This window comes from Streptomyces sp. NPDC026522, assembly GCF_055567555.1.
Genome location: NZ_JBVHQF010000003.1, coordinates 392971 through 449802, shown reverse-complemented (window position 1 = coordinate 449802; position 56832 = coordinate 392971). Strand labels below are relative to the sequence as shown.

53 protein-coding genes (1 of these 53 only partly in view) are annotated in these 56832 nt (G+C 68.9%); 26 read left to right on the top strand and 27 right to left on the bottom strand.

Annotated elements, in window-relative coordinates:
- On the bottom strand, window positions 1-376 hold the beginning of the coding sequence (locus tag ACZ4M3_RS10475) for a cytochrome ubiquinol oxidase subunit I (protein WP_467731185.1). 1130 nt of this gene lie to the left of the window's left edge; the window shows 376 of its 1506 coding nt (coding positions 1-376); its start codon is at window positions 374-376; the stop codon falls past the left edge of the window.
- Between the two features lie 194 nt (window positions 377-570).
- On the opposite strand from ACZ4M3_RS10475, the gene ACZ4M3_RS10470 reads away from it, so the two are divergent.
- Window positions 571-939 (top strand): cyclophilin-like fold protein, encoded by a 369-nt coding sequence (locus ACZ4M3_RS10470; protein WP_467731184.1) that lies wholly within the window; start codon window positions 571-573, stop codon window positions 937-939.
- 25 nt (window positions 940-964) lie between these two features.
- Here the strand turns inward: ACZ4M3_RS10470 and hisC are convergent, their stop codons facing one another.
- Window positions 965-2047: a histidinol-phosphate transaminase gene (hisC, locus tag ACZ4M3_RS10465; RefSeq protein ID WP_467731183.1), complete on the bottom strand. Its 1083-nt coding sequence runs from the start codon at window positions 2045-2047 to the stop codon at window positions 965-967.
- A 362-nt stretch (window positions 2048-2409) separates the two neighbouring features.
- Between hisC and ACZ4M3_RS10460 the strand changes: the two genes are divergently transcribed.
- The 3 genes from ACZ4M3_RS10460 to ACZ4M3_RS10450 all read left to right on the top strand — a co-directional run bounded on the left by ACZ4M3_RS10460 (window position 2410) and on the right by ACZ4M3_RS10450 (window position 5938).
- Entirely contained in the window at window positions 2410-3525 is a 1116-nt protein-coding gene (locus ACZ4M3_RS10460; RefSeq protein ID WP_190185544.1) for a LacI family DNA-binding transcriptional regulator, read from the top strand.
- A gap of 234 nt (window positions 3526-3759) precedes the next feature.
- Window positions 3760-4974 carry a metallophosphoesterase gene (locus tag ACZ4M3_RS10455; protein ID WP_467731349.1) on the top strand — a complete coding sequence of 405 codons (1215 nt, stop codon included), beginning with the start codon at window positions 3760-3762 and terminating at the stop codon, window positions 4972-4974.
- A 148-nt stretch (window positions 4975-5122) separates the two neighbouring features.
- Window positions 5123-5938: a hypothetical protein gene (locus ACZ4M3_RS10450; protein ID WP_467731182.1), complete on the top strand. Its 816-nt coding sequence runs from the start codon at window positions 5123-5125 to the stop codon at window positions 5936-5938.
- Window positions 5939-6017: 79 nt separating this feature from the next.
- On the opposite strand, the gene thiC is transcribed toward ACZ4M3_RS10450, so the two are convergent.
- Complete coding sequence (thiC, locus tag ACZ4M3_RS10445; protein ID WP_467731181.1) at window positions 6018-7805, bottom strand: phosphomethylpyrimidine synthase ThiC; 1788 nt, start codon at window positions 7803-7805, stop codon at window positions 6018-6020.
- 211 nt (window positions 7806-8016) lie between these two features.
- Here thiC and ACZ4M3_RS10440 point away from each other — a divergent pair, with 211 nt between their 5' ends.
- The gene (locus ACZ4M3_RS10440) at window positions 8017-9420 is read left to right on the top strand and encodes a YibE/F family protein (RefSeq protein ID WP_467731180.1); all 1404 of its coding nucleotides are present in this window, start codon (window positions 8017-8019) and stop codon (window positions 9418-9420) included.
- Window positions 9421-9450: 30 nt separating this feature from the next.
- Here ACZ4M3_RS10440 and ACZ4M3_RS10435 read toward each other — a convergent pair whose 3' ends face one another.
- The 4 genes from ACZ4M3_RS10435 to ACZ4M3_RS10420 all read right to left on the bottom strand — a co-directional run bounded on the left by ACZ4M3_RS10435 (window position 9451) and on the right by ACZ4M3_RS10420 (window position 11696).
- A complete protein-coding gene (locus ACZ4M3_RS10435) occupies window positions 9451-9900 on the bottom strand; it encodes an SsgA family sporulation/cell division regulator (RefSeq protein ID WP_453351833.1) in 450 nt (149 codons plus the stop codon).
- A 99-nt stretch (window positions 9901-9999) separates the two neighbouring features.
- On the bottom strand, window positions 10000-10737 hold the full coding sequence (locus ACZ4M3_RS10430) for an IclR family transcriptional regulator (RefSeq protein ID WP_467731348.1): 738 nt from the start codon (window positions 10735-10737) through the stop codon (window positions 10000-10002).
- 287 nt (window positions 10738-11024) lie between these two features.
- The gene (locus ACZ4M3_RS10425) at window positions 11025-11288 is read right to left on the bottom strand and encodes a DUF5326 family protein (RefSeq protein WP_467731179.1); all 264 of its coding nucleotides are present in this window, start codon (window positions 11286-11288) and stop codon (window positions 11025-11027) included.
- A gap of 90 nt (window positions 11289-11378) precedes the next feature.
- Entirely contained in the window at window positions 11379-11696 is a 318-nt protein-coding gene (locus ACZ4M3_RS10420; RefSeq protein WP_467731178.1) for a cupin domain-containing protein, read from the bottom strand.
- An 87-nt stretch (window positions 11697-11783) separates the two neighbouring features.
- Here ACZ4M3_RS10420 and ACZ4M3_RS10415 point away from each other — a divergent pair, with 87 nt between their 5' ends.
- The 4 genes from ACZ4M3_RS10415 (at window position 11784) to ACZ4M3_RS10400 (ending at window position 15032) form a co-directional block, all read left to right on the top strand.
- The gene (locus tag ACZ4M3_RS10415) at window positions 11784-12167 is read left to right on the top strand and encodes a phage holin family protein (RefSeq protein ID WP_467731177.1); all 384 of its coding nucleotides are present in this window, start codon (window positions 11784-11786) and stop codon (window positions 12165-12167) included.
- Between the two features lie 40 nt (window positions 12168-12207).
- On the top strand, window positions 12208-13365 hold the full coding sequence (locus tag ACZ4M3_RS10410; RefSeq protein ID WP_467731176.1) for a cystathionine gamma-lyase: 1158 nt from the start codon (window positions 12208-12210) through the stop codon (window positions 13363-13365).
- A 177-nt stretch (window positions 13366-13542) separates the two neighbouring features.
- Window positions 13543-14448 carry a LysR family transcriptional regulator gene (locus ACZ4M3_RS10405; RefSeq protein WP_467731175.1) on the top strand — a complete coding sequence of 302 codons (906 nt, stop codon included), beginning with the start codon at window positions 13543-13545 and terminating at the stop codon, window positions 14446-14448.
- A 104-nt stretch (window positions 14449-14552) separates the two neighbouring features.
- Window positions 14553-15032: an NUDIX domain-containing protein gene (locus ACZ4M3_RS10400; protein ID WP_190185553.1), complete on the top strand. Its 480-nt coding sequence runs from the start codon at window positions 14553-14555 to the stop codon at window positions 15030-15032.
- A gap of 38 nt (window positions 15033-15070) precedes the next feature.
- Here ACZ4M3_RS10400 and ACZ4M3_RS10395 read toward each other — a convergent pair whose 3' ends face one another.
- Window positions 15071-16255 carry a globin domain-containing protein gene (locus tag ACZ4M3_RS10395; RefSeq protein WP_467731174.1) on the bottom strand — a complete coding sequence of 395 codons (1185 nt, stop codon included), beginning with the start codon at window positions 16253-16255 and terminating at the stop codon, window positions 15071-15073.
- 139 nt (window positions 16256-16394) lie between these two features.
- Window positions 16395-17045 (bottom strand): HAD family hydrolase, encoded by a 651-nt coding sequence (locus ACZ4M3_RS10390; RefSeq protein ID WP_467731173.1) that lies wholly within the window; start codon window positions 17043-17045, stop codon window positions 16395-16397.
- 192 nt (window positions 17046-17237) lie between these two features.
- Between ACZ4M3_RS10390 and ACZ4M3_RS10385 the strand changes: the two genes are divergently transcribed.
- Together ACZ4M3_RS10385 and ACZ4M3_RS10380 are read left to right on the top strand one after the other, a co-directional pair.
- Entirely contained in the window at window positions 17238-18125 is an 888-nt protein-coding gene (locus tag ACZ4M3_RS10385) for a GNAT family N-acetyltransferase (RefSeq protein ID WP_467731347.1), read from the top strand.
- Window positions 18126-18253: 128 nt separating this feature from the next.
- On the top strand, window positions 18254-19429 hold the full coding sequence (locus ACZ4M3_RS10380) for a winged helix DNA-binding domain-containing protein (RefSeq protein ID WP_467731172.1): 1176 nt from the start codon (window positions 18254-18256) through the stop codon (window positions 19427-19429).
- Window positions 19430-19462: 33 nt separating this feature from the next.
- Here the strand turns inward: ACZ4M3_RS10380 and ACZ4M3_RS10375 are convergent, their stop codons facing one another.
- Together ACZ4M3_RS10375 and dnaB are read right to left on the bottom strand one after the other, a co-directional pair.
- A complete protein-coding gene (locus tag ACZ4M3_RS10375; protein WP_467731171.1) occupies window positions 19463-20851 on the bottom strand; it encodes a serine hydrolase domain-containing protein in 1389 nt (462 codons plus the stop codon).
- Between the two features lie 9 nt (window positions 20852-20860).
- Window positions 20861-22324 (bottom strand): replicative DNA helicase, encoded by a 1464-nt coding sequence (dnaB, locus tag ACZ4M3_RS10370; protein ID WP_467731346.1) that lies wholly within the window; start codon window positions 22322-22324, stop codon window positions 20861-20863.
- 452 nt (window positions 22325-22776) lie between these two features.
- Here dnaB and ACZ4M3_RS10365 point away from each other — a divergent pair, with 452 nt between their 5' ends.
- Window positions 22777-24114, top strand: a complete 1338-nt coding sequence (locus ACZ4M3_RS10365; protein WP_467731170.1) for an MATE family efflux transporter — start codon at window positions 22777-22779, stop codon at window positions 24112-24114.
- A 104-nt stretch (window positions 24115-24218) separates the two neighbouring features.
- On the opposite strand, the gene rplI is transcribed toward ACZ4M3_RS10365, so the two are convergent.
- The 4 genes from rplI to rpsF all read right to left on the bottom strand — a co-directional run bounded on the left by rplI (window position 24219) and on the right by rpsF (window position 25926).
- A complete protein-coding gene (rplI, locus tag ACZ4M3_RS10360; RefSeq protein ID WP_361312876.1) occupies window positions 24219-24665 on the bottom strand; it encodes a 50S ribosomal protein L9 in 447 nt (148 codons plus the stop codon).
- 18 nt (window positions 24666-24683) lie between these two features.
- Window positions 24684-24920 (bottom strand): 30S ribosomal protein S18, encoded by a 237-nt coding sequence (gene rpsR / locus ACZ4M3_RS10355; protein WP_005315025.1) that lies wholly within the window; start codon window positions 24918-24920, stop codon window positions 24684-24686.
- Window positions 24921-24963: 43 nt separating this feature from the next.
- Window positions 24964-25563, bottom strand: a complete 600-nt coding sequence (locus tag ACZ4M3_RS10350) for a single-stranded DNA-binding protein (protein ID WP_467731169.1) — start codon at window positions 25561-25563, stop codon at window positions 24964-24966.
- A gap of 72 nt (window positions 25564-25635) precedes the next feature.
- On the bottom strand, window positions 25636-25926 hold the full coding sequence (rpsF, locus tag ACZ4M3_RS10345) for a 30S ribosomal protein S6 (protein ID WP_004950685.1): 291 nt from the start codon (window positions 25924-25926) through the stop codon (window positions 25636-25638).
- A 250-nt stretch (window positions 25927-26176) separates the two neighbouring features.
- Here rpsF and ACZ4M3_RS10340 point away from each other — a divergent pair, with 250 nt between their 5' ends.
- The 3 genes from ACZ4M3_RS10340 to ACZ4M3_RS10330 all read left to right on the top strand — a co-directional run bounded on the left by ACZ4M3_RS10340 (window position 26177) and on the right by ACZ4M3_RS10330 (window position 28843).
- Window positions 26177-26491 (top strand): hypothetical protein, encoded by a 315-nt coding sequence (locus ACZ4M3_RS10340; RefSeq protein ID WP_467731168.1) that lies wholly within the window; start codon window positions 26177-26179, stop codon window positions 26489-26491.
- 130 nt (window positions 26492-26621) lie between these two features.
- Window positions 26622-27740 carry a lipid II:glycine glycyltransferase FemX gene (locus tag ACZ4M3_RS10335; RefSeq protein ID WP_467731167.1) on the top strand — a complete coding sequence of 373 codons (1119 nt, stop codon included), beginning with the start codon at window positions 26622-26624 and terminating at the stop codon, window positions 27738-27740.
- Window positions 27741-27811: 71 nt separating this feature from the next.
- Window positions 27812-28843, top strand: coding sequence for an alanine racemase (locus ACZ4M3_RS10330; RefSeq protein ID WP_467731166.1), 1032 nt, complete (start codon window positions 27812-27814; stop codon window positions 28841-28843).
- Window positions 28844-28849: 6 nt separating this feature from the next.
- On the opposite strand, the gene ACZ4M3_RS10325 is transcribed toward ACZ4M3_RS10330, so the two are convergent.
- Both ACZ4M3_RS10325 and ACZ4M3_RS10320 read right to left on the bottom strand, forming a co-directional pair.
- On the bottom strand, window positions 28850-30310 hold the full coding sequence (locus ACZ4M3_RS10325) for a glycosyltransferase family 87 protein (RefSeq protein WP_467731165.1): 1461 nt from the start codon (window positions 30308-30310) through the stop codon (window positions 28850-28852).
- 85 nt (window positions 30311-30395) lie between these two features.
- A complete protein-coding gene (locus ACZ4M3_RS10320) occupies window positions 30396-32981 on the bottom strand; it encodes a transglycosylase domain-containing protein (protein WP_467731164.1) in 2586 nt (861 codons plus the stop codon).
- A gap of 272 nt (window positions 32982-33253) precedes the next feature.
- Between ACZ4M3_RS10320 and ACZ4M3_RS10315 the strand changes: the two genes are divergently transcribed.
- From ACZ4M3_RS10315 to ACZ4M3_RS10305, 3 genes are all read left to right on the top strand, one after another.
- Window positions 33254-33856 (top strand): PadR family transcriptional regulator, encoded by a 603-nt coding sequence (locus ACZ4M3_RS10315; protein WP_467731163.1) that lies wholly within the window; start codon window positions 33254-33256, stop codon window positions 33854-33856.
- Window positions 33857-33905: 49 nt separating this feature from the next.
- Entirely contained in the window at window positions 33906-34988 is a 1083-nt protein-coding gene (locus ACZ4M3_RS10310) for an inositol-3-phosphate synthase (RefSeq protein WP_467731162.1), read from the top strand.
- 139 nt (window positions 34989-35127) lie between these two features.
- A complete protein-coding gene (locus ACZ4M3_RS10305; protein WP_467731161.1) occupies window positions 35128-36414 on the top strand; it encodes an MFS transporter in 1287 nt (428 codons plus the stop codon).
- A gap of 111 nt (window positions 36415-36525) precedes the next feature.
- Here ACZ4M3_RS10305 and ACZ4M3_RS10300 read toward each other — a convergent pair whose 3' ends face one another.
- Window positions 36526-37992, bottom strand: coding sequence for a CCA tRNA nucleotidyltransferase (locus ACZ4M3_RS10300; RefSeq protein WP_467731160.1), 1467 nt, complete (start codon window positions 37990-37992; stop codon window positions 36526-36528).
- Between the two features lie 186 nt (window positions 37993-38178).
- Here ACZ4M3_RS10300 and ACZ4M3_RS10295 point away from each other — a divergent pair, with 186 nt between their 5' ends.
- The 7 genes from ACZ4M3_RS10295 (at window position 38179) to trxA (ending at window position 47777) form a co-directional block, all read left to right on the top strand.
- Window positions 38179-40443, top strand: a complete 2265-nt coding sequence (locus tag ACZ4M3_RS10295) for a DUF6049 family protein (RefSeq protein WP_467731159.1) — start codon at window positions 38179-38181, stop codon at window positions 40441-40443.
- Between the two features lie 47 nt (window positions 40444-40490).
- The gene (gene murJ, locus ACZ4M3_RS10290; protein WP_467731158.1) at window positions 40491-42671 is read left to right on the top strand and encodes a murein biosynthesis integral membrane protein MurJ; all 2181 of its coding nucleotides are present in this window, start codon (window positions 40491-40493) and stop codon (window positions 42669-42671) included.
- Window positions 42672-42797: 126 nt separating this feature from the next.
- On the top strand, window positions 42798-44537 hold the full coding sequence (locus ACZ4M3_RS10285) for a protein kinase family protein (protein WP_467731157.1): 1740 nt from the start codon (window positions 42798-42800) through the stop codon (window positions 44535-44537).
- A 125-nt stretch (window positions 44538-44662) separates the two neighbouring features.
- Window positions 44663-45364 (top strand): RNA polymerase sigma factor SigM, encoded by a 702-nt coding sequence (gene sigM, locus ACZ4M3_RS10280; protein ID WP_467731156.1) that lies wholly within the window; start codon window positions 44663-44665, stop codon window positions 45362-45364.
- Entirely contained in the window at window positions 45361-46296 is a 936-nt protein-coding gene (locus ACZ4M3_RS10275) for an anti-sigma factor family protein (protein ID WP_467731155.1), read from the top strand. Before sigM ends, ACZ4M3_RS10275 begins: the two co-directional genes overlap by 4 nt.
- 125 nt (window positions 46297-46421) lie before the next feature.
- Complete coding sequence (trxB, locus tag ACZ4M3_RS10270; protein WP_467731154.1) at window positions 46422-47381, top strand: thioredoxin-disulfide reductase; 960 nt, start codon at window positions 46422-46424, stop codon at window positions 47379-47381.
- A gap of 54 nt (window positions 47382-47435) precedes the next feature.
- The gene (trxA, locus tag ACZ4M3_RS10265) at window positions 47436-47777 is read left to right on the top strand and encodes a thioredoxin (protein WP_467731153.1); all 342 of its coding nucleotides are present in this window, start codon (window positions 47436-47438) and stop codon (window positions 47775-47777) included.
- A gap of 92 nt (window positions 47778-47869) precedes the next feature.
- Here the strand turns inward: trxA and ACZ4M3_RS10260 are convergent, their stop codons facing one another.
- The 9 genes from ACZ4M3_RS10260 to rpmH form a co-directional block, all read right to left on the bottom strand.
- On the bottom strand, window positions 47870-48493 hold the full coding sequence (locus ACZ4M3_RS10260) for a GNAT family N-acetyltransferase (protein ID WP_467731152.1): 624 nt from the start codon (window positions 48491-48493) through the stop codon (window positions 47870-47872).
- 90 nt (window positions 48494-48583) lie between these two features.
- Window positions 48584-49690, bottom strand: a complete 1107-nt coding sequence (locus tag ACZ4M3_RS10255) for a ParB/RepB/Spo0J family partition protein (protein WP_467731151.1) — start codon at window positions 49688-49690, stop codon at window positions 48584-48586.
- The gene (locus ACZ4M3_RS10250; RefSeq protein ID WP_467731150.1) at window positions 49687-50796 is read right to left on the bottom strand and encodes a ParA family protein; all 1110 of its coding nucleotides are present in this window, start codon (window positions 50794-50796) and stop codon (window positions 49687-49689) included. Before ACZ4M3_RS10250 ends, ACZ4M3_RS10255 begins: the two co-directional genes overlap by 4 nt.
- Window positions 50797-51061: 265 nt before the next feature.
- Window positions 51062-51778, bottom strand: coding sequence for a 16S rRNA (guanine(527)-N(7))-methyltransferase RsmG (gene rsmG, locus ACZ4M3_RS10245; protein WP_467731149.1), 717 nt, complete (start codon window positions 51776-51778; stop codon window positions 51062-51064).
- Between the two features lie 109 nt (window positions 51779-51887).
- Window positions 51888-52397, bottom strand: a complete 510-nt coding sequence (locus tag ACZ4M3_RS10240; RefSeq protein WP_453408665.1) for a Jag family protein — start codon at window positions 52395-52397, stop codon at window positions 51888-51890.
- 31 nt (window positions 52398-52428) lie between these two features.
- Window positions 52429-53535, bottom strand: a complete 1107-nt coding sequence (yidC, locus tag ACZ4M3_RS10235; RefSeq protein ID WP_453355383.1) for a membrane protein insertase YidC — start codon at window positions 53533-53535, stop codon at window positions 52429-52431.
- Between the two features lie 3 nt (window positions 53536-53538).
- On the bottom strand, window positions 53539-53820 hold the full coding sequence (yidD, locus tag ACZ4M3_RS10230) for a membrane protein insertion efficiency factor YidD (RefSeq protein WP_389661417.1): 282 nt from the start codon (window positions 53818-53820) through the stop codon (window positions 53539-53541).
- The gene (gene rnpA, locus ACZ4M3_RS10225; protein WP_453355384.1) at window positions 53817-54191 is read right to left on the bottom strand and encodes a ribonuclease P protein component; all 375 of its coding nucleotides are present in this window, start codon (window positions 54189-54191) and stop codon (window positions 53817-53819) included. The genes yidD and rnpA overlap by 4 nt, the downstream gene beginning before the upstream one ends.
- Before the next feature lie 20 nt (window positions 54192-54211).
- Entirely contained in the window at window positions 54212-54349 is a 138-nt protein-coding gene (gene rpmH, locus ACZ4M3_RS10220; RefSeq protein ID WP_018547628.1) for a 50S ribosomal protein L34, read from the bottom strand.
- A 360-nt stretch (window positions 54350-54709) separates the two neighbouring features.
- Between rpmH and dnaA the strand changes: the two genes are divergently transcribed.
- Window positions 54710-56476 carry a chromosomal replication initiator protein DnaA gene (dnaA, locus tag ACZ4M3_RS10215; protein WP_467731148.1) on the top strand — a complete coding sequence of 589 codons (1767 nt, stop codon included), beginning with the start codon at window positions 54710-54712 and terminating at the stop codon, window positions 56474-56476.
- The last annotated feature ends 356 nt before the right edge of the window (window positions 56477-56832 follow it).

Here is a 56832-nt window from a genome sequence, read left to right as displayed (position 1 = left end):
TGGGGAGCTTGTCCCAGCCGAAGATCCACAGCCCGATGAAGGTGGACTCGAAGAAGAAGGCGATCAGCGCCTCGAACGCCAGCGGAGCCCCGAAGACGTCACCGACGAACCGCGAGTAGTCGGACCAGTTCATACCGAACTGGAATTCCTGGACGATGCCGGTGACGACACCCATCGCGATGTTGATCAGGAACAGCTTGCCCCAGAACTTGGTGGCCTTGAGGTACTTCTCCTTCTCGGTGCGTACCCAGGCGGTCTGCAAGATCGCGACGAACGCGGCGAGCGAGATCGTCAAGGGGACGAAGAGGAAGTGGTAGACGGTGGTGATACCGAACTGCCATCGCGCCAGAGTCTCCGGCGCCAGAGCCAGATCCACGTCGTCATCTCCTTCGGGTCGCCGTGGGTCATCCAAGCCGCAACCCCGCCTGTTACATCCCACGCGAGGCAGGACAAAACAGGCGAGCTTGTGAACGCGTTCACATTCACAAGCATTATGGCGCACACACGTTTCGATCTTTTCGCCGGGGGTCCCCCTAGCCAACAGATTCAACAGATTGTTGAATGCGGCTCATGAAGATTCGAATCAGCTGGCCCGCGGGCCAGCTCACCGCCACCCTGGAAGAGACCCCGACCAGCAAGGCCCTGTCCGCGGCCCTGCCGATCTCCGCCTCCGCCCACACGTGGGGCGAGGAGGTCTACTTCGACACGGGCGTCTCGGTCGCACTGGAGCACGACGCCCGACAGGTCGTCGAGCCGGGCACCGTCGCCTTCTGGACCGAAGGCGATGCGCTCGCGCTGCCGTATGGCCCCACGCCCATCTCCCGGGCCGGCGAGAGCCGCCTCGCGAGCCCGTGCAACGTACTCGGCTCTTTCGACGGCGAGCCGCGCCTGCTGGCCACCGTCCGCGACGGCGACCCGATCCGCGTCGAGCTCGCGTAATCGGGTCCCGCCTTCCGCGCTGCGGCTACAGCTCCTTGAAGAACGCCTCCGCCGTGTGCAGGAAGATGTCATTCGCCTCGGATTCGCCGATCGTGATCCGCAGGCCTTCGCCCGGGAACGGCCGGACCACCACACCGGCCTTCTCGCAGGCCGCCGCGAACTCCACCGTCCGCTCCCCCAAGCGCATCCAGACGAAGTTCGCCTGCGTGTCCGGGACCACGGTCCAGCCCTGGGCGAGCAGCGTGTCGTACACCCGCTTGCGCTCGCAGACGAGCGAGCCGACCCGCCCGAGCAGCTCGTCCTCGGCCCGCAGCGAGGCGACCGCCGCGTCCTGGGCGAGCTGGCTGACTCCGAAAGGGACCGCCGTCTTACGGAGGGCCGCCGCCACCGGTTCGTGCGCTACCGCGAAACCGACCCGCAGGCCGGCCAGTCCGTACGCCTTGGAGAAAGTACGCAGCACGCACACGTTCGGGCGGCTGCGGTAGAGCTCGATGCCGTCCGGGACGTCCGTGTCACGGACGAACTCCCGGTACGCCTCGTCCAGGACGACCAGGACGTCCGACGGCACGCGGTCCAGGAACCGCTCCAGCTCGGCCCGGCGCACCGCGGTACCGGTGGGGTTGTTGGGATTGCAGACGAAAATCAGCCGGGTCCGCTCGGTGATCGCCTCCGCCATGGCGTCCAGGTCGTGCACGTCCCCGTCGGTGAGCGGAATCTGCACGGAGGTGGCACCGGAGATCTGCGTGATGATCGGGTACGCCTCGAAGGAGCGCCAGGCGTAGATGACCTCGTCGCCCGGCCCGGCCGTCGACTGGATCAGCGACTGGGCCACGCCCACCGAACCGGTTCCCGTCGCGATGTGTTCGACCGGAACGCCGAAGCGCTCGGCGAGCTCGTTCACCAGGCCCGTGCAGGCCATGTCGGGGTAGCGGTTGAAGTGTCCGGCCGCCGCGACCGCGGTCTCCAGGACCCCCGGCAGCGGGGGGTACGGGTTCTCGTTGGAGGACAGCTTGAACGCGACGCGCCCGTCCGCCGGCGCGGGCTTGCCCGGCTTGTAAGTGGGGATGCCGTCCAGCTCGGCGCGCAGCTTCGGGCTCTTCTCGCTCACCGCAGGTCCTCCTCGACCGTCCCGTCGACGTCTCCGTCGACTCAATACTGCTCACCTTATGAGGATTCCGCCGATCGGAGAATGGCGGGCGCCAGAATCACAGGGGGAGCGCGCGCATATATGCGCGCGCTGGTGGCCTGCGCCGTGGCGCGCGTCCCTCGTGCAGGTGAGTTGAGAACTGTCCGAGACCGCACCGTTTCGGCAGGCCCATCGTCGCCGAGTGGCGCCTTAGCCGTCACGAACGATCAATGGCCTTGCATTCCAAGGTCATTGGGGGTGGCGAACCGTGCAGAATCGTGCCTGTCAACGGGTGCATATGCAGCCGGACCACCCACCCCACCGAGCCCTACTATCGGCTCGCCATGACAGCAGCAGGGAAGCATCAGGTGAGCCGGACCGAGACCACCCGGCGGGTCGGCGGCCGACAGGGCCGGGCCGGCATCAGGGACGTGGCCGCCGCGGCCGGCGTCTCCATCACGACCGTCTCCGACGCGCTCAATGGCAAGGGACGGCTGCCCGACGCCACCCGCCGCCACGTTCGCGAAGTCGCCGACCGGCTGGGCTACCGGCCGTCCGCAGCAGCACGCACCCTCCGTACCGGCAAATCCGGCCTCATCGGTCTGACCGTGACCACGTACGGGGATGAACCTTTCACCTTCACCGAATTCGCGTACTTCGCGGAAATGGCCCGGGCCGCCACCTCCGCCGCGCTCGCCCGGGGTTACGCCCTGGTCATCCTCCCCGCCACCTCACGCCACGACGTGTGGTCCAACGTCGCCCTCGACGGCACCGTCGTCATCGACCCGTCCGACCACGACCCCGTGGTCAGCGAGCTGGTCCGGCAGGGCCTGCCGGTGGTGTCCGACGGCCGTCCGGCCGGCTCCCTCCCCGTCACCGCCTGGGTCGACAACGACCACGAGGCCGCCGTCCTCAACCTCCTCGACCACCTCGCAGCCGCGGGAGCCCGCAGGATCGGACTCCTCACCGGCACCACGACCGACACCTACACCCGGCTCTCGACCACCGCATACCTCAGCTGGTGCGAGCGCGTCGGCCAGGACCCGGTCTACGAGTCCTACCCGGCCCACGACCCGTGTGCGGGCGCCGTCGCCGCGGATCGGCTGCTCGCCCGGCCCGACCGGCCCGACGCCGTCTACGGGCTCTTCGATCCGAACGGCACCGATCTGCTCGCCGCCGCCCGGCGCTACGGTCTGCGCGTCCCGGAGGACCTGCTGCTGGTCTGCTGCAGCGAATCGACCGTCTACGCCAACACGGAACCGCCCATCACGACGCTCTCCCTCAAGCCGCGCCGCATCGGTACGGCCGTGGTCCAGCTCCTGATCGACGCCATCGAAGGCGTCGACACCGGCCGGCCCGTCGAGCAGGTCGTCCCCACCGAACTCATCATCCGGACCTCCTCGCAGCGCAGGCAGCCCCGCACGACCGTCAGCCCGCCCCGTTCGCCCGCCCAGGACTGATCACACGCCTGCGTGCGGGACTTGGCGACACTCCGGCGGGGCCAGACGGCCTCGCCGGATTCTTCAACAATCCCCAATATCGGGAGAAAGCGGTAGGAAGGATCGGCTCCGGCCAGGATTCACCACCCCTGGTGCGTCACAGAGCGCGAGCTGCATTCCTATGATGGGCGCACGACATCACGGACCCTCCGCCATGGAGGCGGGGAGGGTCCGCAGGTGTACGGCAGTGCGACGGTGGTGGAGGGGTCGATGACTCAGGGGGCCGGTCAGGGACCCGCGATGCGGACGGACACGCTGCGGGACTTCCGGGTTCCCGGCACCGAACCCGCCCCGTACGCCGCGTCCGTCGGCATGCCCGGGGAGGCTCCCGTCTACGGCGAGTACCCGGCGTACTACGAGGAGGGCGCTCCCGTGCCCCCGCGGCCCGCCTACGCGCCCGAGGCCGCTCCAGCCCCCGCGCCCGGGCCCGACGCGCCTCCCGCACCCGCCGCCCCGCAGGACGAGGACCCCGACGGCTACACGCCCACACAGCGCGACCTGCCCGTCATCGGCCGCGGTGCGGCCGGCGGTCCCGGCGATACCGTCCAGGTCCAGTACGTTCCCCAGGAACCGGCACCCGGCGGTCCCGGCCCCCTGTACGTCGTGGGCGACGTGCACGGATACCTGGACGAGCTCGTCAGCGAACTCCAGGCGCAGGGCCTGATCGACGCCGATGGTCACTGGTCAGCCGGCAACGCCCGGCTCTGGTTCCTCGGCGACTTCACCGACCGCGGCCCCGACGGCATCGGCGTCATCGACCTCGTCATGCGGCTCTCCGCCGAGGCCGCCGCCGCCGGCGGCTACTGCAAGGCCCTGATGGGCAACCACGAACTGCTGCTCATCGGCGCCAAACGCTTCGGTGACACCCCGGTCGTGTCCGGCGCCGGGACCGCCACCTTCCAAGCCGCCTGGCTGCTCAACGGCGGTCAGCGCACCGACATGGAACGCCTCCAGGACGTTCACCTCCAGTGGATGTCGCGGCTCGACGCCGCCACGCTGGAGGACGGGCACCTGCTGCTGCACTCGGACACCACCGCGTACCTCGACTACGGCGACTCCATCGAGGACGTCAACGACACCATCCACGAGCTGCTCACCCGCAACGACGCCGACATCACCTGGGACCTCTTCCGCAAGTTCACCAAGCGGTTCGCCTTCCGGGACGAGGAAACGGGCCCGCAGGCCGTCCGGGAGCTCCTCGGGACCTATGGCGGCGGCCGCGTCGTGCATGGCCACAGCCCCATCCCGTACCTGCTCGGCGAGGTGGGTACGGAGGACGGCGACGACTCCCACGGCCCCGAGACGGTCGACGGCCCACACGTGTACGCGGACGGTCTGGCCATCGCGATGGACGGCGGCGTGACGATGGCCGGCAAGCTGCTCGTCGTCCAACTCCCGCTGAACGACTGAGCATTCCCCGACCGGGGTATTTCCGGAAAGCCCCTGTCACCTCGTGGCATGGGCGCTCTACCATCGCTCTATCCGCAGCAGGCTCTCCTCCGTTTGTGCCGGCGCCCGAATCTACGCGGGCATACCGGCTTGTACGGAGCATCGGGGGATGCACATGACCAGCGCTCCGCACCTGCTCACCGAAGACCGACCGGAGTTCGATCGGCTTCTCGACGAGGCGCTGCGCACGGCGAACGAGCGGCCGGAACTCGCCTCTCTGGGCGAACGGCTGAACGCCGAACAGTTGCGCACCATGGCCATGAGTGCCACCGCCTTGCTGACGGCGGCGGCCGCGGCCGAGTACGACCACTACGTGAAAGTCCGCGCGGAGCTGCGCGACGAGCATCTGTCGGCCCCCGGCACCTCGGGCGAGCGCGACGGGGACGAGCAGGGCGGCGGCGTGGGCGTGAGCGCCGTGGTCGCCGTCCTCGCGCCGGTCCTGGCCGGCACCGCCATGCTGATCTTCCTGTTGGTCGGGTACAGCCTCAAGATGATCGATCCCGAGCCGGCCTTCGCCCGGACGATGCTGACGGCGGGGTGGCTCTTCGGCGGGCTCACCGTGGCCGCGCTGCTCTTCGCGGTGATCGGGCTGCTCGTGACCGCTGTCCGCAACAGCTCCACCGAGGTAGCAGCGGAGGAGACGATGGCGGTACCCGACGAGCTCTCGCGCGCTCGGGAGGCATGGCGCAACGCCCTGCTGGAACGCGGCATCATGCCGTTCCTCCGGGACGCCCTGGCCGACCCCAGCGCAGGCCCCGGGTATCCGACCCCTCGCACGCCGCATGCGGGGCGCATCCCCAGCCTGGGGTACACCCGGCCGGACTTCACCAGCCCCGGAGCCCCTGCCCAGGGTCCGCTCCCTGACTACACCCCACCGGACTTCACCAGCCCCGACTTCGGCGGCTCCGAGCCCGACCGGGAGTGATGTTTCACGTGAAACACCCGCGTGGAACGGGCCCGCGATTCCCCCCATGGGCCGCGGGTCCGTTCCGTGCGGGCTGCCCTCAGTCGGCCAGCGGAAGGTAGACCCGGTTGCCCGAGGCCGCGAACTCCGCGGACTTCTCCGCCATGCCGGCCTCGATCTCGTCGGCCTTGAGGTCTCCGCCGTGTTCGCGGCGGATGTCCTGGGAAATCTTCATCGAGCAGAACTTCGGACCGCACATCGAGCAGAAGTGCGCGGTCTTGGCCGGCTCGGCCGGCAGGGTCTCGTCATGGAACTCACGGGCGGTGTCGGGGTCGAGGGCCAGGTTGAACTGGTCCTCCCAGCGGAACTCGAACCGTGCGTCCGACAGGGCGTCGTCCCACTCCTGAGCGCCGGGGTGGCCCTTCGCCAAGTCCGCGGCGTGCGCAGCGATCTTGTACGTGATGACCCCGGTCTTCACGTCGTCCCGGTTGGGCAGGCCCAGGTGCTCCTTGGGCGTGACGTAGCAGAGCATCGCGGTGCCCCACCAGGCGATCATCGCGGCGCCGATGCCTGAGGTGATGTGGTCGTAGGCGGGAGCGACGTCCGTGGTCAGCGGGCCGAGGGTGTAGAACGGCGCCTCCTCGCAGATCTCCTGCTGGAGGTCGATGTTCTCCTTGATCTTGTGCATCGGGACGTGGCCCGGTCCCTCGATCATCGTCTGCACGTTGTGCCGCTTGGCGATCGTGTTCAGCTCGCCGAGCGTCTTCAACTCCGCGAACTGCGCCGCGTCGTTGGCGTCCGCGATGGAGCCGGGGCGCAGGCCGTCGCCCAGCGAGTAGGTGACGTCGTACGTCGCGAGGATCTCGCAGAGCTCCTCGAAGTTCGTGTAGAGGAAGTTCTCCTTGTGGTGGGCGAGGCACCACGCGGCCATGATCGATCCACCGCGCGAGACGATGCCGGTCTTGCGCCGGGCGGTCAGCGGCACGTACGGCAGCAGCACGCCGGCGTGCACCGTCATGTAGTCGACGCCCTGCTCGGCCTGCTCGATGACGGTGTCCTTGTAGATCTCCCACGTCAGCTCTTCGGCGCGGCCGTCGACCTTCTCCAGCGCCTGGTAGAGCGGCACGGTGCCGATCGGGACCGGAGAGTTGCGGAGCACCCACTCGCGCGTCGTGTGGATGTTGCGGCCGGTGGAGAGGTCCATGACCGTGTCGGCGCCCCACTTGGTCGCCCAGGTCATCTTGTCGACCTCCTCCTCGATCGAGGAGGTGACCGCGGAGTTGCCGATATTGGCGTTGACCTTCACCAGGAACCGCTTGCCGATGATCATCGGCTCGATCTCCGGGTGGTTCACATTGGCCGGAAGTACCGCGCGGCCTGCGGCGATCTCCTCGCGGACGACCTCGGGAGAGACGTTCTCGCGGATCGCGACGTACTCCATCTCCGGGGTGATCTCGCCCCGGCGGGCGTATGCGAGCTGGGTGACCGCCGCCCCGCCGCGGCCCCGGCGGGGCTGGCGCGGGCGGCCCGGGAATACCGCGTCGAGGTTCTTGAGGCCACCTCGCGGCGAGGTGTGCTTGATGCCGTCGTCCTCGGGGCGCACGGGACGTCCCGCGTACTCCTCGGTGTCTCCGCGCCCGATGATCCAGTTCTCGCGGAGCGGGGGCAGCCCCCGGCGGACGTCGGTCTCGATCTGCGGGTCGGTGTACGGACCGGACGTGTCGTAGAGCGTCACGTCCTTGCCGTTGGTGAGGTGGACCTGGCGGACCGGCACCCGGATGTCGGGGCGGGAGCCCGCCAGATATCCCTTGTGCCAGCCCGGCTGGCGCGCGGTCTGGCCGTCGGCGCCCTGGCTGACGGCAGGCGTGCGTGCGTCCTGAATGGTCATGTGACCTATCTCCCTACGCCGGCATTACCCGGTAACAGGTTCGGCGGTCGACGCAGCCTCTTCCCGCACCGCCCTTCGGCGTGCGTACGGTGATCAGCGCCCTCTCAGCCCGGTGCTCCGAGCTCCCGCGTTGTGCAAAGTAGCCCCCACGCTAGCGTCATCTGTGGCGTGCTGAATAGTGGGCCCCCTCATCTCTTGCGATGATCTGCCGGTGACGTCTTCGCCGCTGTCTCCCACCAGTCCCCCCGAGCCCACCGGTCCCGGCGACCACGGGCACGTCCCGCACGGCCTTGGCCACGGGCCGTCCCACGGGTCCGGTCACGGGCATGCGCACAGCCACGGCCACGGCCCGGCGGCACCCGTCTCCAAGCACCTGCGCAAGGTCATCGCCGCCGTGCTGATCCCCTTCGCGGCCGCCGTCTTCGTCGGGATGGTGGTGCTCTGGCCCGGCGGAGCTCCGGCACACGAACGGACCGGTGTTGGGTTCGACCGGCAGACCCAGCAGGGCAAGGTCGTCGCGTTGGCGAGTGTCGACTGCAAGTCCGTCAACGCCTCTCAGGTCCCGGCCACCGGCGACACCTCGACCCCGTCGGGCCGCGAGGCGACGGCGGAGCAGAGCGGGGCGTGCAAGAAGGCGACCGTCGAGGTCGGTACCGGCCCGGACAAGGGCCGCACCTTCTTCGAGATCGTCCAGCCGGGGGCTCCACGGCAACTGGCCAACGGCCAGGAGGTGGTGGTGGCCTACGCGCCGGACGCGCCACGGGACCTCCAGTACTCGGTCATCGACCTGGACCGGAAGTTCCCGCTGGCTCTGCTGGCCGGCATCTTCGCCGTTGCCGTCGTCGTGGTCGGGCGGATGCGCGGCGTCTTCGCCCTGGTCGCACTGGTCGTCAGCTTCGGCGTACTGACGCTCTTCATCCTCCCGGCGATCTTGCAGGGCTCCAACCCGCTGGTCGTAGCGGTGGTCGGGGCCAGTGCCATCATGCTGATCGCGCTCTACATGTGCCACGGACTGACCGCGCGCACCTCGGTCGCCGTCCTCGGAACGCTGGTGTCACTGCTGCTGATCGGACTGCTCGGCTCGGGGTTCATCGACTGGGCCTTCCTCAGCGGCAACACAGACGACAACACAGGACTGATCCACGGTCTCTACCCGGACATCGACATGAGCGGTTTGCTGCTCGCGGGCGTGATCATCGGATCGCTCGGTGTCCTCGATGATGTGACCGTCACCCAGACGTCCGCGGTCTGGGAGCTCCATCAGGCCGATCCCACGATGGGATCACGCGCTCTCTACCGGGCCGCCATCAGGATCGGGCGGGACCACATCGCCTCGGTGGTCAACACGCTGGTGCTCGCCTACGCGGGAGCGGCGCTTCCCCTGCTGCTGCTCTTCTCCATCGCGAACAGCAGCATGGGTTCGGTGGCCAACAGCGAGTTGGTCGCCGAGGAGATCATCAGGACGCTGGTGGGCTCCATCGGGCTCGTCGCCTCCGTGCCGGTGACCACCGCCCTGGCCGCACTGGTGGTCTCCGCCGACCGGCCGGCAGCTTCGGCGACCACCACGGCAGCGGGACCGGTACGGGCAGGCCGGGGGCGGCGGCGCAAGCGCTGAGCCGAGGGGCCGAGTGGGCGACGGAGGGACTCAGCCGGCGTTCTGCTCGTTCTGCCGGGATTCGGCAAGGATCTTGTCGAGTGCCTCGTCGAGCGTGCCCTCGAAGTCCCCGAGATTGCGCTCCTGACCGAGCGGAACGAGCCGGTCGGTGCGGTCGAGGAAAGCGACCAGCGGCGCGGCTCCCGCGCGGAACAGGGCTCGCTCCCCGCCCACCTGGAGCCGGATGTGGACGTCCGACAGTTCGTCAGGATGGGACGGAGCAATGTGCACATCGCCGTCGCCGCACGGCTTGTTGATTCCATCGAGGAGCAGTTCCCGGCCGAACGCCCAGGTCACGGGCGCGTCCCCGGGAAGGTGGAAGGTCAGCCGCACTGCGTAGGGGTCATGAGCGTCGTACCGGAGTTCCACCGGGATCCGGAAGGAGAGCTCCTCGGAGACGAGAAAGCTCATCATGACCTCTGCCTGTACCGACTCGCGCATTGCCTACCCCGATGTTGTGGAAGTGGCCAGGAATGGTCCCCCCGTGGGCCCTCTTGACAAGAGTGGTGGAAGCGCTAGCAGATCACAAGGAGTGAGATTTCAGATACTGATAGAGAACGACAGGGTGCTCAACAGCGCGCCTACTTCACTCCGTAGCCGGTCAACTGCATAGAGCAATCGGTCTTCTTGGTGCAAAGGGAACGAAATCGCCATGGTCGCAGCGGTATCTCCCACCGTGATGGGGATCGCGGCGCACACCGTGCCCAATACATATTCCTGACGCTCGGTAACCGGCTGCATTCGCTGCAGGGCGGCGAGGCGCTGTTCCAGAGCACGTTCATCCCGCACTGTGTAAGGCGTAACCGCGCCAACCGGATGCCGGTCGTAGTGATCCTTGCGCGCCTTCTCGTCAAGTTGGCCGAGGAGGCACTGGCCGATCGCGTGTGCGTGCCCGGTCTCCCGGAAATCCGCCCACTCCTCGCAGGCAGGAGCGGCCGGAGTGTCCGATACGCCCACCACCTCGATCTCGCCCTCGCGGTAGACCGCGAAGTAGACGGGAGCCCCGACCACGTCGCGGAAGTGCGCCAGGGAGTCGACGATCATGCCGCGACGTTTCTGCTGTAGTCCACCGCTCGCCAGCCGCCAGGCAGCGTCACCAAGCAGGAAGACCCCGCCTTCACGGCGCAGATAGCCCTCGTGCGTCAAGGTGCGCAGCAGGTGGTAGGCGGTGGGGAGCGGAAGGCCGGCTTCACGCGCCAGTTGTTTCGCGGGGGCTCCCGCGCTGTGGGAGCCCACCGCTTCGAGCAGTCTCAGCGCCCTCTGCACCGAAGCGATCAACGTGGGCACGGCGGCGTTGTGGACTGCGGACAAAGTTCACCCCCAGGCGTGACGGCGGGCTCAAGGGCGGCCCGCCCTGCGGGGGCCGCCCCCGCGTATGCCGTGGATCCTGGGGGTCGCGCTCGACAGCTGATGGAGATATCCGCAGGTCAGAACGGTGATACCGGTGTAGATACCCAGGCACGGCCCAGAGCGGAACTCTATCCGCCGGTTCTGGCCGGGCGACGGGTTTCGAGCCTCACGTTCCCTCGGCTGGGTTAACGCGGGTACCGCCGGGTCGGGGCGTCCTACCACTCACCGGCGGAGGACTTCGATCCGCTACGGGTGAACTTCTTCACCACGAAGATCAATCCGCCCACGAGGGCCACGAAGAGCAGCAGCTTGAAGACGAAGGCGATCAGCGTCCCGAGGATGGTGGTGATCACTCCTCCGAAGACGAACAGCGCCAGCAGCGGAACGGCGACCCACTTGACCCACCAGGGCATGCCCTCGAACATCGCTCGGATCCCGTCCATGTCCACAACCTCTTCCTCGTCCGTGACTTCCTGCATCCGATGCTAGGAGGCCGCGTGAGCGTCCGGGGGCCCGCGAGCCCCCGGAACCCCCTGACCCGACCCTTAGGGGGATCGGGGGCCCGACCCTCAGCCCTCCGGTGGGGAGAACACCACCATCACTTTGAGCGGTTCGGTGATGTGGTGGAACCTGTGCGGCACCCCGGCCGGTACATAGACGACGCTCCCGTTCGCCACCGTCGTCGTCTCCTCCCCGACCGTGATCGAGGCCCGGCCGCTCACGACGAAGTACACCTCGTCCTGGCGGTGCGGCTGCTGCGGGTCGCTCTGGCCGGCATCGAGCGCGTACAGCCCGACCGACATGTTGCGTTCTTTCAGGAACTGCAGGTACGCGCCGTCGTTGGCGACCCGTTCCGCTTCGAGCTCGTCCAGCCGGAAGGCTTTCATCCTTGTCCTACCCCTTGCTCCGCGGTGCCGTGGAATCCGCTGATCTGACGATGTCCCACCAGGATCTTCTCTGCAACGATCGGGCACATGACGAATTTCGTAGTCAAGACGCTCGCCAACGCGGCGGCCCTGGCCGTGGCCATCTGGCTGGTTGCCGGCATCACGCTCGACGAGGACGGGAACAGCACCGGCAACCGGGTCCTCACGCTGATCCTGGTCGCGTTGGTCTTCGGCCTGGTCAACCTCATCGTCAAGCCCGTGGTGAAGCTGCTCTCGCTCCCGCTCTTCATCCTCACCCTCGGCCTGTTCACCCTGGTGGTGAACGCCCTGATGCTGCTGTTGACCTCCTGGCTGGCCGAGCAGTTCGACCTCAGCTTCCACGTCGACGGGTTCTGGGCCGCTCTCATCGGCGGTCTGATCATCTCCGTCGTCTCCTGGGCCGTGAACCTCGCCCTGCCGGACAAGAACTGAGCGGCGCCCCGGTACCGCGTGTGCTGAAGGAGCCCACCCCGTGAACGATCAACCCACCTCATCGGCGGACCCGTACGGCGACGGGACCCGGGCGGTCCGCGCCGGGCTGCCCCATCCGGTGAAGAACGAGCCCGCGTTGCCGGGGCCCGTCTTCGCCGCCCATTTCCACCTCCCCGGCGAGGTCGAGGGACCGTACGCCTACGCCCGTGACAGCAACCCGACCTGGACGCTGCTGGAGCGGGCCATCAGCGAGCTGGAGGCCCCCGGACAGGACGGCGTGGAGACCATCGTCTTCGCTTCCGGCATGGCCGCCGTCTCCGCGGTCCTCCTGTCCCAGACCCGCGCGGGCGATGCCGTCACCCTTCCTTCCGACGGCTACCAGGCGCTTCCGCTGCTGCGGGAGCAGCTCGAGGCGTACGGAATCCACGTCCGCACCGCCCCGACCGGCGGCGACTCCCAGCTCACGGAACTCGACGGGGCCCGGCTGCTCTGGATCGAGACGCCGTCCAACCCCGGTCTCGACGTGTGCGACGTACGGCGCCTCGTCTCAGCCGCGCACGCCGGCTCCACCCTGGTCGCCGTCGACAACACCCTCGCCACGCCGCTCGGGCAGCGGCCGCTGGAACTCGGCGCGGACTTCTCCGTCGCCAGCGGTACCAAGGGGCTCACCGGCCACGGCGACCTCCTGATCGGCTACGTCTCCTGCCGCGATCCGGAGCTTGCCGCCGGGATCCGTCGTTGGCGCAAGATCGTCGGGGCCATTCCGGGTCCGATGGAAGCCTGGCTGGCCCACCGTTCGCTGGCCACGATCCAACTGCGGGCCCAGCGCCAGTGGGCCAACGCACTGGCCGTAGCGGAGGCGCTGCGCGAGCGCGCGGACGTGACCGGGCTGCGGTACCCGGGGCTCCCGGCGGACCCTTCGCACAAGACGGCCGCCCTGCAGATGAACGGCTTCGGGTCGGTGGTCTCGTTCACCCTGGCGGACCGGGCGCACGCGGAGCGCTTCATGAGCGCCCTGCGTCTGGTGGAGGACGCCACGAGTTTCGGTGGAGTACGGTCCACCGCCGAGCGGCGCGGGCGATGGGGCGGGGACGCCGTGCCGGAAGGCTTCATCCGTTTTTCGGCCGGCGCCGAGGACACCGACGACCTGGTCGCAGACGTACTGCGGGCGCTTGATTCGGCGGGCCAGAAGGGCTGACCGGACGAGCGAGGGCGGTCCGAGCCTCCCCCCTCTTGGCTCGGACCGCTCCCGGGTTCCCTCGGCGAAGAACCACGTCGACAAGGCTAGTTGACTCAGCGTCAGAGTCCAATCACGGTAGCGACAGGGGCCTATCGGCATATTTATAGTTGAAGGCCCCCAACGAGAGGGGCCGCCATGGACCTGGCCCTGCTGCGTACCTTCGTCGCGGTGCACCGGGCCGGCTCGTTCACCCGGGCCGCCACGCTCCTCGGGCTGTCCCAGCCCGCCGTCACCTCGCAGATCCGCACCCTCGAACGGCAACTGGGGCGGCCCCTCTTCCACCGTCGGGCACGAGGGGTGACGCCCACCGCCATCGGTGACGAACTCGCCCACAAAGCCGCCCCCCACCTCGACGCGCTGCTGCGCATCGCCGAGACGGAGCGGGAGGCCGCCGGCGCGTTACGGACCCTGCACATCGCAGGGCCGCCCGAGTTCGTGTGCCAGCGCGTGCTCCCCGCCCTGGCGCCCCTGGTCGGTCAGGGGCAGACCCTGCGCACCGCTCTCAAGACGGACACCGAGGAGGCCCTGGACGGGCTGTCCGCCGGGCAGCACGACCTCGTGGTCACCACCGGGCGGCCACGCGGCGGACCGGTCACCGCCACGCCCCTGTGCGACGAGGAACAGGTGCTGGTCGCCGCTCCCTACTGGGCCGCCCTCGTGGACCCGGACCTTCTGCGCGACAAGGGTCCCGGTAGCCCGGCGGCCCTCGACGGGATCCCGGTCGTGGAGGTCCACGAGAGCCTTCCCCTCGTCACGCGCTACTGGGCCGCCGTCTTCGACGCGGTTCCGGAAGCCGCCGCCACCGTGGTCGTGCCCGACCTCAGGGCCGTACGGGAGTGCGTGCGGGCCGGCGCGGGGCTCGCGGTGCTGCCCCGCTACCTCTGCCAGAACGCCCTGGACCGGGGCCAGATCGTCTCCCTGCTGGAGCCCGCGGTCCCACCCCTGCGCACCTGGTTCGTCGTCGTACGGACCGGCAGCCTGGCTCTCGCCCACCTCGCCCGGGCCCATGACCGGCTGCTGCGCGCCGCCGTGGACTGGTGATCCGGCGCCTCTCGGCCCCACGTCACCGCAGCGTGCACGTCTCGGAAACCGCGCGTTTCGCAGGCGGGCGTTTCAGAAGCGGAAGAGTGGGCCACTCTTCACCCATGACCGAACGTCCCGTGGTCAAACGCACCGCCCGCGCGATCCTGCTCGACGGTGACGACCTGATCCTCATCAAGCGCACCAAGCCCGGCGTCGACCCGTACTGGCTGACTCCCGGCGGGGGAGTGGAGCCGACGGACGCAACCGTTGTCGATGCCCTGCACCGGGAGGTACACGAAGAACTGGGCGCCAAGATCATCGACGTGGTGCCGTGCTTCGTGGACACCGTGGAGCACATCGCCGATGGCGGCGTGACCGGCGTCAAGGTGCAGCACTTCTTCGTCTGCCGTCTCGAATCCATGGACCCAGCCCAACGGCACGGCCCCGAGATCGACGAGCCTGAGGGTGAGTACGAGATCGTCCGTGTCCCGTTCAGCCGGGTCGGTATCGCGGCCGTGCACCTCGTCCCACTGTCCCTGCGCCACTACCTCGACGGAAACATCGAGGGGGTACGGGCGATGCACGCGCCCGACCTGGGCTGATCCGCCCGCCGCGACGGCAGGAAGCCCGGCGGGGTGGTTCAGCCGACGCCCACCAGCTCCTCGACCGAGTCGTAGCGGATCCGCTCCCCCGGAATGCCGATCCGCTTGAGCGCGTCGACACCGCTGCGGATCATCGCCGGCGGACCCGAGATGAAGGCGTCGTACGAACTCCAGGGCCCGTTCACACCGACGGCCTGGGGCAGCTGCCCCGCAAGCCCTTCCCCGACGACCGGACGTACGGACAGCCAAGGATGGGAGCGCTGCAGCCCCAGCAGGGTGTCCTTGTCGTACAGGTCATTGTCGCTGCGCGCCCCGAAGAACACTTCCATCCTGCGCCGCTCACCGTGCTCTGCCACGTCCTCGATCAACGCTTTGATCGGGGCGATGCCCGTGCCGCCGCCGAGGCAGAGCATCCCGTTGTCCGTGCTGTGGTCCACCACCATCGATCCGGCAGGCGGTCCCAGACGCAGAACATCGCCCGGGCGGGCGTGCCGCACCAGGGCGTTGGAGACCCAGCCGGCCGGAACGGCCTTGATGTGAAAGGTCAGCAGCCCGTCGGCGCGCGGGGCGCAGGCAAAGGAGTAATGCCGCCAGACCCGCGGCCACCACGGGGTTTCCAGACTGGTGTACTGGCCCGCGAGGAAGGTGTACGGCCGGTCCGGGCGTACCGTCAGCACCGCGATGTCCGGTGTCCGCAGATCGTGGGCGACCACCTCCGCCTGCCACCAGGCCGGTGCCCTGGCCTCGTCCTCGGCCGCCGCGTCGATCATGATCTGGGAGATCGCGGTGTACGCCCGTACCCATGCCGCCTCGGCTTCCGGCCCCCAGGTCGCCTCCGCGTACCGGGCCAGCGCCCCCATGAGTGCCTCACCCACCACCGGGTAGTGGCCGGCCATGGTGCCGTACTTGCGGTGACCGGTGCCGAGCCGGCGCAGGTAAGGAGTGAGCACCTCGGGATCGTCGATGTGTTCGGCGGCCGTGAGGAGCGCCTTAAGCAGCCGGTCGCGCTGGGAGTCCATGGCCACGGGGAACATGTCCCGCACCTCGGGGTGCCGAGTGAATATCAGGGCGTAGAAGTACGAGGTGACCTTGTCGGCGATGGGCGCGATCTCCGCGAGCGTTTGGCGGATGAGTACGGCATCGGGGGAAGGCTCGGTCGCCCCGGCGCCGGGGGGTATCCGGTCCGTCCCCCGTCTAGCCGGTCTGGTGGGCGGAGCGTCCATGCGGTGCCTCGCTTAGAGCATCTCGGTCGGTCTGCACACACCACGGTCGAATCCGTGGTTCCGGGATTTACAGCGTGCCAGCGGACCGTGTGCCCCGCGGGGGAATACGGAAACTCGGCGCTCGTATCCCCCCTTCCCCCTAAGATGCGGCGACTTCCGGGCGTGCCGTTCCGAGGAGCTGGTATGCCTCACGCAGGTCCCGGCCCTGGTAGATGTACGTGGCCCGCTCCGCGAGATACGGGCGCGCGTTGACCGCTACCGACGTAGGCACCGCATCGAAGAGCACCGAATCGGTGAGGGAGTCCCCATACGCGACGCAGTCGTTCCGGCTCACTCCGAATCGGGCGCACAGGCGATCCGCGACCTCGACCTTTCCCTCGGGTGTGAGGATCCCGGTGACGTCCATGGGGCCGACGAAGGGCACGGCGGGGTAGACCGAGCCGTGCGCGGCGTCCGCCCCCCACTCCAGGAGCAGCTCGACGAAGAACGAGGGCGACAGCGAGATCACAGCGCAAAGGTCGCCCCGTTGTCTGATCTCCCGCCACACATCTCGGATCCCCTCAAGCCACGGGGCGCCGTCGAACGCTGCCCGGACATGGGCGGTCGTCAGGTCCGACCACAACGCGTGTGCCGCCAGGGAGAACTCATGCGGGCCGATCTCGCTTGCCGCGAAGGCCCGTTCCAGCTCGGCGATCTCGCGGCCGACACCGAGCTGCCGTGAGATCTCGACCGGGGCGGCGGATCCGTACATCAGGGTGCCGTCGAGGTCGAAGAGGTGCAGACGCGTCATAAGCGTCGAGGCTAGCCTGCATGTTTCACGTGAAACAGCGTGATTCGCGTGAAACATGGCCCGGTGCCAGGCAAGGCAAGGCCGTCGGCCGGGCGAGCCGGGCGGACGTTTCACGTGAAACAACCACGCGCCGAGGTGCTGGATCTGCCAAATCCTCTGGACGCCCTCCCTGTCATGATCCAGGCTGAGCCGGTGACACCACCAGAGCTCACCGACCTACCGATCCGTCCGCTGGCCCTGAGCGATCTCCGCCACTGCGCCGACCTCTCCGAGGACCGCGGCTGGCCCCGCGAGGACCACAAATGGGGGCTCCTCCTTGCAGCCGGAAATGGCTACGGCGTCGACGCTCCTGATGGCAGAGGCCTCGCCGCGGTGTGCGTCGTCACCCGATACGGCCGGCCACACGCCGATCCGGAGCTCGCCGCGATCGGCATGGTCCTCGTCGCCGGCCGTTACGCCCGGCAGGGCCTGGGGCGCCGCCTCATGACACACATCTGCGATGACGTCCTCAAGGGCATCCCGCTGACGCTCCACGCCACTCCCTACGGACGCCCGCTCTACGAGGAGCTCGGCTTCGACACCATCGGCAGTGCGGAGATGCTGCTCGGCAGCTTCCAGCCGGACCGCGGGCACTCTGGACCGGAAACCGCGGCCGTACGGCGCGCCACGGCCGATGACCTCGCCCGGATCATCCACCTGGACACCGAGGTGTTCGGTACCGATCGCACCCACTTGATCACGCGGTTGCCCGCCTTCGCAGACAGACTGTTCGTCGCCGAGGACAGCTCCGGCGGGCTCACCGGCTACGCCGGCCTCTGGCCCAACATGGAAACCCATGTCGTCGGACCGCTGGTCGCCCACGACACGGCCACGGCTCAGGCCCTGGTCACCGCCTTGGCGGCTACCACTGAGCGGCCGCTTCGGACCGATGTCGACGTGCGCCACGAAGAGCTCCTCACCTGGCTCAAGGACCGTGGCCTCAGTTCTCTGGCCGTCAACTCGGTGATGAGCCGTGACCTTTCCGGCCTCCCGGGCGACTGGACACGCCGGTGGGCTCCGATCACCGTCGCCGCGGGCTGAGAGAGCGACCCGCGAATCGCCGGAGGAACTCGCGCCCTGCGCCGAGGCTCTCTCCCGCAGAGGGGCCACCCCCTGACGGATCCCCCATAGCCGGGCCACTGTCCGTGGCCCGGCTTACGATCGGGAGGGTGAGTCTCACCCTTCCTCTCATCACTCAGGCCGAGCGCCGCCACCGGCTCGGACGCCGCCACCGCCTGGCTCCTTCGGCTCGCGCGGCCACCGTCCCCCAGGCGGCAGACGCTGTCGTCGCCCTGCATGCCACCGATGCCGCGACCGTGTTCCTCTCCGCCCGTGCACGGCTTAGCGAAAGCGGCCCCGCCACGGTCGAACAGGCCCTCTACGGGGACGTGAGCCTGGTCCGGCTGCTGAGCATGCGCAACACTCTCTTCGCTGTCTCCACCGAACTCGCACCCCACGTCGATTCGTCCACGGCCCGAGCCATCGCGGTAAAAGAACGCCGGAGCCTCCTCAAGCACCTCGAAGAAGACGGCCAAGGCCTCGACGCCGCCTGGCTGGCCGAGGCGGAGCAGGCCGCGCTCGACGCGCTCGACTCTCAAGGCCCCGCCACCGGTGGCCAACTGTCAGCCGCCGTACCGGCTCTGCGTCGGAAGATCACCGTAGGCCGGGGCAAGAAGTACGAGGCGGAGACCGGTGTCGCGACCCGCGTCATCCGCCTCCTGGCGGCCGATGGCCGGATCCGGCGCGACCGTCCCCGCGGGGCGTGGACCTCCAGCCAGTATCGGTGGGTCCACACCGAGCCCTGGCCGGCCGTACCCGTCGCCGAAGCCCGCGCCGAAATCGCCCGCCGCTGGCTGTATGCGTACGGTCCGGCCACCGAAGCCGACTTCAAGTGGTGGACGGGCTGGACCCTGACCGACGCCCGCAAGGCACTGGCCGCCACCGGGGCGGAACAAGTCCGCCTCGAAGACGGCATGACCGCCCTCGTCAGCCCCGGCGACACCGCTCCCGTATCCGCCCCGGAGCCGTGGGCAGCGCTGCTGCCGGCGCTGGACCCCAGCGGGATGGGCTGGGCCGACCGCGGCTTCCACTTGGATCCGGCGTACCGGGCCGCTCTGTTCGACTACGCCGGCAACATCGGCCCGACTGTGTGGTGGAACGGCGAGATCGTCGGTGGCTGGGCTCAGCGCTCCGACGGCCGGATCGTCTGGCGCCTGCTGGGAAGCAGTGGCGGCGCCGTCGAGCGGGCAGTGACGGCGGAGGCCACTCGCCTCGCCGAGTGGATCGGGGACGCCAGGATCACTCCCCGCTTCCGCACCCCGCTGGAGCGCGAGCTGGTCTCCTGACAGGTGGCCGCCCGATCCCGGTCCACCACTGCCCTATTGCCCGATGCCGCGCCAGCCCTGTGGGTCCACCCCGCCCGGAACCGGGGCCCCGGCGTCGTACGGCTCCCGGGTGAACACGAACGAACCGAGGTCGAGGTGGCTCACGGAGCCGTCCGTCCGCCGGACCGCGCGCAGCGTCTCGCCCGCGTAGTAGCCGTTCAGGCCCGTCCAGCTGCCGTCCTGCTCGGCGCGGAACCTGGCCGTGCGGCCCGTCGGTCCCATCGGTCCCAGCTCCAGCAGCCCGTCGGACGTCAGCCGCACCACCTGGGCCGCCGTGCCCCAGAACCAAGGGCCGCACAGGTCCAGGGCCACCGGATCCGAAGCGAGGAAGGGTCGCCAGGGCTCGGGGATGCGCGGCTCGGCCTCGGCCACGATGGTGATCAGGTCGACGGCGACCGTGGTGGCGGGCAGTCCCGACGTGCAGTTCGCCAGTACCACCGCTGCCACGTCGTCCGCCTCGCTCAGCCACAGTCCCGCGACGAACCCGGGCAGTGATCCGCCGTGCCCCGTCAGCGAGCGCCCACCGTGGTCCAGCACCTGCAGTCCGAGTCCGTAGCCGTTCGCGGTGGCACCGGGCTCGGGTGCGACGGCCGGCATACGCATCTCTCGCAGTGATTCGGCGCTCAGCACGCGGGCGTCACCCCGCACCAGGAACGCCGCGAACCGCGCCAAATCGGCAGTGGTGGACCACAGTTGACCGGCCGCCGCCATGATTCCCAGGTCCTCGACGGCTTCGGGCATCATCACGTCCGCCCAGGGGTGCACCGCCCAGCCGCCGGCGTGCGGAGCCTGCGGACCCACCGTCGTACGGTCCAGCCCCAGCGGGGCCAGCACCTCGGACCGGAGCACGTCTTCCCAGGGCTTGCCCCGCACCGCCTCGACGAGCGAACCGAGCAAGGTGTAGCCCGGGTTGGAGTAGTGGTGCCGCAAGCCCGGCTCGAAGCGGAACGGCTCCTCTCCCAGCACGTCCGAGATGGCGGGCCGCAGCCCGGCCGGGCTCCGCTCCCACCACTCGCCCGGCGTCTCGGCCGCCAGCCCGCCCGTGTGCGCCAGCAGCTGCCGGACGGTCACCTCACCGGCACCCGTGCCCGGCAGGTGCTTCTCCAGTCGGTCGCCGAGTTCCAGCAGGCCTTCTTCCCGCAGCCGCATCACCAGCACGGCGGTGAACGTCTTGGTGATCGACCCGATCCGGTACTGGACGTTCCCGTCCGGGCCGTGTCCGTCGACGGAGGTCCGGGACCCTTCCCAGACCACCTCCCCACCACGCACGACAGCCGCGACGACGGAGGGCGCACGCCCCTCGCTCTGCGCCACGGCGATCCGGTGCCGCAGCGCGCGGCGGGTGGCAGGGAGCAGTTGGTAGTCCTCGGGTACGGCAGTCATGATCGGATGCTACGTGTTGGCCATGTCCACGAACCGCGAATAATGGCCCTGGAAGGCCACGGTGATCGTCGCCGTCGGGCCGTTACGGTGCTTGGCCACGATCAGGTCGGCCTCGCCGGCGCGGGGCGACTCCTTCTCGTACGCGTCCTCACGGTGCAGCAGGATCACCATGTCGGCGTCCTGCTCGATCGAGCCCGACTCACGCAGGTCGGAGACCATCGGCTTCTTGTCCGTACGCTGCTCGGGGCCACGGTTCAGCTGGGACAGCGCGATCACCGGGACCTCCAGCTCCTTCGCCAGCAGTTTGAGGTTTCGGGACATGTCCGAGACCTCCTGCTGACGGCTTTCGGGACGGCGCGAGCCGCCGGACTGCATCAGCTGCAGGTAGTCGATGACGACGAGCGAGAGGTCGTTGCGCTGCTTGAGCCGACGGCACTTGGCGCGGATCTCCATCATCGACAGGTTGGGCGAATCGTCAATGTAGAGGGGGGCGGCGGAGACGTCGGGCATACGGCGGGCCAGCCGGGTCCAGTCGTCGTCCGTCATGGTGCCGGAGCGCATGTGGTGCAGCGCGACCCTGGCTTCCGCAGAGAGCAGGCGCATCGCGATCTCGTTGCGGCCCATTTCGAGGGAGAAGATGACGCTGGGCAGATTGCTCTTGATGGAGCAGGCGCGGGCGAAGTCGAGGGCGAGCGTCGACTTTCCCATGGCGGGGCGGGCCGCGATGACGATCATCTGACCGGGGTGCAGGCCGTTGGTCAGGGAGTCAAGGTCGGTGAAGCCGGTGGGGACGCCGGACATCTGGCCGCTGCGTGAGCCGATCGCCTCGATCTCGTCGAGGGCGCCCTCCATGATGTCGCCCAGCGGCAGGTAGTCCTCCGACGTCCGCTGCTCGGTGACCGCGTAGATCTCGGCTTGGGCGCTGTTGACGATCTCATCGACGTCGCCGTCCGCCGCGTATCCCATCTGCGTGATCTTCGTACCGGCGGCGACCAGCCGGCGCAGGACGGCCCGCTCGTGGACGATCTCCGCGTAGTACTCGGCATTGGCCGCCGTCGGCACGGACTGGACGAGGGTGTGCAGGTAAGCGGCGCCGCCGACCTTGCTGATTTCTCCACGCCGGGTCAGTTCGGCGCCGACGGTGATCGGGTCGGCGGGCTCACCCTTGGCGTACAGGTCGAGGATGGCCTGGTAGATCGTCTCGTGTGAGGGCCGGTAGAAGTCGTGCCCCTTGAGCACCTCGACCACGTCGGCGATGGCGTCCTTGGACAGCAGCATGCCGCCGAGAACCGACTGCTCCGCATCGAGGTCCTGCGGCGGGACACGCTCGAAGCCGCCGCCCCCGCCGTCCCAGGAGCCGCCCTCGCGCCCCCGGTCCTGCTGGTCGTCAGCACGGCCGCGGCCGTCGCCGCCCCGGCGGGAACGGGCGGGCAGACGGTCACCCGGACCGCTGTCGGCCCAGGGGTCGTCCATGGGCTCGGGCATACTCACCGGGCCGCCTCCTCCCGTCCGCAACGCGGACCTCGCCGTGCCACTCTTTCTAGGGCACGGCTCTGACATTCGGGGACCCCGGACCGGCTGTCGGCGCATCGGGGCAACGCACAACGGTAGGGCCGCGGACGACGTCAGCCAATCTTGTTATCCACAGGCTGTGTGGATGAGATGTGGATGACGGCGCCAATGCTGTGGGTAACTCCCTCGAAGCTGTGCACGGACCGGGGGACGACGCTGTGGACAAAATCACCTGACCACCCTTAGCACCCCTCTGAGCTGCAGTTTCTTCCTCCTCAGGCTGTGGGGGAGAAAATTCTTGGCCACTGGCTCAAGATCGCCTCCAAAGGGGTGCGGAGAACCCGCAAGCCAACAGTCAAGTAAGGGCCCCAATGGCCTTGTGTCCATTACCTGTGGAAGATTAGATTGAACGTATGAAACTGGCCCCCACAGCTCCGGAAGCGAGCCCGAGACGGCACGACCGCGAGATCTTGGCACTCGCCCTGCCGGCATTCGGCGCGCTCGTCGCCGAACCGCTCTTTGTGATGGCCGACAGCGCCATCGTCGGGCACCTCGGCACCCCTCAGCTGGCCGGTCTGGGCGTCGCAGCCGCCCTGCTCACCACATCGGTGAGTGTCTTCGTCTTCCTCGCCTACGCCACCACCGCGGCCGTCGCACGGCGGGTCGGCGCGGGTGACCTCCAGGCCGCCATCCGTCAGGGCATGGACGGGATCTGGCTGGCGCTGCTGCTCGGTGCCGCCGTGGTTGCCGTCGTCCTTCCCACAGCGCCATGGCTGATATCCCTCTTCGGGGCCTCCGACACCGTCGCCCCTTACGCGGTCACCTATCTGAGGATCTCCGCCCTGGGTATCCCGGCCATGCTCATGGTGCTGGCCGCCACAGGTGTCATCCGAGGTCTCCAGGACACGCGCACCCCGCTCTACGTCGCCATCGGCGGCTTCGCCCTCAACGGCGCCCTGAACGTGGCGCTGGTCTATGGCGCCGGTCTCGGCATCGCCGGATCCGCGTGGGGCACTGTCGTCGCCCAATGTGCGATGGCCGCCGTCTACCTAGCCGTGGTCGTCCACGGCGCCCGTCGGCATGGCGCCACGCTACGGCCCGATACGGCAGGCATCCGAGCCTGCGCCCAGGCCGGTGCGCCGCTTCTGGTCCGCACGCTGTCCTTGCGCGCCATTCTGATGATCGCGACGGCCGTAGCCGCCCGGTTGGGCGACGCGGACATCGCCGCCCACCAGATCCTGCTTTCGCTGTGGACCCTGCTCGCCTTCGCGCTGGACGCGATCGCGATCGCCGGACAAGCCATCATCGGCCGCTACCTGGGTGCGGGAGACACCGAAGGGGCCAAAGCCCTGTGCCGACGAATGGTGCGATGGGGCATCGTCGGCGGTCTCGTGCTGGGTCTGCTCGTCGCCCTCGCACGGCCCGTCTTCGTACCGCTCTTCACCAGTGATCCGGTCGTAGAGGGCACGCTGCTACCCGCCCTGCTGGTACTCGCCGTCTCCCAGCCGGTCTGCGGAATCGTTTTCGTGCTCGACGGAGTCCTGATGGGCGCGGGCGACGGCCGCTACCTCGCCTGGGCCATGCTCCTGACTCTCGCCGTATTCACCCCGGCGGCGCTGCTCCTGCCCAGCCTGGGAGGCGGCCTGACCGCCCTCTGGTGGGCCATGACCCTGATGATGGTGGTCCGTATGGCAACCCTCCAGCTGCGCGCCCGCTCGGGCCGGTGGCTGGTGGCCGGCGCGACCCGCTGACGGCCGGAGCCTCGTTTCACGTGAAACACCGCGGTTTCACGTGAAACAGCCGACTACGACGAAGGGCCGCACCCCGGTGGGGTGCGGCCCTTCATGCGCAGCACTTAGGCGGCGACGACCTCGACGCCCACGTTCGCCAGGACATCGGCGTGCAGACGCACGGAGACCTGGTACGAACCGAGGGTCTTGATCGGCGAGCCGAGCTCAACGCGGCGCTTGTCGACCTTCGGGCCACCGGAAGCCTCGATCGCCGAAGCGATGTCGGACTGCGTGACGGAACCGAAGAGACGGCCGGCGTCACCCGAGCGGGTGGCCAGGCGCACCTTCACGCCTTCGAGCTTGGCCTTGATCTCGTTGGCCTGCTCGATGGTCGCGATCTCGTGGATCTTGCGGGCGCGGCGGATCTGCGCCACGTCCTGCTCGCCACCCTTGGTCCAGCGGATCGCGAAGCGACGCGGGATCAGGTAGTTGCGGGCGTATCCGTCCTTGACGTCGACGACGTCGCCAGCGGCACCGAGGCCATTGACCTCGTGGGTCAGGATGATCTTCATTAGTCGGTCACCCTTTCCTTATCGCGCGGTGGACGTGTAGGGCAGCAGCGCCATCTCACGGCTGTTCTTGACGGCCGTGGCGACGTCACGCTGGTGCTGCGTGCAGTTGCCGGTAACGCGGCGGGCACGGATCTTGCCGCGGTCGGAAATGAACTTCCGCAGCATGTTCGTGTCCTTGTAGTCCACGTACGCGGTCTTGTCCTTGCAGAATGCGCAGACCTTCTTCTTAGGCTTGCGCACAGGCGGCTTCGCCATTGTGTCTCTCCTGTGTGATCAAGAAGTGGGGATGCGAGCTGCCCTAGAAGGGCGGCTCGTCCGAGTAGCCACCGCCGGAGCCGCCGGAGCCGCCGGAGCTTCCGCCCCAGCCGCCCCCGCCGCCGCCCTGCTGCTGGCCACCGACCGGCGCACTGGACGCCCACGGGTCGTCGGAGGGAGCTCCGCCGCCCTGAGGGGCGCCACCGCTGGGGGCTCCGCCCCAGTTGCCGCCGCCGGCCTGCGGCTGACCGCCGCCGTACCCACCCTGGCCGCCGCGACCCGTGGTCTTGGCGACCTTGGCCGTGGCGTTCTTCAAGCTGGGGCCGACTTCCTCGACGTCCAGCTCGTAGACCGTGCGCTTGACACCCTCACGGTCCTCGTACGACCGCTGCCTCAGCCGGCCCTGCACGATGACGCGCATGCCTCGCTGAAGGGACTCGGCGACGTTCTCCGCCGCCTGCCGCCACACCGAGCAGGTCAGGAACAGGCTCTCGCCGTCCTTCCACTCATTGGTCTGACGGTCGAAGGTGCGGGGGGTGGACGCGACACGGAACTTCGCGACCGCCGCACCCGAGGGGGTGAAGCGCAGCTCGGGGTCGTCGACGAGATTGCCGACGACCGTGATGACGGTCTCGCCTGCCATGGATGAACCTCTCGGCGGGGATTGCTGCTGGGCTGCTGTGCTACTCGGTCCCGATTACCGCTGAACCGAAGTTCAGTGGGTCTCGGGGCGAAGGACCTTGGTCCGGAGAACCGACTCGTTCAGGTTCATCTGTCGGTCAAGCTCCTTGACGACCGCAGGCTCGGCCTGGAGGTCGATGACCGAGTAGATGCCCTCGGGCTTCTTCTTGATCTCGTAAGCGAGACGACGACGGCCCCAGGTGTCGACCTTCTCGACCTTTCCGTTGCCCTCACGGACGACGGAGAGGAAGTTCTCGATCAGCGGGGAGACAGCGCGCTCCTCGAGATCGGGGTCGAGGATGACCATCACTTCGTAGTGACGCATGTGGAACCCACCTCCTTTGGACTCAGCGGCCACGGTCGTTCCGTGGCAGGAGGGTCGTGATGCGTGCGCACGGCGTCCGCAGAGCAGACACCGCGCAGACCGTACAGACTACCTGCTCGACTCCTTCCGGTTGAAATCCGGCAGGAGAGGGCCACACTCTGTATCCAACGGGTGTGCACGGTGCTATGCCCCCGGCTCCCCCGGAGGCGGCCCGTAACACCGCTCTGCGGCAGCCAGGAGGTGCCTTCCGATGGCACAGGCAATGCGACCTCAGTCCTCCATCTCGCTCTTCGCGACCGACGGCAAGCCCCACCCGCTCCAGGACACCCTGATGGCGGTCACGCTGGTCCTCGGCACCGTGGCGTTCATCACGGGATTCTTCGACAACCTGCACCTGCTCAGCTCGTGGACGGGGCTGATCGGGATCCTCACCGGCGCGTACGGACAGTTCATCTCGGAGACGACACGCGAGCGCTTCGCACTGATCATCGGGCTGGGCGCCGCGGGCGTGGGCTTCTACCTCGGCATGGCGCACGGCGGCCTCTTCGGCGGCTGGGCCGGCTGACCGGGGTACCTCCGCGAGGGGGGCTCCGGCCGCCGACGGCCCGGGCCCGGCCCGTCCCCCATAAGGGTGGCGCCCCCGTCGCAGTAGGCTTCGCGCCATAGCCAGCGAAGCCGCCGGAGGAGCACCCCGCATGAGCCTGTCCCTGAGGACCATCAGCCGAGAGCAGCATCTGGGTTACCTCCAGAGCCTGCCCTCGGCTAGCCACTGCCAGGTCCCGGCGTGGGCCGACGTCAAGAACGAGTGGCGTTCGGAGAACCTCGGTTGGTTCGACGCGTCCGGCGAACTCGTCGGTGCCGCGCTCGTGTTGTACCGCCAGCTGCCCAAGGTCAAGCGGTACCTGGCGTACCTGCCCGAGGGCCCCGTCATCAACTGGTTCGCCCCCAACCTGGAGGAGTGGCTCCAGCCGATGCTGGCCCACCTCAAGCAGCAGGGCGCCTTCACGGTGAAGATGGGTCCGCCCGTCGTCATCCGCCGGTGGAACGCGGCCGCCATCAAGTCCGGTATCCAGGACCCCGACGTCAAGCGCCTGCGGGACGTGGAGGCCTCGGTCATCGAGCCCCGTGCCTTCGAGGTGTCCGACAAGCTGCGCCGGATGGGCTGGCAGCAGGCCGAGGACGGGGGCGCCGGTTTCGGAGACGTCCAGCCCCGCTACGTCTTCCAGGTTCCGCTGGCCAACCGCTCGCTGGACGATGTCCTCAAGGGCTTCAACCAGCTGTGGCGCCGCAACATCAAGAAGGCCGAGAAGGCCGGCGTCGAGGTCGTCCAGGGCGGCTACGACGACCTGCCGACCTGGCAGCACCTGTACGAGATCACGGCCGAGCGCGACAAGTTCCGCCCGCGTCCGCTCAGTTACTTCCAGCGCCAGTGGACGGCCCTCAACTCCGAGGACCCGAACCGCATGCGGCTGTACATCGCCACGCATGAAGGCGAGCCGCTGGCCGCCGCCACGATGCTCACGGTCGGCCAGCACGTCTGGTACTCCTACGGTGCCTCCGCCAACCACAAGCGCGAGGTCCGCCCCTCGAACGCGATGCAGTGGCGCATGCTGCGCGACTCGTACGCGCTCGGTGCGAGCGTCTACGACCTGCGCGGAATCAGTGACACCCTGGACGAGAACGATCACCTGTTCGGTCTGATCCAGTTCAAGGTCGGTACCGGCGGCGAGGCGGTCGAGTACGTGGGCGAGTGGGACTTCCCGCTGAACAAGATGTTGCACAAGGCGCTCGACATCTACATGTCGCGCCGCTGACGGCACTCCGCCCCATCCACATACACAGCACCGCCGCACCCAGCGGCTTATCGGAGAGGTTCCGGACGGGCATGGCGCTCACGCTCTACGTCGACACCGCGCGCTGGCGTGCGCACCAGAAGCAGATCGCGGACCAGTTCCCCGGGTTGATCCCGGTCTGCAAGGGCAACGGCTACGGCTTCGGCCACGAGCGGCTGTGCGAGGAGGCGACCCGGATGGGCGCCGACGTCCTGGCCGTCGGCACGACGTACGAGGCTGCGAGCATCAAGGACTGGTTCGGCGGTGACCTGCTCGTCCTCACCCCGTTCCGGCGGGGCGAGGAGCCGGTACCGCTGCCCGACCGGGTCATCAGGTCGGTGTCCTCGGTGGACGGGGTCCGCGGTCTGGTCGGCGCCCGCGTCGTCATCGAGTGCATGAGCTCGATGCGCCGCCACGGTGTCTCGGAGCATGACCTGGGCCAGCTCCAGTCGGCGATCGAGGACGTGCGCCTGGAGGGCTTCGCCCTGCACCTGCCGCTTGACCGCCCGGACGGCTCCGACGCCGTCGAGGAGGTCATCGGCTGGATGGACCGGCTGCGCGCGGCGCGGCTTCCGCTGCACACCATGTTCGTCAGCCATCTGCGGGCCGAGGAGCTGGCCCGGCTCCAGCAGCAGTTCCCGCAGACCCGGTTCAGGGCCCGCATCGGCACCCGGCTGTGGCTCGGCGACCACGAGGCGACCCAGTACCGCGGTGCCGTTCTGGACGTCACGCGCGTGGTCAAGGGGGACCGGTTCGGCTACCGCCAGCAGAAGGCCGCCTCCGACGGCTGGCTCGTCGTGGTCGCCGGTGGCACCTCGCACGGGGTGGGTCTGGAGGCCCCCAAGGCCCTGCACGGGGTCATGCCGCGCGCCAAGGGCGTCGCCCGAGCCGGCCTGGCGACCGTGAACCGGAACCTGTCGCCGTTCGTCTGGGCCGGCAAGCAGCGCTGGTTCGCGGAGCCCCCGCACATGCAGGTGTCGATCCTGTTCGTGCCCTCCGACGCCACGGAGCCGAAGGTCGGTGACGAGCTCGTGGCGCACTTGCGCCACACCACCACGCAGTTCGACCGGGTGGTCGACGCCTGAGTCCGCTCAGTGCCGGGGTCCGAGGCCCCACTCCACTCGTTGTGCTTCCGGGGGCGTCGCGTCATGCGGCGCCCTCGCGGCGTTGGACAGCGTGAAAACGTCGGGCGCCCCGTCCAGGACCCCGCCGGACGGGTCGTCGGAGCCGTCGCGCCGTACGACGTCACGCTCGGGCAGCAGGATGTCCCGTACGACCACCGCGCACAGGTAGAGGGTGGCCAGCAGGTGCAGGGCGATCGCCACCTGGTATCCCTCGACCGGTAGGCCCTGGTGCTTTTCGCCACTGGTCGTGTAAGCCAGGTAGAACCAGATCCCGAGGAAGTACAGGACCTCACCGGCCTGCCAGATCAGGAAGTCCCGCCAGCGCGGCCGGGCCAGCGCGGCGAGGGGGACGAGCCACAGCACGTACTGCGGCGAATACACCTTGTTGGCCAGGATGAAGGCCGCGACGACCAGGAAGGCCAGCTGCGCGAAGCGCGGCCTGCGGGGTGCCTTGAGGGTGAGCAGCCCGATGCCGGCGCACAGCAGCAGCGTCAGGCAGGTGGCGTAGGTGTTCGCGCCGGTCAGGGGGTTGCCCGACCGCTGGGAGATCAGCAACCACACCGAACCGAAGTCGATGGGCCGTTCCTGGCTGAAGGTGTAGAACTTCTTCCAGCCGTCCCAGGCGAAGACCATGACGGGCAGGTTCACCACGAGCCACGCACCGGCCGCGCCCGCGGCGGCGGCACCGAACGCCCGCCACTTCCCGGCCCTCAGACAGAGGACGAAGAGCACCCCGAGCAGCAGGACCGGATAGAGCTTGGCCGCGGTGGCCAGCCCGACGAAGACGCCGAAGAGCACCGTGCGGCCGCGGGACCACATCAGCATCGCGACGGCGGTGAGGGCGAGGGCCAGCAGGTCCCAGTTGATCGTCGCGGTGAGCGCGAAGGCGGGGGCGAGGGCCAGCAGCAGCGCGTCCCACGGTCGCCGACGGTGGGTGCGGGCGACGCACACGGCGATGACGGCGGCGCAGACCATCAGCATTCCCGCGTTGACCATCCAGTAGATCTGCTCGCGGTGCTGCATCGAGCCGCTGCCGGGGGTCATCCAGGAGGCGATCTGCATGAAGAGCCCGGTGAGCACCGGGTATTCCAGATACTCCATGTCGCCCGGGAGCCGGTCCCAGTAGGGGGTGAGGCCGTCGGCGAAGCCGCGCACCACGTACAGGTGCGGGATGTCGGAGTAACAGGCGTGGGTGTACTGGGAGCCGGTTCCCCGGAACCACGCCCAGTCGTAGCACGGCACCTTCTGGATCATGCCGAGCGCGAACATGCCGAGCGCGATGAGGACCACGACGCGGACTGGGGTCAGCCAGTGGCCGCCCAGCCGGGCACGGCGGCCGAACGGGCCGCCGATGAGCTCGCTGCCGGCGGCGGCGACCTCGTCCTGCTGGGTCGGCAGAACGGGCCGGTCCTCGTACACCTTGGTCATGGGCTCATCCTGCCGTACCGCGCCGGGCACGCACGAGGGCCGCCGCACAGATGCGACGGCCCTCGTCGAGCGGGGCGGGGAGGGATCAGCCTCCGGTGCCGAGACTGGTGCCCCAGCTGGTGCCGCCCGCACGGCCCGGTTTGCCGCTGGCCGACGGCGAGGGCGACCCGGAGGTGCCGCCCGCCGGTCCGCCGTCGACGCCGGTGCTGGTGCCCGTGTCGGTACCTCCGCTGGTGTCCGGCGGGCACAGCTTCCACGGCTTGCAGGTCGGCTTACCACTCTGCGACGGGGACGGGGACCCCGACGTGGAGGGGCTCGCCGACGGCGACGGCTGGGAGGCGGAGGGGGAGGGCGAGGGCGCCTGTGGAGAGGGGGTGGGGGCCCCCGGGGCGTCCGCGACGACACCGGTCTCCTCGGCCTCCGGGAAGTCCTTGACCGGCTTGCCCTTGAGCGCTTCCTTCATGTACTCGGTCCAGATGGCGGCCGGGATGTCACCACCGTGGATCGAGTCGATGTTGCCCACGCCGTTCATGGACTGGAGACCCTGGTCCGGCTTGCTCGGGTCGCTGCGGAACAGGGTGACCGCGGTGGACAGCTCGGGGGTGTAACCGACGAACCAGGCCGACTTGTTCTTGTCGGTCGTACCGGTCTTGCCGGCCACCGGCCGTCCCAGCTTCTTCGCCTTGTTACCGGTGCCCTCGGGGCTCTCGACGACGTTCCTGAGAACCTTGGTGATGTTGTCCGCGATGGAGTTGTCCATGGCGCGCTGCGCCTTGGGTGCCTCGAACCCCGGCAGGTCCGTGCCGTTCTTCTCGACCTTGGTGACCGAGAAGGGCTCGTGATGGGTCCCCGACGCGGCGAAGGTGGCGTAGGAGTCGGCCATCCGGATGGCGCTGGGGGTGGAGGTACCGAGGGCGAACGAGGCGTTGTCGTTCGGATCCATGGAATCCTTGAGGATGCCGGTGGAAGCGGCCACGTCCCGGACCTTGCTGTGCCCGACGTCGAAGACGAGCTGGGCGAAGGGCACGTTGATGGACTTCTCCATCGCCTCGTTCAGCGTTACGTAGCCGTAGGCGCGGTCGCTCTCGTTCTTCTGCTTGAACGGCGCGCCGCCCGCGCCGAGCAGCGGCTTGCCGTCCCGGTCGTTGATCACCGTCATGTCGTTGGCCATGTACTTGCTGGCCGCCGAGATGCCCTCGCCCTTCGACTTCTTGGTGCCGTACTCCATCGCCGCCGCCAGCACGTACGGCTTCCAGGTCGAGCCGACCGGGACGCCGCTGGTGTTGGCGTTGTTGTTGAAGTACTTCTTGTCCATGCCCGGGCCGCCGTACAGGGCCACGATCGCGCCGGTGTTCACGTCGACGGAGGCGGCGCCGAACTGGACGAAGGTGTCGGTCTCGGGCCGGGCCTTCTCGTCGATGAAGCCGTTGCGGGTGTCTTCGACAGCTTTGACCAGGGCGTCCACCTTCGGCTTCTCGAAGGTGGTGTGGATCTGGTAGCCGCCGCGGGCCAAGTCGTCGGCACTGATGTGCAAGGTCTTCGCGACGTACTGCTTGGCCGTCTCGACCAGGTAGCCGGTCTGTCCCGAGAGGCTGCGGACCTGCTCGGCTTCGATGCGCTCGGGGAACTGCGTGTACTTGGCCCGCTCCGTCGGGTCCATCCGGCCCACCGCGACCTCACGGTCCAGCACCCAGGCCCAGCGCTGCCGGGCCCGCTTCTCGTTGAGCTCCGGCGTGGCCGCCGAGCCGATTCCGCCGTCCGGGTTGTAGAGATTGGGCCCCTTGAGCATCGATGCCAGGAACGCGCTCTCCGAGGGGTCCAGCTTCTCGCTGTCCTTGCCGAAGTACGCGCGTGCTGCGGCCTGGATGCCGTAGGCGTCCCGGCCGTAGTAGGCGGTGTTGAGGTAGCCCGCGAGGACGGTGTCCTTCTCCTCCGAGACGCCGAGCTTTATCGCGATGAAGAGCTCGGTCACCTTCCGCTTGAGCGTCTGGTCGGAGTCGAGATAGGTGTTCTTGACGTACTGCTGGGTGATGGTCGACCCACCCTGGGTGGAGCCGCCCTTGGCCATGTTCACCACGGCGCGGGCGATGCCCATCGGGTCGACGCCCTTGTCCGTCTCGAAGCTCTCGTTCTCCGCCGCGATCACGGCGTTGCGCATCGAGAGGGGGATCTTGTCGATGGGCACGATCTGGCGGTTCATCGAACCGCCGGTGGCGACCATCTGGCTGCCGTCCGCCCAGAAGAAGACGTTGTTCTGCGCCTTCGCCGCTTTGTTCACGTCAGGGGTGTTGACCATGGCGATACCGATGCCGGCACCGGCGATGATCACTGCGAAGAAGCCGAAGATCGTGCCGCACACCAGCTTCCACGACGGCATGAAGCGCTGCCAGCCGTCCTTGTCTGAGCGCGGATAGTTGAGGAGCCGCTTGTCCGGCCGTCCCTTGTCTCCCGCGCGCCCACGGCCCGCGGACCCTCTCTGGGTGGCTCTGCGTGCGTCGGCCCTGCTGCCCTGGGAGGGCTGAGGGCCCGCGTGCGGGCCGCTGCGTGCGGCCATGGGGACGTCACGTCCGGCCGCGGCGCCTCGGCCCGGGCGCTGCTGGGCAGCACGGCGGGACGCGGCGCGCCCGCCGCCTTGGGGCTGCTGCGGCGGTTTGCGGCGGTGCTCGCTCATCGAACGACTACTCCTCGGGCAGGCGAGTGGCCTGGAAGCGGCGGTTACATTCCGGTTCCCCCGGTGTCATGCGGCAAAGAGTACGCAGGGTCAAAACCCAATGAGTGCCGAAGTTCACCCCAAATCAGGCAACTTGCATCGTACGAATTGGTGATGTGACGCCGGTCACCACTCCACCTCTTGTCGGCACGGGCCGCCCGCTCTATCGTCTGGATGTATCGAGTCGATACATCAGCTCGACATAAACTCGGAGCCAGCGGAGAGGCGGGCGGATGAGCAGACGCTCAGGCATCCTCGAGTTCGCCGTCCTCGGCCTGCTTCGCGAGTCCCCCATGCACGGTTACGAGCTTCGCAAGCGGCTCAACACCTCTCTGGGGGTTTTCAGGGCGTTCAGCTACGGGACCCTCTACCCCTGCCTCAAGACGCTGGTCGCCAACGGCTGGTTGATCGAAGAGCCGGGCAACGCCCCGGAAGACGCTCTCGCCGCTTCACTCGCGGGGCGCCGTGCCAAGATCGTCTACCGGTTGACGGCCGCGGGTAAGGAGCACTTCGAGGAGCTCCTTTCCCACACCGGCCCCGATACCTGGGAAGACGAGTCCTTCGCCGCCCGGTTCGCCTTCTTCGGTCAGACCGAGCGGGAAGTGCGCATGCGAGTGCTGGAGGGCCGCCGCAGCCGGCTGGAAGAGCGTCTGGAGAAGATGCGCGCCTCGCTCGCGCGCACGCGGGAGCGGCTCGACGACTACACCCTTGAGCTGCAGCGGCACGGAATGGAATCCGTGGAGCGCGAAGTGCGCTGGCTGAACGAGCTCATCGAGAGCGAGCGAGCGGGACGGGATCAGAGACGACCCGGTCCGCCCGACGAAACGACAAAGTGAGGTCTGCATCTCGCAGGCCTCGTCCGAGAACAAACAGGGAGCAACCGGAATGGGTTCGGTTCGCGTAGCCATCGTCGGCGTGGGCAACTGCGCCGCCTCGCTGGTGCAGGGCGTCGAGTACTACAAGGACGCCGACCCGGCGGCCAAGGTCCCCGGTCTGATGCACGTCCAGTTCGGCGACTACCACGTGGGTGACGTCGAGTTCGTCGCCGCGTTCGACGTCGACGCGAAGAAGGTCGGCCTCGACCTTTCGGACGCCATCGGCGCCAGCGAGAACAACACCATCAAGATCTGTGACGTCCCGAACGCGGGCGTCACCGTGCAGCGCGGCCACACCCTGGACGGCCTGGGCAAGTACTACCGCATGACCATCGAGGAGTCCGCCGAGGCTCCGGTCGACGTGGTCCAGATCCTCAAGGACCGCCAGGTCGACGTTCTGGTCTGCTACCTGCCCGTCGGCTCCGAGGAGGCGGCGAAGTTCTACGCGCAGTGCGCCATCGACGCCAAGGTCGCGTTCGTCAACGCCCTCCCGGTCTTCATCGCCGGCACCAAGGAGTGGGCGGACAAGTTCACCGAGGCCGGTGTCCCGATCGTCGGTGACGACATCAAGTCCCAGGTCGGCGCGACCATCACGCACCGTGTGATGGCCAAGCTGTTCGAGGACCGCGGTGTCCGTCTTGAGCGCACCATGCAGCTCAACGTCGGCGGCAACATGGACTTCAAGAACATGCTCGAGCGCGACCGCCTCGAGTCGAAGAAGATCTCCAAGACCCAGGCCGTCACCTCGCAGATCCCCGACCGTGAGCTCGGCGAGAAGAACGTCCACATCGGCCCCTCCGACTACGTCGCGTGGCTCGACGACCGCAAGTGGGCCTACGTCCGCCTGGAAGGCCGTGCCTTCGGCGATGTCCCGCTCAACCTCGAGTACAAGCTCGAGGTGTGGGACTCCCCGAACTCGGCCGGTGTCATCATCGACGCCCTGCGCGCCGCGAAGATCGCGAAGGACCGCGGCATCGGTGGTCCGATCCTGTCGGCGTCGAGCTACTTCATGAAGTCCCCGCCGGTGCAGTACTTCGACGACGAGGCCTACGCCAACGTCGAGAAGTTCATCAAGGGCGAGGTCGAGCGCTAAGCAGCTCCGGCTCAACGCGCTCCACAAGGAAACACCCGAAGGCCAAGGCCGTTCGACACCTGGACTTCGACTGTTCTTCCGCCGAGGGTCCCCGGGCAAATGTGCCCGGGGACCCTCGGCGTATGTGACCCTTGCCCTCATGCCTGTCGTACGTGATCTGCGCGTACTCCTGCGCCTGAGGGATTTCCGCAACCTGCTGACCGTACGGCTGCTGTCCCAGGCCGCCGACGGCGTCTACCAGGTCGCGCTCGCCACCTATGTGGTGTTCTCGCCGGAGAAGCAGACCTCGCCCGCGGCCATCGCCTCCGCGATGGCGGTGCTGCTCCTGCCCTACTCGGTGATCGGCCCGTTCGCCGGAGTGCTGCTGGACCGCTGGCGCCGCAGGCAGGTCTTCCTCTACGGAAACCTCCTGCGCGCCTTTCTCGCCTGCGTCACCGGCATGCTGATCGTCACGCACGTCCCGGACTGGCTGTTCTACGCATCGGCCCTGTCCGTGACCGCCGTCAACCGCTTCGTCCTCGCCGGGCTGGCCGCGTCATTGCCCCGCGTCGTCGGGTCCGGCCAGTTGGTGACCGCGAACGCCCTCTCGCCGACCGCCGGAACCCTGGCGGCGACCGCGGGTGGGGGACTGGCCTTCCTGATCAGGCTCCTGGCCTCGAACTCCGACGCACTGGTCGTACTCTTCGGCGCCGCGCTGTACCTGTGCGCCGCGCTCGTCTCGCTGCGCCTTGCCGTCGGCCTCCTCGGGCCCGACCATCCTCCCGGCCGGTCCCATCCCTCGCTCACCGAAGGAGTGGCCCTCACCGTGCGGGGCATGGCCGAAGGCCTGCGGCACCTGTCGGGCCGCCGGGAAGCGGCGCAGGCGCTCACCGCGATGACCTTGATGCGGTTCTGCTACGGGGCTCTGCTCGTCACACTGCTCATGCTCTGCCGCTACTCCTGGTCGGACGACGAGGCCGCCGGCCTGGCGCTGCTGGGTGTCGCCATCGGCGTCTCGGGCGCGGGTTTCTTCGCGGCCGCCGTCGTCACGCCGTGGATGGTTGGCCGGCTGGGCACCCGCGGTTGGATGACCCTATGTGCCGGTGGTGCGGCGGTCCTGGTCCCGGCGCTCGGTCTGTTCTTCGCGCCCGGACCGATGCTCGTCGCCGCCTTCGCCCTGGGCATCGCGACACAGGGCGCCAAGATCTCCACCGACACCGTCGTGCAGTTCCAGGTGGCCGACGAGTTCCGCGGCCGGGTCTTCTCCGTCTACGACGTGCTGTTCAATGCCGCGTTCGTGGCAGCGGCGGCAGTGGCCGCACTGATACTCCCCGCAGACGGCCGGTCCGTTGTGCTGGTGGTGAGCGTGGCCGTCCTCTACGCCGCCACGGCGGCGCTCCTCCAGCGGCAGGGCCGCCGTTCCACCGGGGACACCGCACAGAGGTAGCCGCCAGGGGGTAACGGGCACCCCAGGCGATGTTTCACGTGAAACCGAGCTGACGTTTCGCGTGAAACGTCAGCTCGGTTTCACGTGAAACATCGCCGACCGACCCCGGCCTCAGGCCTGAGAGGCCCACCACTCCTTCAGTGCCGCCACCGCCGCGTCACGTCCCATCGGCCCGTTCTCCAGCCGCAGCTCCAGCAGGAACGCGTACGCCTTGCCGATGACCGGACCGGGGCCGACGCCCAGCACATGCTGGATCTCGTTGCCGTTCAGGTCGGGCCGGATCGCGTCCAGCTCCTCCTGCTCCTGGAGCTGCGCGATCCGCTCCTCAAGGCCGTCGTACGTCCGGGAGAGGGCACTGGCCTTGCGCTTGTTACGCGTGGTGCAGTCGGACCGGGTCAGTTTGTGCAGCCGCTCCAGCAACGGACCCGCGTCGCGGACGTAGCGGCGCACGGCCGAGTCGGTCCACTCGCCGTCGCCGTAGCCGTGGAAGCGCAGGTGCAGCTCCACCAACCGGGACACGTCCCTGACCATGTCGTTCGAGTACTTCAGAGCGGTCATGCGCTTCTTGGTCATCTTGGCGCCCACCACCTCGTGGTGGTGGAAGGAGACGCGGCCGTCGCTCTCGAACCTGCGGGTGCGGGGCTTGCCGATGTCGTGGAACAGAGCAGCCAGGCGCAGCACGAGGTCCGGGCCGTCCTCCTCCAGGTCGATCGCCTGCTCCAGCACGGTCAGCGAGTGCTCATAGACGTCCTTGTGCCGGTGGTGCTCGTCGCTCTCCAGCCGCAGGGCAGGGAGCTCCGGCAGCACCCGGTCCGCCAGACCGGTGTCCACGAGCAGCCCGAGGCCCGTGCGGGGGTGCGGGGACAGCAGGAGCTTGTTCAGCTCGCCCTGCACCCGTTCCGCCGAGACGATCTCGATCCGCTCCGACATCTCCTTCATCGCCGCCACGACCTCGGGGGCGACCTCGAAGTCCAGCTGGGCGGCGAACCGAGCTGCGCGAAGCATCCGCAGCGGGTCGTCGGAGAAGGAGTCCTCGGGGGTGCCGGGGGTGCGCAGGACGCCTTCCCGGAGGTCCTCAAGGCCGCCGTGCGGGTCCACGAACTCCTTCTCGGGCAGCGCGACGGCCATCGCGTTCACCGTGAAGTCGCGCCGGACCAGATCCTCCTCGATCGAGTCGCCGTAGGAAACCTCCGGCTTGCGCGAGGTGCGGTCGTACGACTCGGAGCGGTACGTGGTCACCTCGATCTGGAAGTTCCGGTCGGCATCCGCGACGCGAGCCATCTTCTGCGCGCCGACGGTGCCGAAGGCGATACCGACGTCCCACACCGTGTCGGCCCAGGGACGCATGATCCTCAGCACATCCTCAGGACGCGCGTCGGTGGTGAAATCGAGATCGTTTCCGAGACGCCCGAGCAGCGCATCGCGTACGGAGCCTCCGACCAGGGCGAGGCGGAAGCCCGCCTCCTGGAAACGGCGGCCGAGCTCGTCGGCGACAGGGGCGACGCGCAGCAGTTCACTGACCGCTTGGCGCTGCACCTGACTCAGGGCACTGGGGGTGTCTTCATTGGCGTTCGGCACAACAGAAAAGGGTACGTGGCCCGCCCACCAGGGGCCGCCTCGTTTTGCGGCCACCCCGCCCCGGAGCGCCCACGGGCCGCAGCCGATCATGTGGAGCAAGGCGCGGCACTCGCGCACAGCGGGCCTCGTTACCATTCGTGGACGCACAACCGACGACCACTGACACTTCGAGGGACGGGCGAGCGCGTGGCCGAGGCGGCAGACATCCTGGGGGCAGCCGCCCCTGCCCGGCGCCGCTGGCTGCGGCGGGCAGTGGTCATGCTGGCCGGCACGCCGGTCATCGCCGCCCTGGTCTACGCCCCCGCACCGCCGGCTCAGGCCGCCGACTCCCCCGTCGACGTCCAGCTGCTCGAGGTGTCGCCCAATGCTCCTGTGAAGAGCGACACCCTCACCATCTCCGGCAGCGTGGTCAACAACAGCCGCGAGGCGATCAAGGGTGCGCACGTGGGACTGCGCGTGGGCCCCGTCCTGGGTGACCGGGCGTCCATCGACGAGGTGGCGGACCGCACCGGCTTCCGGGCCGGCGTGGACCCGGGGGAGATCGACCCGGCCTACGCGGTCAAGATCGACTCGCTGCCTTCGAGGGCCAGCCAGTCGTTCACCATCAACGTTCCGGTCGGCAAGCTGGACCTGAGCAAGGACGGCGTCTACCAGCTGGGTGTGTCACTGTCCGGCGAGACCGACAGCCGACCGTACGAGCAGGTGCTCGGCATCCGCCGGACGTTCCTGCCGTGGCAGCCCGAGGCCGCCCAGAAGCGCTCCTCCCTCACCTACGCGTGGCCGCTGATCTCCACGACCAGGGTCACGGCGGAAACCGGCTCGGACGAGTCGCAGACGCCCGTATTCCTCGACGACTCCCTCGCCAAGGAGTTGGCGCCGGGAGGCCGCCTGGAGCGGATGGTCTCCCTCGGCAAGGACTTGCCGATCACCTGGGTCATCGATCCGGACCTGCTCTATACGGTCGACGCCATGGCCAAGGGTTACCGGATCCGCAACCCCGACCCCGACGGAAAGCCCCTGCCGGGCAAGAGCAAGGCCGTAGCCGAGCAGTGGCTGAGTGCCCTGGAAACCGCGGTCCAGGGCAAGAAGGTCGTCGCGCTGCCCTACGCCGACCCCGATCTGGCTTCCCTCGCCCACCACGGCAAGGACGTCTCGGGCACCCTCGGCCAGCTACGGCCCGCCACCGACAAGGCCAGGCAGGCCGTCGAGACGGTGTTGCACGTCACTCCGTCCACCGACTTCTCCTGGCCGGTGAACGGCGCCATCGACCCGTCGATCGTCAACGTCGCCACCTCGGCGGGCGCCCACAACGTCCTCACCCGCAGCGACAGCCTTCAGGAAACGGGCGCCCTCGGCTACACCCCGACGGCCGCCCGGCCCATCGGCGCGGGCGCTACCGCGATCGTCGCCGACGCCGAGCTGTCGACGGCCTTCGAAGGCGACATGGTCAATGCCAAGGACTCCACGCTCGCCGTGCAGAGGTTCCTGGCCCACAGTCTCGCCCTCAACCTGCAGGGCGGTGACGAGCAGCGCAGCTTCGTCGTCACCCCGCAGCGGATGCCGTCCGCAAGCCAGGCCGAGTCGATGGCCTCCGCCCTGCGCGGCCTCCAGGGCGGCCGCTGGACCCAGCCCTCCGACCTCGAAGCGGCGGCTTCCGCCAAGCCGGACCCCGGCGCCGCCACCCAGGTCCCGGGTGCCGGCCAATACCCGGAGGCCCTCAGCCGCCAGGAACTCCCGGTGTCGGCGTTCGAAAAGATCCGGACCACCCAGGACACCCTCGACCACTTCAAGGTGATCCTCGCGGCCCCCGAGCGCGTCGAAATCCCCTTCGGCAACACCACCAACCGGGAGATGTCCGCTTCGTGGCGCGGCCGGCCCGAGGAGGCCGCCGGCTACCGGGACCAGGTGCAGGACTACCTGATCGGGCTCACCGAGAAGGTCAAGGTCGTCCCCAAGTCCGACGCCACCTTGTCCGGGCACAGCGCGATCATCCCGGTCAGCGTCCAGAACAGCCTCGTGCAGGACGTCCACAACCTGGTCCTGCGGGTGAAGTCCGCCAATCCGACCCGGCTGATGTTCGGCGACAGCGGAGTGGCCGAGCAGGAAGTCACGGTCCAGGCCGATCACAGTCAGACCTTGAAGTTCACCGCGAACGCCACCGCGAGCGGGCCCGTCGAGGTCACCGCGCAACTGTTCACGAAGAACGGCGCCCCCTACGGGAAACAGCAGAAGTTCACCGTGGAGGCCACCGAGGTCACTCCCACCGTCATGCTCGTCATCGCGGGCGGCGTTCTCCTCCTCGTCCTCGCAGGCATCAAGATGTACACGAGCCGCAAGCGCGTGGCGGCCCGGGCGGCCGCCGAGGAGAGCACGCAGCCGAGTGACGAGTCCCCGGACACCGGACCGCAAAGCACAAGCGGGTCCGGCACGGATGAGACAGTGGACCGTTAAAGCGATGCCGTGGCCGGTCGGCCTGGGGACGATGAGGTGGGGTTTCGATGAACGCGCCGTACGACGGTGACCGCGCGCAGGGCACTGGTGGGCCCGGGCCCTCCCAGGGCACCGCGCCGGGTGCCCCGGTGCCCGGGCAGGCCTCCGCGCCCGCACCCGCGCCGGATCACGACCCATATGTCCAGGATGCCTACGACTACGACCCGTACCGGTCACAGGACCTGTCGGCTCAGGATCCGGTGGCGGAGGTCCTGTACGACCGGGCCTCGCACCCCCCGCCGCCGCCGGGCACCTACCGCGAGCCCGGCCCGCTGTACGCGGCTCCCCAGCCACCCTCGTACGGCGGTCCCGACGCGCGCGTCTGGGCCCAGACCCCGCCGCCCGAACCGGACGGCCCCTCCCGTCACCTGCCCTACGGTGACCGCCCCACGACGACGGAGTTCGTCGGTGTGGACTCCCTGGTGACCAAGGCCGCTGACGAGCAGCCGGAACCGGACGCCTTCGCGCACCTGTACCGGGACCAGGAGGCAGCCCCCCAGGCGACCGCCGAGGAGCCCCCGGTCGCCGTCCCGGCGCCGGCCAAGCCCGCCGGGAAGGCCTCCGGCCTGCTGAAGTCCAGCGCCCTGATGGCTGCCGGCACGATCGTGTCCCGCATCACCGGCTTCCTGCGCACGCTCGTGATCGGCACCGCGATCGGTGTCACCACCCTGAACGACAGCTACCAGGTCGCCAACACCCTGCCTACGATGATCTACGTGCTGGTCGGCGGCGGCGCGCTCAACGCCGTGTTCATCCCGCAGCTGGTCCGCGCGATGAAGAACGACGACGACGGCGGCGAGGCGTACGCCAACCGCCTCCTGACCCTCGTCGTGGTGCTGCTCGGCGCGGTCACCACCGTCTGCGTGCTCGCGGCTCCGCTGTTCATCGGCATGATGTCGCAGAAGATCGCCGACGACCCGCACCGGATGGAGGTCGCGGTCGCCTTCGCCCACTACTGCCTGCCCACCATGTTCTTCATGGGCGTGCACGTGGTGCTCGGTCAGATCCTCAACGCCCGCGGCCGGTTCGGCGCGATGATGTGGACCCCCGTCCTCAACAACATCGTCGTCATCGCCACGTTCGGCGCGTTCATCTGGGCGTTCGGCGGCTTCACCAGCACCGGCGTGGACGAGGCCGGCATCACCCCCGAGGGCGTCCGGCTGCTCGGCCTGGGCACCCTGCTCGGCCTCGCCGTCCAGTCCCTGGCGATGCTCCCGTACCTCCGTGACGCCGGTTTCAAGCCGCGCCTGCGCTTCGACTGGAAGGGCCACGGGCTCGGCAAGGCCGCCGGCCTCGCCAAGTGGACGTTCTTCTTCGTCCTGGCCAACCAGCTCGGCCTCATCGTGGTCACCCAGCTCGCGACCTGGGCCGGCGATGTCGCCCACGCCCAGGGCCACGACGGCACCGGCATCGCCGCGTACAACTACGCGCTGCTCCTGTGGCAGATGCCGCAGGCCATCATCACCGTCTCGGTGATGACCGCGGTCCTGCCCCGCATCTCGCGCTCGGCCCACGACGGGGACGTCGCCGCCGTCCGCGACGACGTCTCCTACGGCCTGCGCACGTCCGCGGTCGCGATCGTCCCCTGCGCCTTCGCGTTCCTCGCACTGGGCGTCCCGATGTCCACCCTGCTCTACGCCGGTTCCGGCGCGGCGACGGCGCAGAACATCGGTTACATCCTGATGGCCTTCGGCCTCGGGCTCATCCCGTACTCCGTCCAGTACGTCGTCCTGCGCGGCTTCTACGCCTACGAGGACACCCGGACGCCCTTCTACAACACCGTCATCGTCGCCGCCGTAAACGCCGGTGTCTCGGCGCTCGCCTTCTTCGTGCTCCCCGAGCGTTGGGCAGTCGTCGGCATGGGCGCCGCCTACGGTCTCGGATACGCCGTCGGCGTGGGCGTCGCCTGGCGCCGTCTGCGCGCCCGCCTCGGCGGGGACCTCGACGGGGCACACGTGATGCGCACCTACACCCGGCTCATCGGCGCTTGCGTCCCGGCCGCCGTCGTGGCGGGCGCGGCCGCGTACGGGGTCACCCAGTGGCTGGGCAGCGGCGCCGTCGGGTCGCTCGCCGCCCTCGTGGCCGGCTTCATCGCCCTGGCAGCAGTTTTCCTCGCCGCGGCCAAGCGCATGCGCGTCGAAGAACTCAACGCGATGGTCGGGATGGTCCGCGGGCGTCTGGGGCGCTGACGGGCAGACCCTCCCGCGGTCCAACCCTCCTTCGCGTGTCGTGCGGAGCGCCGGACTGTGGGCACAATTGGCATGGCTTCGCAGACTGGCCAACAGCGCGCAACGGATGGGGAGGCAGGGACGACGGTGGCGGAACGTAGCACGGCTGCCGTCGACGTGGCCGACAACAGCGGCGATGAGCCGCTGACCGCGAAAGCGGTCAAGGCCACGGCCGACGGGGTGGACACCCAGAACGACCGAGCCGCGGACGGATCCATGCGCGAAGCGGATGGCGAACGCAGAACAGTTGCGCCCGTGGCAGCGCCCGAACTGCACAGCGGCCACAAACTGGCCAGACGCTACCGCCTCGAGGAGTGCGTCACCCGTCTGGACGGATTCAGCAGCTGGCGTGCGATGGACGAGAAGCTGCGTCGCGCCGTCGGCGTCCATCTGCTTCCGGCCGACCATCCCCGGTCCCGGGCCGTCCTGGCAGCGGCCCGCTCCTCCGCACTGCTCGGTGACCCACGGTTCGTCCAGGTCCTCGACGCCGTGGAAGAGAACGACCTCGTCTACGTCGTGCACGAGTGGCTGCCCGACGCCACCGAACTCACCGCGATCCTCTCCTTGGGCCCCCTGGAGGCCCACGAGGCGTACCAGCTCGTCAGCCAGGTGTCGCAGGCCATGGCCGCGGCCCACCGCGAAGGCCTCGCGCACCTGCGCCTGACGCCCAGCGCGATACTGCGCACCTCCACCGGCCAGTACCGCATCCGCGGCCTCGCCGTGAACGCCGCCCTGCGCGGCATCACCAGCGACACCCCGCAGCAGGCCGACACCGAGGCGATCGGCGCCCTGCTGTACGCCGCCCTGACCCAGCGCTGGCCCTACGAGACGGACGCCTACGGCCTCACCGGCCTGCCCAAGGGCGTCGGCCTGATCGCCCCGGACCAGGTACGCGCCGGGGTGCACCGGGGTCTGGGCGAGCTGGCCATGCGCGCGCTGGCCAACGACGGGGCCACCGCCTCCCGGCAGGAGCCGGCCTGCACCACTCCGGAGGAGCTGGCCAAGGCCGTCGCCGCGATGCCCCGCATCCGGCCGCCGGAGCCCGCCTTCACCGCCCCGCCGGAGTACCAGCACACCACCTACCAACAGGGCAGTTACGGCCGGCACCCGGCGTCCGGCCTGTCCACCGTGCAGAGCCTCGCCGTCCCGCCGCCGCCCCCGTTGCAGAGCCGTACGGGCCGCGCCCTCAAGTGGGGTGTCGCCGCGCTGCTCATCGCCGCCCTCGGTCTCGGCAGCTGGCAGCTCGCCGACACCCTTCTGGACCACGGCAATCAGGGCGGCAACGGGGGCAGCCCCCGCGCTTCGCAGTCCGCCGAGACCGAGGACACGAAGAAGAACCCCGACCCGGTCCCGCTGCAGATCAAGAACGCCGAGGAGTACTACCCGGACGGGACCCCCCAGAACGCGGAAAGCGCCGCGAAGACCTACGACGGCGATCGTTCCTCGTACTGGCGGACCAAGGCGTACAGCGACGGCCCCGACATGGGCGCCTACAAGGCAGGCGTCGGCCTCGTCTACGACCTCGGCTCCGAGCAGGAGGTCAGCGCGGCCTCGATAGCGTTCAAGTTCGGCGGCGACCACACCACCGCCGCCATCTACGCGGCACCGAACATGTCCTCGTCGACGCCGCTCAGCGCCATGCACAAGATCGCCGGCGCCACGACGTCCGGCACCCAGCTCGACCTCACCGCGCAGACCCCGGTGAAGACGCGCTACGTGCTCCTGTGGATCACCGCCATGCCGAATTCAGGGCCCTACGAGTACAGCGGCGCCGGCTACAAGCAGGCCGTCACCAACGTCGCGATCTCCGGACCCGGCAGCTCCTGAAACCGGACATCGCAGCGAACGGGACTGTGAGGGCGCCCCCTCCCAGTCCCGTTCGGTACCAGGGCGTATCGCAACGGCTGCTCGCCCGCTTGAATATCTCGCACGGCGCCCACCAGGAGGGGAACATGAAGCCTGCGGCTGACGACCCCGAGCGGACCAGGGACCAAGAGCTGCTGGCGCTGCACGTCGCAGGGGATCCCGATGCCTTCGGGGAGCTCGTGCGGCGGCACCGCGACCGGTTGTGGGCCGTGGCGCTGCGCACGCTCGGGGACCGGGAAGAGGCCGCCGACGCCGTGCAGGACGCGCTCGTCTCCGCCTACCGGGCCGCGCACACGTTCCGCGGTGACTCCGCCGTCACCACCTGGCTGCACCGGATCACCGTCAACGCCTGCCTCGACCGGGCCCGCAAGGCGGCCTCCCGCAAGACGGCACCCCTCGACGACACCGACCGGCTGGAGCTGCTCCTGGAGCCCCACGAGTCCGCCGAGGCCCCCGCGGAGCGCCAGGACCTCCACCGGCAGCTGCTGGCGGCCCTCAGCACGCTCCCGGCCGAGCAGCGGGCCGCGCTCGTCCTGGTCGACATGCAGGGATATCCCGTCGCCGAAGCCGCCCGCGTCCTCGATGTCGCCGTCGGTACGGTCAAGAGCAGGTGTGCGCGGGGCCGGGCGAAACTGCTCCCGCTGCTCACTCATCTGCGCTCGAATGCCGCGGATAACACCGCCGCCGGGCGGGGAAGGAACCGGACGCCGGGGTCACCCGTCCCACCAGCGGCAGAACCCAGGCAGCCGGACCCAGACGCAGTGAAGGGCGGAGGTGGACGACCGTGAGCCCCACAACCGGCACGACCGGCACGATCCGGCACCCGGACGTCGCGGAGATCTCCGACCTGACCGAAGGGCTGCTCTCACCCGCCCGTAGCGCCGCCGTACGAAGCCACCTCGGCGACTGCCCCCTGTGCGCCGATGTCCTCGCCTCCCTCGAGGAGATCCGCGCCCTGCTCGGCACCCTCCCCGGGCCGAGCCGGATGCCCTCCGATATCGCGGGCCGTATCGACGCCGCCCTCGCCGCCGAAGCGCTGCTGGACTCCACCTCCCGGCGCACCGAGCCGGCTCCCGCAGCCCCGGACTCCGATGTTTCACGTGAAACACCATCGGCCGCACGGCCCCGGCCCGCCGGTCACCCGGCCGGCCCAACCGGACCGGGCCGTCGCCGGGCCCGGCGGCGGATCGCGGTCCTCGCCGGCCTCGCGGGGGCCTCCGCCTGCGTACTGGGCCTCTTCCTGTCCGGTGCCCTGGACACGAGCTCCTCCCACGACACCGCAGCCCGCACCGGGATCTCAGCCACGCCGAGCCCGCACACCTCCGACGGCTCGTACACCGCCCAGGGGCTGCGGGGCAGCGTGCAGCACCTGCTCGCTTCCGGCCCGAAGGCGCAGAGCAGGCCGGAGGAAAGGAACAACACCTTGGGGATGCAGAACGCCTCCCCAAAGACCGACCCCAACGTGGCCCCCAACGCCGTTCCCGGCGACCGTCAGGCCCCTTTCGTCCCGCCCTGCGTCCAGCAGGCCACCGGCCGCCCCGACGCCCCGGTCGCCGCCGAACAAGGCAGCTACCAGGGCACCGACGTCTTCCTCGTCGTCCTTCCGCATCCCGGCGACGCCGCCCGAGTGGACGCCTACGTCGTCGCGAGCGGCTGCGCCAACAGCCCCTCCACGGCCCCGGCCAAGCCACTGCTCACCGGTACGTACGCCCGTCCCTGACCCGTTCGCGTCCAATCCGGGCCGGGCCGGGAATGCACGCGTCGTAGGATCCGTTGGGTGGGGTGAGAGTCCACACCGGCCCCCCGGTAGGCAGCACGCAGTCCGCAGAGACGAGGAACGAACCCGTGAGCGACGTCCGAAACGTGATCATCATCGGCTCCGGGCCGGCCGGTTACACGGCCGCCCTGTACACCGCACGCGCTTCGCTCAACCCCCTCGTCTTCGAGGGTGCCGTCACCGCCGGCGGTGCGCTGATGAACACCACCGAGGTCGAGAACTTCCCCGGGTTCCGGGACGGCATCATGGGTCCTGACCTCATGGACAACATGCGTGGCCAGGCAGAGCGCTTCGGCGCCGAACTGGTCCCCGACGACGTCGTGGCCGTGGACCTCACCGGTGAGATCAAGACCGTCACCGACACCGCCGGCACCGTGCACCGCGCCAAGGCCGTGATCGTGACCACCGGTTCCCAGCACCGCAAGCTCGGTCTGCCCAACGAGGACGCACTCTCCGGCCGCGGCGTCTCCTGGTGCGCCACCTGTGACGGGTTCTTCTTCAAGGACCAGGACATCGCCGTGGTCGGCGGCGGCGACACGGCGATGGAGGAAGCGACCTTCCTCTCCCGGTTCGCCAAGTCGGTCACCATCGTCCACCGCCGCGACAGCCTGCGCGCGTCCAAGGCCATGCAGGACCGCGCCTTCGCCGACCCGAAGATCTCGTTCGCCTGGGACAGCGAGGTCGCCGAGATCCACGGCGAGCAGAAGCTCTCCGGTCTCACTCTGCGCAACACCAAGACCGGCGAGACGTCCGAGCTGCCCGTGACCGGTCTCTTCATCGCGGTCGGACACGACCCGCGGACCGAGCTCTTCACCGGCCAGCTGGACCTGGACGACGAGGGTTACCTCAAGGTCGAGGCCCCGTCCACGCGTACCAACCTCACCGGTGTCTTCGGTGCGGGTGACGTCGTGGACCACACCTACCGTCAGGCGATCACCGCCGCCGGCACGGGCTGCTCCGCAGCCCTCGACGCGGAGCGTTACCTCGCCGCCCTCGCGGACGCCGAGCAGGCGCACGCGACCGTCTGACCCCGCACCACCCCCACCCCCTCACCCACACCCCGCAGGAAGAAGGAGGCCGCTGTGGCCGGCACCCTCAAGAACGTTACCGACTCCAGCTTCGACGCCGACGTCCTCGCCGCCGACAAGCCCGTCCTGGTTGACTTCTGGGCCGCGTGGTGCGGCCCGTGCCGCCAGATCGCCCCGTCCCTGGAGGCCATCGCGGCCGAGTACGGCGACCAGATCGAGATCGTCAAGCTCAACATCGACGAGAACCCGGCCACGGCCGCCAAGTACGGCGTCATGTCCATCCCGACGCTGAACGTCTACCAGGGCGGCGAGGTCGTCAAGACCATCGTCGGTGCCAAGCCGAAGGCCGCCATCCTGCGTGACCTGGACCCCTTCGTCACGGCCAAGACCGCCTGATGCGATGTTTCACGTGAAACATGTCTGATGTTTCACGTGAAACGGGGCCGCTCCACTGGGAGCGGCCCCGTTCGCATATCGGCCCCTGCCGTTCACAGCGGGCGCAGCGCCGGCTCCTTGCGTGCCCGTGCCCCGCCGAGCAGGCGGTCCAGGGCGAGTTCCACGTCTTCCTTCCAGGACAGCGTCGAGCGCAGTTCCAGCCGGAGGCGGGGGTGCACCGGATGCGGCCGTACCGTCTTGAAGCCCACCGACAGCAGATGGTCCGCGGGAAGCAGACAGGCCGGGCGCTCCCATCGGACGTCGCCGAACGCCTCGATCGCCCGGAAGCCGCGGCGCAGCAGGTCCTTCGCCACCGTCTGGACCATCACCCGACCCAGGCCCTGCCCCTGATAACCCGGCATGATCCACGCCGTGATGAGCTGGACCGCGTCAGGCGAGACCGGGCTCGTCGGGAACGCCGTCGCACGCGGCACATAGGCCGGCGGCGCGTACAGGACGAAGCCCACGGGGACATCGTCCACATAGACGACGCGGCCGCACGATCCCCACTCCAACAGGACGGCGGAGATCCACGCCTCTTTCTCCAGTTCCGCAGTTCCCGCCTTCACGGCGGCCTCACCACTGACCGGATCCAGCTCCCAGAACACACAGGTCCGGCAACGCCGGGGCAGGTCCTGGAGGTTGTCCAGCGTGAGCGGTACCAACCGACGACCCATACACGCATCGTATCCGCTACGACAAAGAGGCGAGCCGTACCGGCCCGCGCGGTACGACTCGCCTCCCGATATTCAGGCAGGACTCCCCGGTTACTCCCCGGCCAGACCCTGTTCCAGCACCCGGCCCTCGCCCGGCGCCAGCGTGCCCAGAATCCGCTCCAGATCCTCCATCGAGGCGAACTCGACGGTGATCTTGCCCTTCTTCTGACCGAGGTCCACCTTCACCCGCGTCTCGAACCGGTCCGAGAGCCGCGTCGCCAGCTCACTGAGGGCCGGAGCCACCCGGGCACCCGCCCGCGGGCCCTTCGGCTTCACCGGGCTCTCCGGTTCCGAGGCCATCAGTGACACGATCTCCTCGACCGCACGCACCGACAGACCCTCGGCGACGATCCGGTGCGCCAGCCGGTCCTGCGCCTCGGAGTCCTCCACCGACAGCAGCGCCCGTGCGTGACCTGCCGAGAGCACGCCCGCGGCCACCCGGCGCTGCACCGGGGCGGACAGCCTGAGCAGTCGCAGTGTGTTCGAGACCTGCGGACGCGATCGCCCGATCCGGTCGGCCAGCTGGTCATGAGTGCAGTGGAAGTCCTGCAACAGCTGGTCGTAGGCGGCGGCCTCCTCCAACGGGTTGAGCTGCGCCCGGTGCAGGTTCTCCAAGAGGGCGTCCAGCAACAGCTTCTCGTCGTCCGTCGCCCGGATGATCGCGGGGATCCGGTCCAGCCCGGCCTCCCGGCACGCCCGCCAGCGCCGTTCACCCATGATCAGCTCATAGCGGCCCGGCCCGGACTGCCGCACCACGACCGGCTGGAGCAGACCCACCTCCTTGATGGAGGTCACCAGCTCCGCCAGCGCGTCCTCGTCGAACACCTCACGCGGCTGCCGCGGGTTCGGCGTGATCGCGTCCATCGGGAGCTCCGCGAACGTCGCCCCCGCCACTTCTTCGGCCGCCGGCTCCGGCACTCCCACCGACGTGAGCGCCGACAGCCTTTCCCCGCCGGCCGGCGCCGGGGGTACCTCCGGCGAACCATCGGCCTGTGCCAGCGCTGCCAGCTTCGCCGCGGCGATACCGCGCTCGGAGGTCAGTACCGGCACCGCCGACGGTGACGTCGACCCGGCACCCACCGCGGGCGTCTTCTCCTGGGAGGCGGTGGGAATCAGCGCGCCGAGCCCCCGCCCCAGCCCCCTACGTCGCTCACTCACTGGATCCCCTCCGCCATACTCTGCGTGCTGTTCGTGCCGGCCCCCAGATGGGCGTGCCGGGCGTCGTAATGGATTCCGACCCCCCGCAGCGCGATCTCCCGCGCCGCTTCCAGATAGGAGAGGGAGCCGCTGGAACCCGGGTCATATGTGAGCACCGTCTGCCCGTAGCTCGGCGCCTCCGAGATGCGCACCGACCGCGGGATGCTCGTCCGCAGCACCTCCTTGCCGAAGTGCGTGCGGACCTCCTCCGCCACCTGCGAGGCCAGCCGCGTCCTGCCGTCGTACATCGTCAACAGGATGGTCGACACGTGCAACGCCTGGTTCAGGTGGGACCGCACCAGGTCGACGTTGCGCAGCAGCTGACCCAGCCCCTCCAGCGCGTAGTACTCGCACTGGATCGGGATCAGCACCTCCGCGCCCGCCACCAGCGCGTTCACCGTGAGCAGCCCCAGTGACGGCGGGCAGTCGATCAGGATGTAGTCGAGCGGCTGCTCGTACGCCTGGATCGCCCGCTGGAGCCGGCTCTCCCGCGCCACCAGCGAGACCAGCTCGATCTCCGCGCCCGCCAGATCGATCGTGGCCGGGGCGCAGAACAGACCCTCCACGTCCACCACCGGCTGGACCACCTCCAGCAGCGGCCGGCTGTCCACGAGGACGTCGTAGATGGAGGGCACGTCCGCGTGGTGGTCGATGCCGAGTGCCGTCGAGGCGTTGCCCTGCGGGTCGAGGTCGATCACCAGGACCTTGGCCCCGTGCAGCGCCAAGGAGGCGGCCAGGTTCACGGTCGTCGTGGTCTTGCCGACGCCGCCCTTCTGGTTGGCGACCACCATGATGCGGGTCTGAGCCGGCCGCGGCAGCGGTTCACCCGTACGTCCCAGGGTGTCCACCGCCATCTGGGCGGCTCGGCCGATAGGGGTGTCGTCATTGTCCACAAGGGGCGGAGGCGGTGCTTCTCCCCCAGCGGTGGCTGGGTAAGAGACATCCTCGCCCGGCGATTCAGAGCGGGGACCGGGGACCGGGTCGGCCATCGGCCCCGCGAGGTTGGCGTCGGACCGCACGGTGTCACTCTCCTCGACATCAGGCTCGCGATGAACAGAGCCTGCCATGTCCCCGGGGTCACGAACCAGCGGGGCCCGAACTCCTGTGGATGAATCCACCGATGTGGACAACTCCGTCACCCCCACGCCGTCACGCGGGCGGGGGGACGCGGCCGCACGACCGCGGCTGATGATTCCGTGCAGCAGGGAGCGACGTTTCACGTGAAACACGATGCCCGGATACGGACTTCCGCCCGCTCCGACACTCCGAAATCCATACCTATAGGGCCCAACACGCCTGAAACGACGCGAGCCGGGCCCAAAGGGCGGATCCTCAGCGGCGGCGCCGGGTCCGCCCCACTCGGGCGGCCTTCGCCCGCTTGGCCGCGAACCGCACTCCGCCGGGGCTCTCGCCCACCTCGACGCGCACGACCGTCGTCAGGGGGTCCACGACACCCTCCCCGACCTGGAGCACCGAGGTCTTCACCACACCCAGCTTGGTCAGCGCCGCCCTGGCCGCCACCAGCTCCTCATCGGCCGTGTCGCCCTTGAGTGCCAGCATCTCCCCGTAAGGACGCAGCAGCGGCACGCCCCAGCCGGCCAGCCGGTCCAGCGGCGCCACCGCACGCGCCGTCACCACATGCACGGGCTGGAGCTTGCCGAGCACCTCTTCGGCCCGACCGCGCATCACTGTGACATGGTCCAGGCCCAGCAGCTCCACCGCTTCCTGGAGGAAGTTGGTCCGCCGGAGCAGCGGCTCCAGCAAGGTGATCTTGAGGTCCCTGCGCACCAGAGCCAGCGGGATGCCCGGCAGGCCGGCCCCCGAGCCCACATCGCACACCGAGACGTCTTCGGGCACCGCCTCGGACAGCACCGCGCAGTTCAGCAGGTGCCTCTCCCAGAGCCGGGGTACCTCACGCGGACCGATCAGACCGCGCTTGACCCCCGCGTCCGCCAGCAGCTCCGCGTACCGCACGGCTTCCGGGAAAAACTCGCCGAATACCGCGCGCGCCTCTTCAGGCGCCGGGGGAAGCTCTGCTGCCTCCGTCACGGGGACCGTCCTTCCGTACAGAACTCACTCTTCACACAACGGGCACTGCCAGGCTTACAAACATCGGCCCCGCCTGCGAGACAGGCGGGGCCGACCACACGTTTTCCGGTCAGGCCGGGAGCACGACGACGAAGCGCTGCGGCTCCTCGCCCTCCGACTCGCTCTTGAGACCGGCGGCCGCCACGGCGTCGTGGACGACCTTCCGCTCGAACGGCGTCATCGGCGCCAGCTTGAGCGGCTCACCCGAGGCCTTCACGTCAGCAGCCGCCTGGGCGCCCAGCGCCGCCAGCTCCTCACGCTTCTTGGCGCGGAACCCGGCGATGTCCAGCATCAGCCGGCTGCGGTCACCGGTCTCCCGGTGCACGGCGAGGCGCGTCAGCTCCTGCAGAGCCTCCAGGACCTCTCCGTCACGGCCCACGAGCTTCTGCAGGTCGCGGCCGGAGTCGCTGACGATCGACACCGCGGCCCGGTCGGCCTCGACGTCCATGTCGATGTCCCCGTCCAGGTCGGCGATGTCCAGCAGGCCCTCAAGGTAGTCGGCCGCGATCTCGCCCTCCTGCTCGAGGCGGGTCAAGGTGTCGCCGCCCTCAGCGGCGGCGGTGGTGGTGCCTTCCGTCACGGGAGGGGCTCCTTCTTGCTTCTTGGAGGGCTTACTTCTTGGTGGGCTTGCTGGGAGGCGTCTGGCGCTTCGCCTTCGTCTGCCGCTTCGGCTGCTGCCGCTTGGTGGCGACACCGCCGCTCGCCGCATCCGCGTCGGCCGTGGCCTCGGCGCTCCTGATCACGGAGCCGTCCGGCTGCGCGGCCATGCCCTGCTTGGTCAGCGAGGTGATGAACTTGCGCTCGTTGTCGTTGCGGTCCGGGCCCTTGGCCACGATCGCCGCGACGATCTTCTTCTTGCCCCGGCCCTTGAGCTCACCGTGCGTGCTGACGTGCTTGAGCAGGCGGGTCAGGTACTGGTCCTGGGCCTTGCTTCCCGGCGTCGGGTTCTGGTTGATCACGTACATCTGCTGGCCCATGGTCCACACGTTCGTGGTCAGCCAGTAGACGAGGACACCGACGGGGAAGTTGATACCCATGAAGGCGAAGATCAGCGGGAAGATGTACATCAGCATCTTCTGCTGCTGCATGAACGGCGTCTTGACCGAAAGGTCGACGTTCTTCTGCATCAGCTGACGCTGGGTGTAGAACTGCGACAGCGACATCATGACGATCATGACTGCGGTCACGATGCGGACGTCGGTCAGGGAGGCGCCGAGCGCGGCGACCTTCTCCGAGCTGTCCGTGAACTTCGCAGCCAGCGGAGCACCGAAGATGTGCGCCTGACGCGCGCTCTCCAGCAGCGACTGGTTGATGACGCCGATGGTCTTCCCATTGGCGATGGCCGAGAGCACGTGGTACAGCGCGAAGAAGAACGGCGACTGCGCCAGGATGGGAAGGCACGAGGAGAGCGGGTTGGTACCCGTCTCCTTGTACAGCTTCATCATCTCTTCGGACTGACGCTGCTTGTCGTTCTTGTAGCGCTCCTGGATCGCCTTCATCTTCGGCTGGAGCGCCTGCATGCCACGCGTCGCCTTGATCTGCTTCACGAAGAGCGGGATCAGGCAGATACGGATCAATACCACCAGGGACACGATGGACAGACCCCAGGCCCATCCGCTGTCCGGGCCGAAGATCGCGCCGTACAGCGAGTGGAACTGGACGATGACCCACGAGACGGGTGTGGTGATGAAACTGAACAGACTGGCAATCGTGTCCACTAATCAGGCTCCTTGAGCATTGCGAGATCTACGCAACGCACTGCGCAGCTGCTCGTGCCAACGCGGGCGTTTCCGGGGTGGGACATGATCCACACCGCCCGGGGTCCACGGATTGCACCGCAGGATCCGCCAGGCGGTAAGAACCGTCCCCTTCACCGCACCATGCCGGTCGATGGCCGTGTACCCGTAGTGCGAACACGAGGGGTAGTAGCGGCACACCGGCCCGAGCAGCGGACTGATCGTCCACTGGTACAGCTTGATCAAAGCGAGCAGCGGGTACTTCATCGAGCCACGCCTCCCAGGAGCCGCTGTACAGCGGCGTCCAGGTCACGGGCCAGCTCGTCGAGGCCGGCGTCACCCGCACCGGGCAAAGCCCGCACCACCACCAGGCTACCGGCGGGCAGCAGGGACAGCCGGTCCCGTACGAGATGGCGCAGACGGCGCTTGACCCGGTTCCGTACGACGGCGTTGCCGACAGCCTTGCTGACGACGAAACCCGCACGCGTCGAGGGATCGATCTCCCCCGGCTCGTGCGGGTCCGTTGCACCGCTTGTACGTAGGTGGACGACGAGGAGCGGGCGTCCGGCCCGCCGCCCTCGTCGTACCGCGCTCGCGAAGTCCTCGCGCCGCCTCAGCCGATTTTCGGGAGACAGCACGACGTCACGACCTGCGCGTGTTACGCGGAAAGGGCGGCGCGGCCCTTGCTGCGGCGGTTCGCCAGGATGGCGCGACCGGCGCGGGTACGCATCCGCAGGCGGAAGCCGTGGGTCTTGGCACGACGGCGGTTGTTCGGCTGGAAGGTGCGCTTGCTCACTCGGGGGCTCCAGAGAATGAATCGTTGTGGCGGGACATCGCCTGGCTGTCACCGTGCGCCCACGAAGGAAACTCGCGTGTTCGCCCGAGTGGCACCGCTACATGATCACAACCGGTGATCTTCGCCCATCGGTAGGCAGGCGGCAGCAGCCATCGACAACTCGACCTCGTTACGGTACGCGCGGCTACGCCATCCGGTCAAACCGAGCCCCGGCTGCCGCACACTGTGCACAGGCTGTGGACAACGACTTGAACCGCACCCACCGGCCTGACTACCGTTGTCTGATCCCGGATTTTTTGTCCCGACCGTCCCAAAGAACCACACATTCGTGGAACCGGGACCTGTGAGAGAGCGTGCTCTGTGGCTGACGTACCTGCCGATCTTGCCGCAGTGTGGCCACGCGTGCTCGACGTGCTCCTGGGGGAGGGACAGCCGGGCATCGAGCCCAAGGACAAGCAGTGGGTCGAGCGCTGTCAGCCCCTGGCCCTCGTCGCGGACACCGCTCTGCTCGCCGTCCCCAATGAATGGGGCAAGCGCGTCCTCGAAGGCAGGCTCGCCCCCCTCATCAGCGACGCGCTCAGCCGCGAGTGCGGCCGCCCCATCCGGATCGCCATCACCGTGGACGACTCCGCCGGCGAGCCGGCACCGCCCCCCTCCTCCGCGCAGCAGCGCGACTCCTACGAGCCGTACGGCGGCCAGCGGCCCGGCGGTCACACCGGCCCGGGCAACTCCGACGACGAGCGGCTCCCCACCGCCCGCCCCGCCTACCCGGACTACCAGCAGCAGCGCCCCGAGCCCGGCTCCTGGCCCCGCGGCGGCCAGCAGGACGACTACGGCTGGCAGCAGCCCCGGCTCGGCGGCTTCCCGGAGCGCGACCCCTACGCCTCCCCGCAGCCCGGCTACCTCCAGCAGTCCGAGCCCGGTGGCTACGAGCAGGGTTCCTTCGAGCAGCAGCAGTACGAGCAGTCCCCGTACGAGAACCAGCAGCACCAGCACCAGCAGCACCAGTACGAACAGCCCTCCCCCCGGCCGGCGCCCAACCGCCCGGCCCCCTCGGCGCCGTCCGGCGGCTCGACCTCGGGCCCGCTGGAGCCGACCGCCCGGCTGAACCCCAAGTACCTCTTCGACACCTTCGTCATCGGCGCCTCGAACCGGTTCGCGCACGCCGCGGCGGTGGCCGTCGCCGAGGCGCCCGCCAAGGCGTACAACCCCCTCTTCATCTACGGGGAGTCCGGCCTCGGCAAGACGCACCTGCTGCACGCCATCGGCCACTACGCGCGCAGCCTCTACCCGGGCACCCGGGTGCGCTACGTGAGCTCGGAGGAGTTCACGAACGAGTTCATCAACTCGATCCGCGACGGCAAGGGCGACGCGTTCCGCAAGCGGTACCGCGAGATGGACATCCTCCTCGTCGACGACATCCAGTTCCTCGCGAGCAAGGAGTCGACGCAGGAGGAGTTCTTCCACACCTTCAACACCCTCCACAACGCCAACAAGCAGATCGTGCTGTCCTCCGACCGGCCGCCCAAGCAGCTCGTCACCCTGGAGGACCGGCTCCGCAACCGCTTCGAGTGGGGCCTGATCACCGACGTCCAGCCGCCCGAGCTGGAGACCCGCATCGCGATCCTGCGCAAGAAGGCGGTCCAGGAGCAGCTCAACGCCCCGCCGGAAGTACTGGAGTTCATCGCCTCCCGCATCTCGCGCAACATCCGCGAGCTGGAAGGAGCGCTGATCCGCGTCACGGCCTTCGCGAGCCTCAACCGGCAGCCGGTGGACCTCGGTCTGACGGAGGACGTGCTCAAGAACCTGATCCCGGGCGGCGAGGACAGCGCGCCCGAGATCACCGCCTCGGACATCATGGCCGCCACCGCCGACTACTTCGGGCTCACCGTGGACGACCTGTGCGGCTCCTCGCGCAGCCGGGTCCTGGTCACCGCCCGGCAGATCGCCATGTACCTGTGCCGGGAGCTCACGGATCTCTCCCTGCCCAAGATCGGGGCCCAGTTCGGCGGCCGCGACCACACCACCGTCATGCACGCGGACCGCAAGATCCGCGCGCTGATGGCGGAACGGCGCTCGATCTACAACCAGGTCACCGAGCTCACCAACCGCATCAAGAACGGCTGAGCCAGCCGGCCCAGGACCGCACGAGGACCGTACGAGGGCTCCGCAGAAGGCCTTGCCGGGCCTCCGCACGCTCAGCTACAGGGGCGCTTCCGGACTGAACCGGGGGCGCCCTTCTTCGTGCGCGCGCCCGTGCTCTGTTCGAATACGCCCCCTGGAGGCCAACTCATCCACAGATTGGGCGACTTTCTTCCGTCCACACCCTGGGGACGGGTCCCGTCACCCACAATCTGTCCACAGGGGTACCGGGTGAGAGGTCATCAGAGCAGCTCAGCCGCCTGTGGATTTGTGCACAACGACTGTCCACAGCCTGTGGACAGAAAATCCGTCCACAGGCTCATCCACCCCTCTGTCCACCG

Excerpts from the sequence above, each read along its gene's own strand:
- ACZ4M3_RS10335 (WP_467731167.1), top strand. The coding sequence starts at position 26,622 with ATGAGCCTGTCCCTGAGGACCATCAGCCGAGAGCAGCATCTGGGTTAC.
- ACZ4M3_RS10325 (WP_467731165.1), bottom strand. The coding sequence starts at position 30,310 with ATGACCAAGGTGTACGAGGACCGGCCCGTTCTGCCGACCCAGCAGGAC.
- ACZ4M3_RS10315 (WP_467731163.1), top strand. The coding sequence starts at position 33,254 with ATGAGCAGACGCTCAGGCATCCTCGAGTTCGCCGTCCTCGGCCTGCTT.
- ACZ4M3_RS10390 (WP_467731173.1), bottom strand. The coding sequence starts at position 17,045 with ATGACGCGTCTGCACCTCTTCGACCTCGACGGCACCCTGATGTACGGA.
- dnaB (WP_467731346.1), bottom strand. The coding sequence starts at position 22,324 with ATGGACGACCCCTGGGCCGACAGCGGTCCGGGTGACCGTCTGCCCGCC.
- ACZ4M3_RS10320 (WP_467731164.1), bottom strand. The coding sequence starts at position 32,981 with ATGAGCGAGCACCGCCGCAAACCGCCGCAGCAGCCCCAAGGCGGCGGG.
- ACZ4M3_RS10375 (WP_467731171.1), bottom strand. The coding sequence starts at position 20,851 with ATGACTGCCGTACCCGAGGACTACCAACTGCTCCCTGCCACCCGCCGC.
- rplI (WP_361312876.1), bottom strand. The coding sequence starts at position 24,665 with ATGAAGATCATCCTGACCCACGAGGTCAATGGCCTCGGTGCCGCTGGC.
- ACZ4M3_RS10415 (WP_467731177.1), top strand. The coding sequence starts at position 11,784 with ATGACGAATTTCGTAGTCAAGACGCTCGCCAACGCGGCGGCCCTGGCC.
- yidD (WP_389661417.1), bottom strand. The coding sequence starts at position 53,820 with ATGAAGTACCCGCTGCTCGCTTTGATCAAGCTGTACCAGTGGACGATC.
- ACZ4M3_RS10310 (WP_467731162.1), top strand. The coding sequence starts at position 33,906 with ATGGGTTCGGTTCGCGTAGCCATCGTCGGCGTGGGCAACTGCGCCGCC.
- sigM (WP_467731156.1), top strand. The coding sequence starts at position 44,663 with ATGAAGCCTGCGGCTGACGACCCCGAGCGGACCAGGGACCAAGAGCTG.
- ACZ4M3_RS10340 (WP_467731168.1), top strand. The coding sequence starts at position 26,177 with ATGGCACAGGCAATGCGACCTCAGTCCTCCATCTCGCTCTTCGCGACC.
- ACZ4M3_RS10460 (WP_190185544.1), top strand. The coding sequence starts at position 2,410 with ATGACAGCAGCAGGGAAGCATCAGGTGAGCCGGACCGAGACCACCCGG.
- ACZ4M3_RS10395 (WP_467731174.1), bottom strand. The coding sequence starts at position 16,255 with ATGGACGCTCCGCCCACCAGACCGGCTAGACGGGGGACGGACCGGATA.
- ACZ4M3_RS10260 (WP_467731152.1), bottom strand. The coding sequence starts at position 48,493 with ATGGGTCGTCGGTTGGTACCGCTCACGCTGGACAACCTCCAGGACCTG.
- thiC (WP_467731181.1), bottom strand. The coding sequence starts at position 7,805 with ATGACCATTCAGGACGCACGCACGCCTGCCGTCAGCCAGGGCGCCGAC.
- rpsR (WP_005315025.1), bottom strand. The coding sequence starts at position 24,920 with ATGGCGAAGCCGCCTGTGCGCAAGCCTAAGAAGAAGGTCTGCGCATTC.
- ACZ4M3_RS10405 (WP_467731175.1), top strand. The coding sequence starts at position 13,543 with ATGGACCTGGCCCTGCTGCGTACCTTCGTCGCGGTGCACCGGGCCGGC.
- ACZ4M3_RS10250 (WP_467731150.1), bottom strand. The coding sequence starts at position 50,796 with ATGGCAGGCTCTGTTCATCGCGAGCCTGATGTCGAGGAGAGTGACACC.
- rpsF (WP_004950685.1), bottom strand. The coding sequence starts at position 25,926 with ATGCGTCACTACGAAGTGATGGTCATCCTCGACCCCGATCTCGAGGAG.
- ACZ4M3_RS10425 (WP_467731179.1), bottom strand. The coding sequence starts at position 11,288 with ATGCAGGAAGTCACGGACGAGGAAGAGGTTGTGGACATGGACGGGATC.
- ACZ4M3_RS10330 (WP_467731166.1), top strand. The coding sequence starts at position 27,812 with ATGGCGCTCACGCTCTACGTCGACACCGCGCGCTGGCGTGCGCACCAG.
- ACZ4M3_RS10450 (WP_467731182.1), top strand. The coding sequence starts at position 5,123 with ATGCACATGACCAGCGCTCCGCACCTGCTCACCGAAGACCGACCGGAG.
- ACZ4M3_RS10420 (WP_467731178.1), bottom strand. The coding sequence starts at position 11,696 with ATGAAAGCCTTCCGGCTGGACGAGCTCGAAGCGGAACGGGTCGCCAAC.
- murJ (WP_467731158.1), top strand. The coding sequence starts at position 40,491 with ATGAACGCGCCGTACGACGGTGACCGCGCGCAGGGCACTGGTGGGCCC.
- ACZ4M3_RS10305 (WP_467731161.1), top strand. The coding sequence starts at position 35,128 with ATGCCTGTCGTACGTGATCTGCGCGTACTCCTGCGCCTGAGGGATTTC.
- ACZ4M3_RS10350 (WP_467731169.1), bottom strand. The coding sequence starts at position 25,563 with ATGGCAGGCGAGACCGTCATCACGGTCGTCGGCAATCTCGTCGACGAC.
- ACZ4M3_RS10400 (WP_190185553.1), top strand. The coding sequence starts at position 14,553 with ATGACCGAACGTCCCGTGGTCAAACGCACCGCCCGCGCGATCCTGCTC.
- ACZ4M3_RS10435 (WP_453351833.1), bottom strand. The coding sequence starts at position 9,900 with ATGCGCGAGTCGGTACAGGCAGAGGTCATGATGAGCTTTCTCGTCTCC.
- ACZ4M3_RS10470 (WP_467731184.1), top strand. The coding sequence starts at position 571 with ATGAAGATTCGAATCAGCTGGCCCGCGGGCCAGCTCACCGCCACCCTG.
- ACZ4M3_RS10365 (WP_467731170.1), top strand. The coding sequence starts at position 22,777 with ATGAAACTGGCCCCCACAGCTCCGGAAGCGAGCCCGAGACGGCACGAC.